Origin of the sequence: Pseudomonas inefficax (assembly GCF_900277125.1) — a bacterium.
GTDB lineage: Bacteria > Pseudomonadota > Gammaproteobacteria > Pseudomonadales > Pseudomonadaceae > Aquipseudomonas > Aquipseudomonas inefficax.
On record NZ_OPYN01000074.1, the window covers coordinates 1 to 55,533 of the forward strand.

General features: G+C 64.1%; 53 protein-coding genes (1 of these 53 only partly in view). 25 read left to right on the forward strand and 28 right to left on the reverse strand.

All coding sequences use genetic code 11. From position 1 onward, the window contains the following. The 5 genes from JV551A3_RS09235 to JV551A3_RS09255 all read left to right on the forward strand — a co-directional run. Positions 1–740: LysR substrate-binding domain-containing protein (locus JV551A3_RS09235; protein WP_133978591.1), on the forward strand; the 740-nt coding region annotated here is incomplete at its 5' end. A 348-nt stretch (positions 741–1,088) separates the two neighbouring features. After that, positions 1,089–1,853 (forward strand): FKBP-type peptidyl-prolyl cis-trans isomerase, encoded by a 765-nt coding sequence (locus tag JV551A3_RS09240; protein ID WP_003257347.1) that lies wholly within the window; start codon positions 1,089–1,091, stop codon positions 1,851–1,853. A gap of 293 nt (positions 1,854–2,146) precedes the next feature. Beyond that, complete coding sequence (locus tag JV551A3_RS09245; protein ID WP_133970624.1) at positions 2,147–2,587, forward strand: YkvA family protein; 441 nt, start codon at positions 2,147–2,149, stop codon at positions 2,585–2,587. Positions 2,588–2,699: 112 nt separating this feature from the next. Then, positions 2,700–3,038, forward strand: a complete 339-nt coding sequence (locus tag JV551A3_RS09250) for a helix-turn-helix domain-containing protein (RefSeq protein WP_112249351.1) — start codon at positions 2,700–2,702, stop codon at positions 3,036–3,038. Further along, the gene (locus JV551A3_RS09255; RefSeq protein ID WP_013971408.1) at positions 3,035–3,403 is read left to right on the forward strand and encodes a hypothetical protein; all 369 of its coding nucleotides are present in this window, start codon (positions 3,035–3,037) and stop codon (positions 3,401–3,403) included. The genes JV551A3_RS09250 and JV551A3_RS09255 overlap by 4 nt, the downstream gene beginning before the upstream one ends. Before the next feature lie 58 nt (positions 3,404–3,461). Here the strand turns inward: JV551A3_RS09255 and JV551A3_RS09260 are convergent, their stop codons facing one another. Together JV551A3_RS09260 and JV551A3_RS09265 are read right to left on the reverse strand one after the other, a co-directional pair. After that, positions 3,462–4,430 carry an EAL domain-containing protein gene (locus JV551A3_RS09260; protein WP_133970625.1) on the reverse strand — a complete coding sequence of 323 codons (969 nt, stop codon included), beginning with the start codon at positions 4,428–4,430 and terminating at the stop codon, positions 3,462–3,464. Positions 4,431–4,548: 118 nt separating this feature from the next. Next, positions 4,549–6,630, reverse strand: coding sequence for a carboxy terminal-processing peptidase (locus JV551A3_RS09265; protein ID WP_162276774.1), 2,082 nt, complete (start codon positions 6,628–6,630; stop codon positions 4,549–4,551). 144 nt (positions 6,631–6,774) lie between these two features. On the opposite strand from JV551A3_RS09265, the gene JV551A3_RS09270 reads away from it, so the two are divergent. After that, positions 6,775–7,737, forward strand: coding sequence for an NAD(P)H-quinone oxidoreductase (locus JV551A3_RS09270; protein ID WP_133970626.1), 963 nt, complete (start codon positions 6,775–6,777; stop codon positions 7,735–7,737). Between the two features lie 123 nt (positions 7,738–7,860). Here the strand turns inward: JV551A3_RS09270 and JV551A3_RS09280 are convergent, their stop codons facing one another. From JV551A3_RS09280 to JV551A3_RS09305, 6 genes are all read right to left on the reverse strand, one after another. Further along, positions 7,861–8,514: an HAD family hydrolase gene (locus JV551A3_RS09280; RefSeq protein WP_133970628.1), complete on the reverse strand. Its 654-nt coding sequence runs from the start codon at positions 8,512–8,514 to the stop codon at positions 7,861–7,863. Between the two features lie 14 nt (positions 8,515–8,528). Continuing rightward, positions 8,529–9,518, reverse strand: a complete 990-nt coding sequence (locus tag JV551A3_RS09285) for an ABC transporter ATP-binding protein (RefSeq protein ID WP_133970629.1) — start codon at positions 9,516–9,518, stop codon at positions 8,529–8,531. 1 nt (position 9,519) lies between these two features. Next, positions 9,520–10,314 (reverse strand): ABC transporter permease, encoded by a 795-nt coding sequence (locus tag JV551A3_RS09290; protein WP_013971414.1) that lies wholly within the window; start codon positions 10,312–10,314, stop codon positions 9,520–9,522. Further along, positions 10,304–11,155, reverse strand: coding sequence for an ABC transporter permease (locus JV551A3_RS09295; RefSeq protein ID WP_133970630.1), 852 nt, complete (start codon positions 11,153–11,155; stop codon positions 10,304–10,306). The genes JV551A3_RS09290 and JV551A3_RS09295 overlap by 11 nt, the downstream gene beginning before the upstream one ends. Continuing rightward, complete coding sequence (locus JV551A3_RS09300) at positions 11,152–11,958, reverse strand: alkaline phosphatase family protein (RefSeq protein ID WP_075044040.1); 807 nt, start codon at positions 11,956–11,958, stop codon at positions 11,152–11,154. The genes JV551A3_RS09295 and JV551A3_RS09300 overlap by 4 nt, the downstream gene beginning before the upstream one ends. A 157-nt stretch (positions 11,959–12,115) precedes the next feature. Beyond that, entirely contained in the window at positions 12,116–13,180 is a 1,065-nt protein-coding gene (locus tag JV551A3_RS09305) for an ABC transporter substrate-binding protein (protein ID WP_133970631.1), read from the reverse strand. A gap of 317 nt (positions 13,181–13,497) precedes the next feature. Between JV551A3_RS09305 and phnR the strand changes: the two genes are divergently transcribed. Next, the gene (phnR, locus tag JV551A3_RS09310; protein WP_133970632.1) at positions 13,498–14,211 is read left to right on the forward strand and encodes a phosphonate utilization transcriptional regulator PhnR; all 714 of its coding nucleotides are present in this window, start codon (positions 13,498–13,500) and stop codon (positions 14,209–14,211) included. A gap of 100 nt (positions 14,212–14,311) precedes the next feature. On the opposite strand, the gene JV551A3_RS09315 is transcribed toward phnR, so the two are convergent. From JV551A3_RS09315 to minC, 7 genes are all read right to left on the reverse strand, one after another. Then, on the reverse strand, positions 14,312–16,441 hold the full coding sequence (locus tag JV551A3_RS09315) for a mechanosensitive ion channel family protein (protein ID WP_133970633.1): 2,130 nt from the start codon (positions 16,439–16,441) through the stop codon (positions 14,312–14,314). Between the two features lie 44 nt (positions 16,442–16,485). Next, positions 16,486–16,653 carry a hypothetical protein gene (locus tag JV551A3_RS30645; RefSeq protein ID WP_166674223.1) on the reverse strand — a complete coding sequence of 56 codons (168 nt, stop codon included), beginning with the start codon at positions 16,651–16,653 and terminating at the stop codon, positions 16,486–16,488. Between the two features lie 194 nt (positions 16,654–16,847). Further along, positions 16,848–18,137 carry a M18 family aminopeptidase gene (locus tag JV551A3_RS09325; protein ID WP_133970634.1) on the reverse strand — a complete coding sequence of 430 codons (1,290 nt, stop codon included), beginning with the start codon at positions 18,135–18,137 and terminating at the stop codon, positions 16,848–16,850. Between the two features lie 169 nt (positions 18,138–18,306). Continuing rightward, entirely contained in the window at positions 18,307–18,942 is a 636-nt protein-coding gene (locus JV551A3_RS09330) for an RluA family pseudouridine synthase (protein ID WP_112249338.1), read from the reverse strand. 156 nt (positions 18,943–19,098) lie between these two features. After that, positions 19,099–19,353, reverse strand: coding sequence for a cell division topological specificity factor MinE (minE, locus tag JV551A3_RS09335; RefSeq protein WP_003252572.1), 255 nt, complete (start codon positions 19,351–19,353; stop codon positions 19,099–19,101). A 3-nt stretch (positions 19,354–19,356) separates the two neighbouring features. Further along, positions 19,357–20,169, reverse strand: a complete 813-nt coding sequence (gene minD / locus JV551A3_RS09340) for a septum site-determining protein MinD (RefSeq protein WP_133970635.1) — start codon at positions 20,167–20,169, stop codon at positions 19,357–19,359. A gap of 99 nt (positions 20,170–20,268) precedes the next feature. Continuing rightward, entirely contained in the window at positions 20,269–21,027 is a 759-nt protein-coding gene (minC, locus tag JV551A3_RS09345) for a septum site-determining protein MinC (RefSeq protein ID WP_112249336.1), read from the reverse strand. A gap of 111 nt (positions 21,028–21,138) precedes the next feature. On the opposite strand from minC, the gene JV551A3_RS09350 reads away from it, so the two are divergent. Next, positions 21,139–22,074, forward strand: coding sequence for a lipid A biosynthesis lauroyl acyltransferase (locus JV551A3_RS09350; RefSeq protein WP_133970636.1), 936 nt, complete (start codon positions 21,139–21,141; stop codon positions 22,072–22,074). Positions 22,075–22,223: 149 nt separating this feature from the next. Then, the gene (locus JV551A3_RS09355) at positions 22,224–23,372 is read left to right on the forward strand and encodes a patatin-like phospholipase family protein (RefSeq protein WP_133978593.1); all 1,149 of its coding nucleotides are present in this window, start codon (positions 22,224–22,226) and stop codon (positions 23,370–23,372) included. A 99-nt stretch (positions 23,373–23,471) separates the two neighbouring features. Here the strand turns inward: JV551A3_RS09355 and JV551A3_RS09360 are convergent, their stop codons facing one another. Both JV551A3_RS09360 and JV551A3_RS09365 read right to left on the reverse strand, forming a co-directional pair. Further along, positions 23,472–24,296 carry an MlaA family lipoprotein gene (locus JV551A3_RS09360; protein ID WP_133970639.1) on the reverse strand — a complete coding sequence of 275 codons (825 nt, stop codon included), beginning with the start codon at positions 24,294–24,296 and terminating at the stop codon, positions 23,472–23,474. Beyond that, entirely contained in the window at positions 24,289–25,587 is a 1,299-nt protein-coding gene (locus tag JV551A3_RS09365; protein ID WP_133970640.1) for a serine/threonine protein kinase, read from the reverse strand. Before JV551A3_RS09365 ends, JV551A3_RS09360 begins: the two co-directional genes overlap by 8 nt. Positions 25,588–25,777: 190 nt before the next feature. Here JV551A3_RS09365 and JV551A3_RS09370 point away from each other — a divergent pair, with 190 nt between their 5' ends. Further along, a complete protein-coding gene (locus JV551A3_RS09370) occupies positions 25,778–26,155 on the forward strand; it encodes a hypothetical protein (protein ID WP_133970641.1) in 378 nt (125 codons plus the stop codon). Between the two features lie 121 nt (positions 26,156–26,276). Here the strand turns inward: JV551A3_RS09370 and JV551A3_RS09375 are convergent, their stop codons facing one another. After that, positions 26,277–27,845 (reverse strand): glycoside hydrolase family 17 protein, encoded by a 1,569-nt coding sequence (locus JV551A3_RS09375; protein WP_133970642.1) that lies wholly within the window; start codon positions 27,843–27,845, stop codon positions 26,277–26,279. A 197-nt stretch (positions 27,846–28,042) separates the two neighbouring features. On the opposite strand from JV551A3_RS09375, the gene JV551A3_RS09380 reads away from it, so the two are divergent. The 3 genes from JV551A3_RS09380 (at position 28,043) to JV551A3_RS09390 (ending at position 31,120) form a co-directional block, all read left to right on the forward strand. After that, on the forward strand, positions 28,043–28,903 hold the full coding sequence (locus JV551A3_RS09380; RefSeq protein WP_133970643.1) for a glycine betaine ABC transporter substrate-binding protein: 861 nt from the start codon (positions 28,043–28,045) through the stop codon (positions 28,901–28,903). A 244-nt stretch (positions 28,904–29,147) separates the two neighbouring features. Continuing rightward, complete coding sequence (locus JV551A3_RS09385; protein ID WP_003260090.1) at positions 29,148–29,459, forward strand: DUF485 domain-containing protein; 312 nt, start codon at positions 29,148–29,150, stop codon at positions 29,457–29,459. Then, the gene (locus tag JV551A3_RS09390) at positions 29,456–31,120 is read left to right on the forward strand and encodes a cation acetate symporter (protein WP_112249328.1); all 1,665 of its coding nucleotides are present in this window, start codon (positions 29,456–29,458) and stop codon (positions 31,118–31,120) included. Before JV551A3_RS09385 ends, JV551A3_RS09390 begins: the two co-directional genes overlap by 4 nt. 55 nt (positions 31,121–31,175) lie before the next feature. Here the strand turns inward: JV551A3_RS09390 and JV551A3_RS09395 are convergent, their stop codons facing one another. After that, positions 31,176–31,328: a DUF3309 family protein gene (locus JV551A3_RS09395; protein WP_003252624.1), complete on the reverse strand. Its 153-nt coding sequence runs from the start codon at positions 31,326–31,328 to the stop codon at positions 31,176–31,178. Between the two features lie 316 nt (positions 31,329–31,644). Here JV551A3_RS09395 and JV551A3_RS09400 point away from each other — a divergent pair, with 316 nt between their 5' ends. Together JV551A3_RS09400 and csrA are read left to right on the forward strand one after the other, a co-directional pair. Continuing rightward, entirely contained in the window at positions 31,645–32,454 is an 810-nt protein-coding gene (locus JV551A3_RS09400; RefSeq protein WP_133970644.1) for an SDR family oxidoreductase, read from the forward strand. Positions 32,455–32,574: 120 nt separating this feature from the next. Further along, positions 32,575–32,754, forward strand: a complete 180-nt coding sequence (csrA, locus tag JV551A3_RS09405; RefSeq protein ID WP_133970645.1) for a carbon storage regulator CsrA — start codon at positions 32,575–32,577, stop codon at positions 32,752–32,754. A 118-nt stretch (positions 32,755–32,872) separates the two neighbouring features. Here csrA and JV551A3_RS09410 read toward each other — a convergent pair whose 3' ends face one another. From JV551A3_RS09410 to mnmC, 5 genes are all read right to left on the reverse strand, one after another. Then, positions 32,873–33,100: a YheU family protein gene (locus JV551A3_RS09410; RefSeq protein ID WP_004575803.1), complete on the reverse strand. Its 228-nt coding sequence runs from the start codon at positions 33,098–33,100 to the stop codon at positions 32,873–32,875. Positions 33,101–33,283: 183 nt separating this feature from the next. Then, positions 33,284–34,468 carry an osmoprotectant NAGGN system M42 family peptidase gene (locus JV551A3_RS09415; protein WP_025338084.1) on the reverse strand — a complete coding sequence of 395 codons (1,185 nt, stop codon included), beginning with the start codon at positions 34,466–34,468 and terminating at the stop codon, positions 33,284–33,286. Between the two features lie 129 nt (positions 34,469–34,597). Then, the gene (gene ngg / locus JV551A3_RS09420; protein WP_133970646.1) at positions 34,598–36,343 is read right to left on the reverse strand and encodes an N-acetylglutaminylglutamine synthetase; all 1,746 of its coding nucleotides are present in this window, start codon (positions 36,341–36,343) and stop codon (positions 34,598–34,600) included. A gap of 3 nt (positions 36,344–36,346) precedes the next feature. Next, positions 36,347–38,134 carry an N-acetylglutaminylglutamine amidotransferase gene (locus JV551A3_RS09425; protein WP_133970647.1) on the reverse strand — a complete coding sequence of 596 codons (1,788 nt, stop codon included), beginning with the start codon at positions 38,132–38,134 and terminating at the stop codon, positions 36,347–36,349. 226 nt (positions 38,135–38,360) lie between these two features. Beyond that, positions 38,361–40,325, reverse strand: a complete 1,965-nt coding sequence (mnmC, locus tag JV551A3_RS09430; RefSeq protein WP_133970648.1) for a bifunctional tRNA (5-methylaminomethyl-2-thiouridine)(34)-methyltransferase MnmC2/FAD-dependent 5-carboxymethylaminomethyl-2-thiouridine(34) oxidoreductase MnmC1 — start codon at positions 40,323–40,325, stop codon at positions 38,361–38,363. 153 nt (positions 40,326–40,478) lie between these two features. Here mnmC and pap point away from each other — a divergent pair, with 153 nt between their 5' ends. After that, complete coding sequence (gene pap / locus JV551A3_RS09435) at positions 40,479–41,972, forward strand: polyphosphate:AMP phosphotransferase (RefSeq protein ID WP_133970649.1); 1,494 nt, start codon at positions 40,479–40,481, stop codon at positions 41,970–41,972. 255 nt (positions 41,973–42,227) lie between these two features. Continuing rightward, positions 42,228–43,190, forward strand: a complete 963-nt coding sequence (locus JV551A3_RS09440; RefSeq protein WP_112249322.1) for a DMT family transporter — start codon at positions 42,228–42,230, stop codon at positions 43,188–43,190. A 123-nt stretch (positions 43,191–43,313) separates the two neighbouring features. Here the strand turns inward: JV551A3_RS09440 and JV551A3_RS09445 are convergent, their stop codons facing one another. Next, entirely contained in the window at positions 43,314–44,708 is a 1,395-nt protein-coding gene (locus JV551A3_RS09445; RefSeq protein WP_133970651.1) for a class II fumarate hydratase, read from the reverse strand. A gap of 155 nt (positions 44,709–44,863) precedes the next feature. Here JV551A3_RS09445 and JV551A3_RS09450 point away from each other — a divergent pair, with 155 nt between their 5' ends. The 7 genes from JV551A3_RS09450 (at position 44,864) to JV551A3_RS09480 (ending at position 52,865) form a co-directional block, all read left to right on the forward strand. Continuing rightward, a complete protein-coding gene (locus JV551A3_RS09450) occupies positions 44,864–45,388 on the forward strand; it encodes a DUF2059 domain-containing protein (RefSeq protein ID WP_087501528.1) in 525 nt (174 codons plus the stop codon). A gap of 10 nt (positions 45,389–45,398) precedes the next feature. Further along, positions 45,399–45,695 carry a BolA family protein gene (locus JV551A3_RS09455; RefSeq protein WP_133970652.1) on the forward strand — a complete coding sequence of 99 codons (297 nt, stop codon included), beginning with the start codon at positions 45,399–45,401 and terminating at the stop codon, positions 45,693–45,695. A 229-nt stretch (positions 45,696–45,924) separates the two neighbouring features. Next, positions 45,925–46,857, forward strand: a complete 933-nt coding sequence (gene trhO, locus JV551A3_RS09460; RefSeq protein ID WP_112249320.1) for an oxygen-dependent tRNA uridine(34) hydroxylase TrhO — start codon at positions 45,925–45,927, stop codon at positions 46,855–46,857. Positions 46,858–46,860: 3 nt separating this feature from the next. Then, positions 46,861–47,493: a DsbA family protein gene (locus tag JV551A3_RS09465; RefSeq protein WP_133970653.1), complete on the forward strand. Its 633-nt coding sequence runs from the start codon at positions 46,861–46,863 to the stop codon at positions 47,491–47,493. Then, positions 47,486–49,318: an ABC transporter ATP-binding protein gene (locus JV551A3_RS09470; protein ID WP_133970654.1), complete on the forward strand. Its 1,833-nt coding sequence runs from the start codon at positions 47,486–47,488 to the stop codon at positions 49,316–49,318. Before JV551A3_RS09465 ends, JV551A3_RS09470 begins: the two co-directional genes overlap by 8 nt. 274 nt (positions 49,319–49,592) lie before the next feature. After that, entirely contained in the window at positions 49,593–52,049 is a 2,457-nt protein-coding gene (locus JV551A3_RS09475; protein ID WP_133970655.1) for an EAL domain-containing protein, read from the forward strand. A gap of 30 nt (positions 52,050–52,079) precedes the next feature. Further along, positions 52,080–52,865, forward strand: coding sequence for a TenA family transcriptional regulator (locus JV551A3_RS09480; protein ID WP_112249316.1), 786 nt, complete (start codon positions 52,080–52,082; stop codon positions 52,863–52,865). A 125-nt stretch (positions 52,866–52,990) separates the two neighbouring features. Here the strand turns inward: JV551A3_RS09480 and JV551A3_RS09490 are convergent, their stop codons facing one another. The 3 genes from JV551A3_RS09490 to ubiG form a co-directional block, all read right to left on the reverse strand. After that, the gene (locus tag JV551A3_RS09490) at positions 52,991–53,731 is read right to left on the reverse strand and encodes a YciK family oxidoreductase (protein ID WP_112249315.1); all 741 of its coding nucleotides are present in this window, start codon (positions 53,729–53,731) and stop codon (positions 52,991–52,993) included. Positions 53,732–53,881: 150 nt separating this feature from the next. Then, complete coding sequence (mupP, locus tag JV551A3_RS09500; RefSeq protein WP_133970656.1) at positions 53,882–54,553, reverse strand: N-acetylmuramic acid 6-phosphate phosphatase MupP; 672 nt, start codon at positions 54,551–54,553, stop codon at positions 53,882–53,884. Between the two features lie 2 nt (positions 54,554–54,555). Then, the gene (gene ubiG / locus JV551A3_RS09505) at positions 54,556–55,254 is read right to left on the reverse strand and encodes a bifunctional 2-polyprenyl-6-hydroxyphenol methylase/3-demethylubiquinol 3-O-methyltransferase UbiG (RefSeq protein ID WP_112249313.1); all 699 of its coding nucleotides are present in this window, start codon (positions 55,252–55,254) and stop codon (positions 54,556–54,558) included. 111 nt (positions 55,255–55,365) lie between these two features. On the opposite strand from ubiG, the gene mtnA reads away from it, so the two are divergent. Beyond that, positions 55,366–55,533, forward strand: partial view of an S-methyl-5-thioribose-1-phosphate isomerase gene (gene mtnA, locus JV551A3_RS09510; protein ID WP_133970657.1) — the 5' end (the start) only. The gene runs 909 nt beyond the window's last position; 168 of the gene's 1,077 nt are visible here — the first part of the coding sequence; it begins with the start codon at positions 55,366–55,368; the stop codon falls past the right edge of the window.

Genomic DNA, 55,533 nt, shown 5'->3' on the forward strand with positions numbered 1-55,533 from the left:
CGGCCGGCACGCGGTTCATGCGGTACGCCGGGCCCAGCTTGCAGGCCCGGGGCGATGGTGTCAGCAGCCGGCGTGGCGAGGCGCGGGCGCCGTCGCAAGTGCGCATCGGCGTGTTGTCCACGGTCGAAGGCTTGCTCATGCCCGAAGTGCTGTGCCGCCTGCACCAGCGGCATGAGGCACTGGTAATCAGTGTGGTCACCGGGGTCAGCGCGCAGCTGCTGGGCCAGTTGCGCCTGGGTGAACTGGAGCTGGTGGTCGGGCGCATGACCGACAGCCCGCAGATCCAGGGCCTGTCGTTCGAGCACCTGTACAGCGAGTCGATGAGCCTGGTGGTGCGACCGCGGCACCCGCTGCTGGCAACCACGCCAGTAGAACGGGGGCAGGTGGAGCGTTACCCGCTGGTGCTGCCGCCAGCCGGCACCACGATCCGCCAGCATGCCGACAGCCTGTTCGTGCAATGTGGCATCCAGATGCCGGCACAGCGTCTGGAAACCCTGTCGCTGGCGTTGAGCCGGCGCTATCTGCTGGGCAGCGATGCCGTGTGGGTGGCGCCGCGCGATGCGGTGCTGCTCGACCTGCGTCGGGGCGAGTTGGTCGAGCTCGACCTGGGTGTGCGCGAGCCGGGCGGTTCGGTCGGCATCTGTCGCAATGCCGCCTTGCCGCAGAGCCTGCCGGGGCAGTGGGTGTGCGAGGTGTTGCGCGAGGTGGCAGGGCAGTATCGAGAGGGCAGCTATCCCTGAACGCAGGTGGTTTTTGTAGGAGCGGCCTTGTGTCGCGATGGGCCGCAAAGCGGCCCCGGCAATCTGTGCAGCGGTGCTGAAATCTGGGACCGCTTTGCGCTCCATCGCGACACAAGGCCGCTCCTACATCGACCGTGCAAGCCGTGATTCAGTGAAAGAAAACTGCGCAAAAGCGCCGCAACCGATCAATACTGGCCAGTGGCTGCACATCCTTTGATGAATAAGCGTTTAACTACTGAACTTCCTTACCAAAACCCGCTCCTATGCCGGTAGCCATTGGTCATGGCCGCCTGCTAAGCTCGCGGCTTTACCCTGATTGCCCTTATGGCGCATGAACAAGGAAATAGCATGAAACAGCATCGTTTGGCGGCTGCGGTTGCCCTGGTAGGCCTGGTACTGGCTGGCTGTGATCAACAGACCAGCAGCCCCGAGCTGAAGACTCCGGCACAGAAAGCCTCCTACGGTATCGGCCTGAACATGGGCAAGAGCCTGGCTCAGGAAGGCATGGAAGACCTTGATTCCAAAGCAGTCGCCCTCGGTATCGAAGACGCCGTTGGCAAGAAGGAACAGCGCATCAAGGACGAAGAGCTGGTAGAGGCCTTCACCGCGCTGCAGAAGCGTGCCGAAGAGCGCCTGGCCAAGGCCAGCGAAGAAGCCGCTTCCGCCGGCAAGAAATTCCTCGAGGAAAACGCCAAGAAACCAGGCGTGGTCACCACTGCCTCGGGCCTGCAGTACGAAGTGGTCAAGAAGGCCGACGGCCCGCAGCCCAAGGCGACCGACGTGGTCACCGTCCACTACGAAGGCAAGCTGATCGATGGCAAGGTGTTCGACAGCTCCGTCGAGCGTGGCAGCCCGATCGACCTGCCGGTCAGCGGCGTGATCCCGGGTTGGGTCGAAGGCCTGCAGCTGATGCACGTCGGCGAGAAGTACAAACTGTTCATCCCGGCTGAGCTGGCCTACGGCGCGCAGAGCCCAAGCCCGCTGATCCCGGCCAACTCGGTACTGGTATTCGACCTGGAACTGATCGCCATCAAGGATCCGGCCCAACTGCAAGGTGCCGAGCCGGAAGCGGAAGCTCCTGCTGAGGCCCCGGCCGAAGCGCCTGCCAAGTAACACTGGCTGGCCCACGCAAAACGCCCCGTCCTGACGGGGCGTTTTCGTTTGTGCCGGGTGGTTGGACGAACCTGCAACTGCTGATACTGTCCGAGGAAATGCAGTGTGAAGAAGCAGGAAGCTGTTGACGCAAACCGTTTGCGGCGTACGCCCCCACAGTGTGAAACGGCTGTGTAAAAAACGCCCGATCTGACCGGGGCCCTTGCCTGGCAGGCACCTGGGGTCGGAAACGTCGCCCTGTTCACAAGGTTATCCACAATAAATGTGGATAACCTTTTCCTCTTGGAGGCTCCATGAGCGCACCCTGGAATTTCGCCCGTTTCCTGCCCTTGGCCGAGCGCCTGCTCAGCCGTGGTCGGTTGCCGGCCTTGCTGTTTGCGGTAGCCCGCAAAGGCCCGCGCATCGGCCAGTTGCGTGAAGATGTGAAGCTGCTGCAGTCGTTGTGCCTGGCTTGGTGGCGCGGCGAGTACCGCGCCATCAGCCCCAAGGCGCTGGTCACCATCGTTGCCGGGCTGCTGTATTTCGTCAGCCCCATCGACGCCATCCCCGACTGGCTGCTGGGCGTGGGCTTCCTCGACGACATCGCGGTACTGGGTTGGGTGCTGAAGACCGTGGCCGACGAACTGGCGCGCTTCAAGGCCTGGCGCGACAGCCAGGCGCCCGAACGGCTGCGCGTGGTCGAGCGCCTGCCGGCCACCCCCGAAGCGCTGCGGTTGGAACGCAACAAGCAGTGAAAGCTGGCCACAACCGCAGCGCAACTGCACAGACCCCGGAGTTGGTAATATAATTGGCATAAGGGTTATGCCTACGGATTACATGCTGTAATCCTTTTTAAAGGGGTTTGTAATGGGTATTCAGGTAATCAGCCGGGACGGTCAACCCGAGTACGCCGTCGTTCCCTGGGAACAGTACCAGGCGCTGCTCAAGGCCGCAGGGCAGGCACCTGCCGAGGTGGTTGCCAGTGCAGCGCAGGGCGATGCAGCCAGTGCGCCCTTGCCAGCCTTCAGCGAAGTGGCGCAGATTCGCCAGGCCAAGGGCATTGCCCCTGAGCAACTGGCGCGCAATGTCGGAGTGAGCCCGGCTTACCTGGCCATGATCGAATCGGGCGAGCGCCAGCCGGATGCTGCCATCCGCCGAGCCCTGGCCTGGCATCTGGGGGTGGCTGGCTGGAGCGAGCCATCATGAGCCAGGTCAGGATCAGCCGTCAGCACTGGGATAACCTGCTGGGCGAGCTTGACCTGGCCCGTCGTCAACGTCACCTGCTGACGTATCGAGCGCTGATCGAGCGCTTGCAGTTGCCCAGCCCGGCCATGCAGACGCTGACCGCCGCGCTGGAGTACCTGGCGGTGCTGGATGCCCGCGCCGAGCAGCCATTGCGCAGCTCGCTGGTAATCAGCCAGGGTGCCAGCCGTTTGCCGCGTACCGGTTTTTTTGAATGCGTGGAGCGCCTGGGGCGTTTCTCCGGGCCGGTGGATGGCATGGAGGCGGCGTCGTGGCATGCTTCCGAGGTAGTGCGGGTGTTCGAGTACAGCTACCCCGAAACAGCCTGATTTTGCCTGTTCCGGCCTCTTCGCGGGTAAACCCGCTCCCACAGGTACAACGCAAGGCTCAAGCCCTGTGGTGAACCTGTGGGAGCGGGTTTACCCGCGAAGAGGCCGGCACAGGCAAAGCATCCCTGTGGATCAGCCCACAAGCCCTGCCATCGGCATCTACCACCTCCAATGCATCCAGGTGCGGGTGCCGGCCAAACAACTCCAGCAACTGCCCAGTCGTCGCATTGAGCCGCACTGTCGGCTGTTCTGCCTGCGGAGCATTCATCAGCGCCGGTAGCGGCCAGCTTGCGCGCGCCCCCAGCTCCTGCGGCCGTCCCAGCAGGTAGCCCTGCACCAGGTTCACGCCCATCTCCACCAGCACCGCCAGCTCTTCCGCCAGCTCGATGCCTTCGGCAATTACCTGAGCCTTCGACGCCCTGGCAATCTGCAAGATCGAACCGACGAACTCGCGCTTGAGCGGGTCGCGGTGGATGCCATCGATGAAGTGGCGGTCGATCTTCACGTATTCGGGGCGCAGCTCCGACCACAGGCGCAGGCTCGAATAACCCGCCCCCAGGTCGTCGATGGCAATCGAGAAGCCCATATCGCGGTAGTGGTGCAGGGCATTGGACAGCAGCTGAAAGTCGTCGGTCGGGGTGTGTTCGGTCAGCTCGATCACCACCCGGCTGGGCGGCAGCCCGACCTGTTCGAGCAGTTTCAGGGTCTGACCGGAGGGATAGTGCGGCTCTAGCAGCGACTCCGGCGAGACGTTGAGAAACAGCTTGCCCTGCAACTGCTGTTCGCTGAAACGCCGGCAGGCGCTTTCCCGGCAAGTTGCCTCCAGTTCGGTCAGGCGGCCGGCCTGGCGGGCGATGGTGAAGAGGTTAAGCGGTGCGTGCAGCGGGCTGTTGGACGGCCCGCGGCTCAACGCTTCGTGGCCGAAGACCCGCTGCTCGCTCAGGCACATGATCGGCTGGAACAGACTGTGAATGTTGCGTTGAGCCAGGATGGCACTCAAGGCACTGAGCTGTTCGGCGACGGTCATGACGTTTTCCTGAAAATGAAAGGGCCGGGCGTTTCCACGCCCGGCCCCTCTATTTCACGACAGCGCCATGACTGTTTGATGACAGGTGAAGCTAATTTGCCATCATTGCCGCAGTGCCTTACTTCTTGGCTACCTTGGTGCTCGCACTCAGGTAATCGATCAGAATGCGACCGGTTTCCGACAGGTAGGCATCGTCTTCGGGCTTGGTGTTTTCATCTTCGGTCGGCAGTGCGTCCTCGTCCTCTTTCTTCAGCTCCTTCAGCGGCTCTTCACCCTTGGCCTTGCGGCGGATGTTCTCCAGTGCCAGCTGCTTGGCCTCGATTTCGTCATGGCGTGCACGGCGGTCCTGCTCGTTGAGGCTGACGGTCTTCTCGTTCATCAGCTTCTGGGTCAGGGCCAGGCGATCGCGGATGTAGGTGAACTCCGCGTCCTTGTCGCTGCGCGCTTCATGCTGCGCCTTGAGCTGGGCCAGGAACGGCTTGAACGGGTCGGCCGCCGGCTTGACCACCGGGCGAATGGTGTCCCATGGCATTGCCTCGGGCAGGGCGCTCTCGCCGATTTCCTTGGTGTCGATGATCGACGGGTAGTCGATGTCCGGCAGCACGCCCTGATGCTGGGTGCTCTGCCCGGAAACCCGATAGAACTTGGCCAGGGTAAGCTTCAGCTCGCCATGGTTGAGTGGCTGGATGGTCTGCACGGTGCCCTTGCCGAAGGTCTGGCCACCGATGATCAGCGCACGGTGGTAGTCCTGCATGGCACCGGCGAAGATCTCCGACGCCGAGGCCGACAGGCGGTTGACCAGCAGCGCCAGCGGGCCCTTGTAGAAGGCGCCGGGGTTTTCGTCTTCCAGCACATCGACACGGCCGTCGCTGTTACGCACCAGCACGGTCGGGCCTTTCTCGATGAACAGGCTGGTCAGCTCGGTGGCTTCCTGCAGCGAGCCGCCGCCGTTGTTGCGCAGGTCGATGACCACGCCGTCGACTTTTTCTTTCTGCAACTCGGTGAGCAGCTTCTTCACGTCACGCGTGGTGCTCTTGTACTCCGGGTCACCGGCGCGGTAGGCCTTGAAATCGAGGTAGAAAGCCGGGATCTCGATGATGCCCAGCTTGTAGTCACGCCCGTCCTGCTTGAGCTTGAGCACCGACTTCTTCGCTGCCTGCTCTTCGAGCTTCACAGCCTCACGGGTGATCGACACGATCTTGCTGGTCTGGTCGCTGGGTGCGTTGCTGGCCGGGATGATCTCCAGGCGCACCACCGAGCCTTTCGGGCCGCGGATCAGCTTGACCACTTCGTCCAGGCGCCAGCCGACCACGTCGACCATTTCCTTGTTGCCCTGGGCCACACCGATGATCTTGTCGGCCGGTGCCACCTGCTTGGTCTTGGCCGCCGGGCCTGCCGGCACCAGGCGCACGATCTTGACCTGGTCGTTGTCGCTTTGCAGCACTGCGCCGATGCCTTCGAGCGACAGGCTCATGTTGATGTCGAAGTTTTCCGCGTTGTCTGGCGACAGGTAGTTGGTGTGCGGGTCGTAGGACTGGGCGAAGGTGTTGATGTAGGCCTGGAAGATGTCTTCGGCACGGGTCTGGTCCAGGCGCGACAGCTGGTTCTTGTAACGCTTGGTCAGGGTTTCCTGGATCTGCTTGGGTTCCTTGCCGGCGATCTTCTGGCGCAGCACTTCGTCCTTGACGCGTTTGCGCCACAGGTCGTCGAGCTCGGCCTGGTCCTTCATCCACGGGGCGTCCTTGCGGTCGATCAGCAAGGTTTCCTTGGCGTTGAAGTCGATCTTGTCCACGCCCTTGTTCAGCTCGGCCAGGGCGAAGTCCAGGCGTTGCTTGACGCGGTCCAGGTAGCGTTTGTAGATGGTGAAGCCCGGGTCCAGGTTACCGCTCTTGAGGAAATCGTCGAATTGCGTTTTCCATTTGTCGAATTCGGCGATGTCGGCGGCGGTGAAGTAGCTGCGTGCCGGGTCCAGCAGCTTGATGTAGCTGTCATAGATGATGACCGAGCGGGCGTCGTCCAGCGGCGGCTTGCTGTAGTGGTGGCGCTTGAGCAATTCCACTACGTTGAGGCTGGCGACGATCTCGTCGCGGTCCGGCTGCAGGCTGTCCCACTTGTTGGCGGCCGCCGCATTGCCGCCGAGCGTGAGGCTGCCCAGGCCGATCATCAGCGCCAGGGCGGTGCTTGGGAGGAAATGCTTCATGCTGATTCGACGTGGAGACAATTGATCACGCATAGTAGGCCGTCTTTTCTGTTCACCGGTTGCAAATAACCGGATGCATACTGCAAAAAGCCTGGGGACTTGGCGTTCCCAGGCTCGGTCATATGATTCAACTATGGAGGCACTGTGAAGGCATTGCAAGGCGTTGACGGACATGTGGCCTGGGTCGAGGCCGAACGCCCGACCTGCGACGCAGGCCAAGTGCGCATTCGAGTGGCCGCTGCGGGGCTGAACCGCGCCGATCTGCTGCAGATGAAAGGTTTGTACCCACCACCGCCAGGCGCCAGCCCATACATGGGCCTGGAGTGTTCCGGCGTGATCGAAGAAGTGGGCGCCGGTGCTGACTGGCGGGTAGGTGATCGGGTATGCGCGCTACTGGCCAGCGGCGCCATGGCCGAGGAAGTGGTGGTGGACGCCCGCCACGTGCTGCCGGTGCCCGAGGGCCTGAGCCTGCACGAGGCGGCGGCGTTGCCGGAAGTGTATGCGACTGCCTGGCTGAACATCTTCCAACTGGGTGGCGTGAAAGCTGGCGAGAAGGTGCTGGTGCACGCTGGCGCCAGCGGTGTTGGCTCGGCTGCCATCCAGCTGTGCAAGGCGTTCGGCAGCCCGGTGTGGGTCAGCGTCGGTTCGCAGGACCGCCTGGCCTACTGCGAGGCGCTGGGCGCCGCCGGTGGTGTTGTACGTAACGAGAACCTGGACGCGCTGGAAGGTTTCGGCCCGTTCGATGTGATTCTTGACCCGGTGGGCGCCAGCTACGGCGAGCTCAACCTCAAGTTGCTGGCGCGTGACGGGCGCTGGGTGATCATCGGCCTGATGGGCGGGCGCAAGTTCGAGCTGGACCTGGCGCAGGTACTGGGCAAGCGCCTGGAGATTACCGGTTCCACATTGCGCAACCGCGATGACGGCTTCAAGGCCGAGTTGTTGCGCGAATTGCAGCAGCAGGTGTGGCCGCTGTTTGCCGAAGGGCGCCTGTCGCCGCAGCTGGTGGATACCTACCCGGTGGAGTTTGCCCAGGCGGCGTATGCCGAGCTTGAAACCAACCAGGTGTCGGGCAAGCTGGTGATGGTGATCGACCCTAGCCTGGTGTAAGCAGGCCCGGCCTCTTCGCGGGTGAACCCGCTCCCACAGGGATTACCACAGGCTTGAAAACTGTGTGTTCCCTGTGGGAGCGGGTTTACCCGCGAAAGGGCCGGTGCAGGCAATGCGATTACCTCAGGCCCAGCTCAGGATCGGCCACTTGTTGATCTCGGCATGCTCGCGCAACACCGCATCCGGGTTCACCACATGCGGATGATCCACCTTCAGCAACAACGGCAAATCGTTGCGCGAGTCGGAATAGAAACTCGCCCCCTCCAGGTTCTCCTGCTCCTGGTCCAGCCACTCCAGCAACCGCGTGATCTTCCCTTCGCGATAGGTCAGTACCCCATGGGTCTTGCCGGTATAAACCCCATTCACCGCCTCCAGTTCGATCGCCAGGTACTCGTCCACGCCCAGCCGCGCCGCAATCGGCCCGACCAGGTGCGTACCCGACGCCGAAATGATCAGGATGCGATCCCCGCGCTTGCGGTGCTCGGCGATGCAGCGGCAGGCGTCGCCGTAGATGATCGGCTCGATCACCTCTTCGACCCACGGCTCCACAAGGTGCTCGACCTCTTCCAGGGTGCGCCCGGCGATCGGCTCCAGGCTGAAGGCCATGTAGTCCTCCATCTGCAAGTGGCCCTTGCCATAGGCCTCCATCAACTCATGGTCGCGGCGCACGAATTCCTTGCCGTCGACCCAGCCCAGCCGGGCCATCTGCTCGCTCCACAGCGACGCGCAGTCGCCGTGGATCAGGGTTTCGTCCAGATCGAAAATTGCCAATGCCATGGTGCTTATTCTCCTTAGGCCACTTCCCGTAGCGCCGTGGGGTCGATCGACAAGCTTACCCGTTGCCCGTCCGCATGCAGGTCGGACGGTGAGCGGTTGAGCACATCGACCACCAGTTCCACCTCGCGCACCCGCACCTTGTAGCGGATCACGTTGCCCAGCAGGCTGTGGCTGCGCACTTCGGCGTCCAGTTCGCCGTTGGCGCCCAGGGTGATCGACTCGGGGCGGATCGCCAGGCGGCTGGCCACCGGGCGCTGCAGCAGGCGGCTGGCGCTGTCGGCGTCGAGCAGGTTGTAGTTGCCGATGAAGCCGGCGGCAAACAGGTCCACCGGCGCGGTGTAGAGGGTTTCGGCATCGCCGCTCTGGACGATGCGCCCCTGGTTCATCAGGAAGATGCGGTCGGACATGGTCAGCGCCTCTTCCTGGTCGTGGGTGACGAAGATGGTGGTCAGCCCCAGTTCGCGCTGAATGGCGCGGATCTGCTCGCGCAGGTGCTTGCGGATGCGCGCATCCAGCGCCGACAGCGGCTCGTCGAGCAGCAGCAAACGCGGGCGGGTGACCAGCGAGCGGGCCAGGGCCACGCGCTGGCACTGGCCGCCGGACAACTGGTGTGGGTAGCGCCCGGCGAAGTTGCCCAGTTCCACCAGCTCCAGTGCCTCGCGCACCCGGGCCTGGCTCTCGTCGGCCTTGACCTTCTGCATGCGCAGGCCGAAGGCGACGTTCTGCTCCACGGTCATGTTGGGGAACAGCGCATAGCTCTGGAACACCATGCCGATACCGCGCTTTTGCGGGCTCAGCGGCACGATGTCTTGGCCGTCGAGCAGGATCTGCCCGCTGTCCACCGGGGTCAGCCCGGCGATGCAGCGCAGCAGCGTGGACTTGCCGCAACCGGAAGGGCCGAGCAGGGTAACGAACTCGCCGCGTTCGATACGGCAGTCGATGTTTTCGAACACCGGGCTGCCGGCGTAGCTTTTTTGCAGTTTCTGTACGCTGACGAAGCTCATGTCAGGTCTTGTCCTTGTTCAGGCGGTTGGCGACCCAGGTCAGTACCAGCACGAAGGCGAAGTAAGAGATCACCAGCGCGCTGTTGAAGTGGCCGCTGCTGTTGCGCATGTTGTTCAGGTACACCTGCAGGGTCTCGTAGCGGGTGCCGACCAGCAGGTTGGCGAACACGAACTCGCCGAACAGGAACGAGAACGACAACAGCAGCGCGACCATCAGGCCCTTGCGCAGGTTCGGCAGTACCACCAGCAGCGCCGCCTGCCAGGTGCTGGCGCCCAGCAGCTGGGCGGCATCCATCAAGTCGCGCAGGTTGATCGCCTGTAGGTTGTTGGTAATGGCCCGGTACATGAACGGCAGGGCGATGGTGAAGTAGCAGCCGATCAGGATCCACGGTGTACCGACCATGGCCATGGGCCCGCTGCCATACAGCTGCAGCAGCCCCACCGACGACACCACCGGCGGCACCGCGAACGGCAGCAGGATGAGGATGTTCATCAGCGCGTCGAGCCTCGGGAAGTGGTAGTGCACCACGAACAGCAGCGGCAGGATCAGCACCACCGACAGCAGCAGCGCGCCCACGCACACCAGTAGCGACTGGCCGAAGGCCGCCAGGAAGCGCGGCTCGCTCCACAGTGCGATGTACCATTTGAAGGTGAGGCCGCTGGGCAGCAGGCTGGCCGACCAGCTGGTGGCCAGCGAGTAGAGCAGGGTGCCGGCCAGCGGCAGCAGCAGGATGAGGAACAGCAGATAGACCACGGCGCGGTGGTACCAGCCGCCGGAACGGGCGTCAGCGCGCATGGTAGCTCCTTTTCAGCAGCCATTGATGCACCACCGTGACCAGCGTCATCAGCCCCACCAGGACCATCGCCAGGGCGCTGGCCAGGTTGGGATCGAGGCTGATGTCACCGGCCACCAGGCCGGCGATGCGGATCGGCAGTACGTTGAAGTTGCCGGTGGTCAGCGCGTACACGGTGGCATAGGCACCGAGGGCGTTGGCCAACAGGATGACGAAGGTGCCCAGCAGTGCCGGGGCCAGCACCGGCAAGCCGATGTGCCGCCAGAACTGCCAGTGGCTGGCGCCCAGCAGCGCGGCCGACTCGCGCCAGTCTTCGCGCAGGGCGTCGAAAGCGGGGTACAGCAGCAACACGCCAAGCGGGATCTGGAAGTAGGTGTACACCAGGATCAGCCCGCTCTTGGAATAGATGCTGAAGTCTTCCAGTAGGCCGACCTGCTTCAGCAGCAGGGTCAGCGCGCCGTTGAAGCCGAGCAGGATGATGAAGGCGAAGGCCAGCGGCACCCCGGCGAAGTTGCTGGTCATGTTGGCGAAGGCGCTGACGAAGTCGCGCAGCTTCGAGTCCACCTGGCGCAGCGAGTAGGCGCCGAGGGTGGCGATGACGATGCCGAACAGGCTCGACCAGAAGCTGATTTCCAGGCTGCGTTGCAGGGCCTGCAAATAGAACTTCGAGGCGAATACCTTGCTGAAGTTGTCCACGCCCCAGCCCGCTTCCGACTGCAGGCTGTTGATCGCCACCCAGGCCAGCGGGGCGATCTGGAAGATGACGAAGAACACGGCGAACGGTAGCAGGCACAGCAAGGCCAGGTAGCGGCCACGGGCGCTGCTGCGCTTGGGTGTGGTCACTTCAGCAGCTCCCGGCAGACGCTCTTGTCATGCGGCGCGCCAAGCAGCTCGCAGATCGTCCCGCACAGCTCGGTCTGCAGCGGTTTGGCCGCAGGGTCGAGGCTGAAGGCATCGCCGAAGACGAACAGTGGCACTTCGCGTTCCTCGGTCAGCAGGCCATTGTGCGAGCGGTCGTTGTTCATGCCGTGGTCGGCGGTAACCAGTACCTGGTAGCCCTCTTCGAGCCAGCCTGGCAGGTAGTCGGCCAGCAGGATATCGGCGCTGCGCGCGGCGTTGCGGTACTGGCTGCTGTCCAGGCCATGGTGGTGGCCGACATCGTCGATGCTCATCGGGTGCACCAGCAGGAAGTTGGGGGCGTGGCGGCGGCGCAGGTACTCGCCGTCGGCCAGCAGGTGCGAATCGGGGTAACGGTCGTCCCAGTAGAACAGCCCGTGCTGGATCGGCAGTTTCGGTGCGTGGGTATGGCGGTCGCGCTGCGGGTCGAAGGGCGAGCGGTTGTACAGCTCACTCATCCAGTGATAGGCCGCCGCCGCGGTGCCGAGGTTGGCCTCGCGGGCGTAGTGGAACACGCTGCGCTGGTTGGACAGGCGGTTGACGTTGTTGTGCACGATGCCGCTGTCGATAGGAGGTACGCCGGTGAGGATGCACTCGTACAGCGGCCGTGACAGCGACGGCAATTCGCATTCCACGCGGTACAGCGCGGCACGGTCGGCCTCGACGTAGGCGTGCAGGTGGCCCATGGCGTGGTGGGCGACCTGGTAGTTGAGGCCGTCGAGCAGGACGAGGATGACGTTGTGGCTCATTCAATACTCCGCAAAGGAACCGGGGAGGGCTTCGCCCTCCTTTCGCGACACAAGGCCGCTCCCACAGGGACAGCGAAAACCTCTGGGGCGACGCAGGCCCTGTGGGAGCGGCCTTGCGTCGCGATGGGCTGCGCAGCAGCCCCAGGATGGTCCTGCCTTACTCCATCTCGATGATCACCTGCTCCTGCCACATCTGCGGCAGCTTCTTCGAGGTCGCTTCCCAGGCTTCGGCATTCTTGATCGGCTGCGCTACCTGGTACTGTTCGTTGGGCAGCAGCTTGGCCTGCACGTCTTCCGGCAGCTTCAGGTGCTCGGCACGGATCGGTCGCGCATGCCCCTTGGCCAGGTTGATCTGCCCGGCGTCGCTGAAGATGTACTCACGCGTCAGCTTGGCCGCATTCGGGTGCTTGGCGTACTTGTTGATAACGGTGGTATAGCCGGAGATCACCGAGCCATCCGACGGGATCAGCACTTCGAAACGCTTGGGGTCGATCTGCTCGCGGTAGCTCAGGCCGTTGAAGTCCCACACCACGCCCACCTCCACCTCGCCCTTCTCCAGGGTCTGGATGGTCGGGTTGGCCAGCGACAGGCGCTTCTGCTGGGCCAGCTTGGTGAACAGCTGCAGGCCCGGTGCCAGGTTGGTCTCGTCACCCTTGTAGGCAATCGCCGCAGCCAGCACGCCGTTGGCGGCCTGGGCTGCGGTGCCGACGTCACCGATGGCGACCTTGTACTTGCCTTTTTCCAGGTCGTGCCAGGAGGTGGGCCGCTCGCCTTCCTTGACCAGGTCCTTGTTGATGATGAAGGCGATGGTGCCGGTATAGGCCAGTGCCCAGTGGCCGTCCTTGTCCTTGGCCCAGGTCGGCACCTGGTCCCAGGTGCTCGGCTTGTACGGTTGGCTCACGCCTTTGCTCACGGCGATCGGGCCGAAGGCAGCACCCACGTCGCCAATGTCGGCGCTGGCGTTGTCCTTCTCGGCTTCGAACTTGGCGATTTCCTGGGCCGAGCTCATGTCGGTGTCGCTGTGCTTGAGGCCGTACTTGCTGGCCAGGTCTTCCCAGGTGCCTTTCCAGTTGGCCCAGGCATCGGGCATGCCCACACTGTTGACGTTGCCTTCCTTGCGGGCGGCGTCTTCCAGGGCCTTGAGGTCGGTATCGGCGGCCATGGCCGTGGTACACAGGGCGATGGCCGAACCGAGTAGTGACGCCATGAACAACTTTTTCATCCGAAGCTCCTTGGGTGGGTGCCTTTAGCGATGGTTGTTATGAGTGAAGCCGTTGTCTGGTGACCGTTGGTCTAGGTCAGCAAACCTTGAGCCAAGGTAGGCTGCTTGCGTGACAGTTTGATGTAGGGGAGGGCCGAGGAAGGCCCTGAAGCTACAGCGTAGACCACGCAGCCGCCCCGGTTCTGCTGGCTTGGCGCGTTTCTGGCAGTGTCTGGCCAAAGCCTTTGTCACGGGATGTTCATCAGCCCTGCCTAGGCTTGCACTATTCTCCAAGTGCCCTGTTCTGGGGCTGGACTAGTCCAGATAGGTAACCTTTGATGCAGTCGATGCCACCGCGTGCGGTAACAGCCATCTGCCACGCCCTGCAGGAACAGATCGAGCACGGCCTGCTGGCGCCGGGCGGCAAGCTGCCGGCCGAGCGCAAGCTCAGCGAGGTTTTCGACACCACGCGCATTACCCTGCGTGAGGCGCTGGTACAGCTGGAAGCCCAAGGGTTGATCTACCGCGAAGAGCGTCGCGGCTGGTTCGTCGCGCCCGAACGGCTGACCTACGACCTGATCGAGCGCAGCCACTTCCATGCCATGGTCCGCGACCAGGGGCGCGAGCCCAGTACCGAGCTGCTGTCGGCGCGGCTGCAGCCGGCTTCGGCGGCTATCTGTGCGCGCTTGCAGCTGCCGGCGTTGTCCAGCGTGGTGCGTATCTGCCGGTTGCGGCGGATCGATGGGCGAGCGGTGCTGTATGCCGAGCACTACCTCAACCCCCGGTACTTCCCGGAGATTCTCGAGCAGGACCTGGCGCAGTCGCTGACCGAGATTTATGGGCGGGTGTATGGCATCCAGTATGGGCAGGTGTGCTTCGAGATCTTGCCGACGGCATTGCCGGTGGAGGCGGCCAGCGCCTTGAAGGTGTCGGCGGGAAGCCCCGGGTTGCATATCACCCGGGTCAACAGTGACCAGCATGGGCACCTGATCGATTGTGACCTGGAGTATTGGCGGCATGATGCCATCCGCATCCGCGCCCAGGCTGGATGAAATGTTGGCTTCTTCGCGGGTAAACCCGCTCCCACAGGGACCGCACAGGTTTCAGCCTTTGCACAGTACTTGTGGGAGCGGGTTCACCCGCGAAGAGGCCCTAACTGGAGGAACCGGTAGTCACTACCTGCACTGACAACCGCGGCGTCGCCAGGTCCAGCCCCGCCTCATCCAGCTGCCGCTTCAACGCCAGGTTGAACGCCCGCGAAACCTCCCACTGCTTGATCGGCGCGGTCTTGAACCGCGCCCGCAGGATCGCCGACCCCGACTCGAAACTCTCCACCCCCTGCAGCTCCAGCGGCGACCAGATGTTGCGGCGCATCAGCGGGTCGTTGCGCAGCTTCTGCCCCACTTCGCGAATCAGCGTGATCGCCTGGTCGATGTTCATGCTGTGCGGGATCGCCACGCGGAAGATCGCGTAGCCGAACTCGCGCGAGTAGTTCTTGATGCTCTTGATCTCGCTGAACGGGATGGTATGCACGATGCCGTCGATATCGCGCAGGCGCACGGTACGGATGGTCAGCCCCTCCACCGTGCCCAGGTGCCCGCCCACATCCACGTAGTCGTCTATCGCCAGCGAGTCCTCGATGATGATGAACAACCCGGTGATCAGGTCGGCCACCAGCGACTGCGCACCAAAGCCGATGGCCAGGCCGATCACACCGGCACCGGCCAGCAGCGGGGTGACGTTCATGCCCATATTGGCCAGGGCGACGATCACAGCAATGATGAAGATGACTACGAACATCACGTTGCGGATCAACGGCATCATGGTTTGCGCGCGGGCGTTGGCCATGCCCCGGCGCGAACGCACCAGGGCATGGTGCACGGCGGTGTCGGCAAGGATCCACACCAGCCAGGCGACGATCAGCGTGCCGGCCAGGCCCAGCAGGCGCACGCTTATGTCGTGGCCGTCGCCTTCGGCGAAGCTGATCATCGACAGGCCCCACACGCGCAGCCCCAGCTCGATGAACACCAGCCAGATGAACAGGTGCACCAACAGGTAGCCGAAGTTGCGCAGGCGCTCGGCGTACACCGCCTGGCGCTTGTTGGCGCGTTTGGGGTTGGCAGCGTGGCGGCGTACCAGGCCGTTGAGCACCATGCACACCACCACCAGCACCGTGCACATCAGTGACTGGCGCAGGGCAGTGCTGGTGTCACCGGCCGAGATGAACGTAGCGAACAGCGAAATTGCCACCAGGATCAGTGCCGGCACGAACCAGAAGCTGCCGAGGATTTCGATGGTGTCGCTGAGCGTGCGCCGGGTCAGGCGCCGTGACAGTGGCTGGTTACGGATCAGGTGGGCGATCGGGCGGCGGAAGCGCAGGATGAACAGCCCCGTGCACAGCGCCGCAAACACGTTGGCCAAGGTGGCCAGCGCGTGGGCCAGGTGGGTGCCGAGGGCGACCGTCAGGCGCGGGTCGCTCATCGCTTCGCCAAACGCGGCGAAGCTGCCGATCAGCCACAACGGGCGAAACGCCTGGTGGCGCAGGATGTGCAGGGCGCGGTGGCGGTGGGGGCCGTCGAGCAGCGAGAAGGCGATCACGCAGATGGCCGAGAAGCAGGTGCCGACCACCAGTGCGTAGGCCAGCACCATGGCCAGCGACTTGCCCAGCGACGGCGGCAGCACGAAGCTCAGGTACACGGTGAACACCAGCGCAACCAGCCATGGGCCCAGCTTGCGCAGGGCAAAGCGCACCAGGTCCCAGGTGCGCGGGTGCTGCGGCAGTTCCTCGCTCAGGCCAAAACGCAGGCGTACCCGGTGCCCGACCCAGTTGAAGGCATAGGCCAGCACGCTCCACACGGCGATGACGGCGGCAAAGCCGAACAGGATGGCCGGCCACTGGTGCACCGGCACCACCAGCTCGGTCAGCTCGACCTGGGCCTGCTCGATTTCCGCGGCCCAGCGACGGAACGGGCTGGCATCGCCGCTGAACTGCTTTTCGAAGTCATGCAGGGCGCCGCCGATCAGGCCGAGCACGCCCTGTTCGACGGTGGGCTGCGATTGCCTGGTGGCGTCGCGCAGCTTTTTCAGGTCGGCCAGCAGCTTGGCCCGCTGCTGGTCGTTTTCCAGGTTCTTGATCACCTCGTCCAGCGACTTGCCTAGCGGTTCGCTGGCCTCTGGCTGCGCGGGCGTGCTGCCACCAAGCAGGCCTGGCAGGCCCGCAGCCTGTAGCGGGGTCACAAAAAGGAACAGCAGCAGGAACAGGCAACGCAGAAGGGCAGGCACTGGCAAAACTACCTCAGGTCAAACGATTGGCCGAGTGTAGAGGTTCACGACGGCAGTTGCTCCAGGATTTTCCAGCAGGTGAGGCCGAAGATACCCAGGGTGCCGACCCACATCATCAGCACACCGATGTTGCGCTCGCGCAGGCTGAAGCCGATGGTCAGCAGCATGAGGAACAGGAACACCGGCACGAACAGGGAAAGGAACGGGGACATGGACAGCAATCCTTTTGCAGTGGGGCCATGTAACAAGCATAGCGGGTAGCAGGCGAAGCGGGATTGACCTTGGGCAGGTCTGGCCTCTTCGCGGGTAAACCCGCTCCCACAGGCATGGCACAACTGTTGAAGGTTGTGCGGTCCCTGTGGGAGCGGGTTTACCCGCGAAGAGGCCGAGCCTGCCTACATCAACATCAAGGCAACTCGCGGCAACGGTAGAAGGCGCTCAGCACTTTCACCAGGTGCGCCAGGTCATGGCTGCCGCACAGTTCGCGAATCGAATGCATGGCAAAGGTCGGCAAGCCGATATCCACCGTACGCACGCCAAGGTGGCTGGCAGCAATCGGCCCGATGGTCGAGCCACAGCCCATGTCGCTGCGTACCACGAAGCTCTGCACCGGCACTTCCTCGGCCATGCACAGGTGGCGGAAGAACCCGGCGGTTTCGCTGTTGGTAGCGTAGCGCTGGTTGTTGTTCACCTTGATGACCGGCCCGGCGTTGAGCTTGGGCCCGTGGTTGCCGTCGTGCTTGTCGGCGTAGTTGGGGTGCACGCCGTGGGCGTTGTCGGCCGACACCATCAGCGAGCGCTGGATGGTACGCACGTAGGCGTCGCCATCCGGCAGCAGGCGCTGCAGGGTCTGCTCCAGCATCGGGCCGTCGGCGCCGCAGGCCGAGCAGCTGCCCACTTCTTCGTGGTCGTTGCACACCAACACACAGGTTTCATCGCTGTCGGCGGCCAGCAGGGCCTGCAGGCCGGCATAGCACGACAACAGGTTGTCCAGGCGCGCACCGGCGATGAAGTCGCCGTTCAGGCCAACCAGCGCAGCGTCCTGGGTGTCGTAGAAGCTCAGCTCGTAATCCAGCACCACATCGGCGATCAGCTCGTGCTCGCGGGCCAGTTGCTCGGTGAGCAGGGCGCGGAAGTCGATGCGCTCGTCACCCGCCACCTGGGCCAGGATTGGCGGCAGCTCGTTCTGCGGGTTGATCGCCCAGCCTTCGTTGGCGGTACGGTTGAGATGGATTGCCAGGTTGGGGATGACTGCGATTGGCAGCTTGAAGTCGATCAGCTGGCTCTCGACCTTGCCGTCACGGCGGTAGGTGACCCGGCCGGCCAGCGACAGGTCGCGGTCGAACCATGGCGCCAGCAGGGCGCCGCCATACACTTCGACGCCCAGTTGCAGAAAGCCCTGGCGCTGCAGCTCGGGCTGCGGCTTGACCCGCAGGCACGGGCTGTCGGTGTGGGCGCCGACCATGCGGATGCCGTTCAGCAACGGTGCCTGCTTGCCCAGCTTGATGGCGATGATCGACGAGTCGTTACGGGTGACGTAGTAGCGGCCGCCAGGCACTGTGGCCCAGCTGTCGCGCTCGTCCAGGCGTTGGTAGCCGGCAGCTTCCAGGCGCTGGGCCAGGCTGGCGGTGGCGTGGAAGGGCGTGGGGGAGGCCTTGAGGAAATCGACAAGGCCAGAATTCAGTGCGTCGCGCATGGCTCACTCCAGACAGCAGTGGCGCGAGTTTAGCGTATTGGGTCAGTAAATTGTGTCTGCCTCTTCGCGGGCTCGCCCGCTCCCACAGGTACTGCAAAGATTTCGAATGCAGTGTTATCCCTGTGGGAGCGGGCAAGCCCGCGAAGAGGCCAGTACAGGCAATACAAATTCAGAAAGGCGCAGGGCACTCGAACTTCAACCGCTCCCCGGTCACCGGGTGGGTAAAGCTCAGCATCGAGGCATGCAGGCACAGCCGCTCATGGGCCGCCAGCGCCTCGGGGTTGGCATACAACCGGTCGCCCAGCAGCGGGTGCCCGATCGACAGCATGTGCACGCGCAACTGGTGTGAACGCCCGGTAATCGGTGTCAGCTCTACCCGGCAGTAATCACCGCAGCGCTCGACGATGCGCCAGAAGGTCAGCGCATGCTTGCCCTGCTCGTGGTCCACCACATGCCGTGGCTTGGTCGGCGGGTCGTAGCGCAGCGGCAGGTCGATGCTGCCGCTGTCCAGCGCCGGCTGGCCCCAGCACAGCGCGGTGTAGGCCTTTTCGGTTTCGCGGTCGTGGAACTGGCGCGACAGCTCACGGTGGCTGTCGGCATCCCGGGCCAGCAGGATGATGCCGGAAGTTTCCCAGTCCAGGCGGTGCACGATCAACGCGTCGGGGTAGCCGTTTTCCTGCAGGCGGGTGATCAGGCAGTCCTTGTTGTCCTCGGCTCGGCCGGGTACCGACAGCAGCAGGGTCGGTTTGTTGATCACCAGGATGGCGGCGTCTTCGTGCAGGATCTGGATGTTGGACAGCGGCATTGCTTGGTCTCGGTTATATCGGGGAAAACACTGGGGCCGCTTTGCGGCCCATCGCCGGCAAGCCAGCTCCCACAGGTGCAGCGCGGACCCTGTGGGAGCTGGCTTGCCGGCGATGGGCTGCAAAGCAGCCCCAATGATCCAGGCCTGGTCGCGAAATCAGCGATCCGGCAAGGTGATGTTCAGCTCCAGAATCGAGCAGCTACCCTGGTTTTCCAGCTCGATATGCACGTCATCGTTGCCGATGTTCACATACTTGCGGATCACTTCCAGCAGTTCTTTCTGCAGCGCTGGCAGGTAGTCCGGCTCGCTGCGTTGGCCGCGCTCGTGCGCCACGATGATCTGTAGACGCTCTTTCGCTACCGACGCGCTGGTCTGTTTCTGTCTGCCACGAAAGAAGTCAAAAAGGTTCATGGTTTACTTGCCTCCAAACAGGCGCGCGAAGAATCCTTGCTTCGGCACTTCGATGAACCGCAGGGGCTTTTCTTTGCCCAGCAGACGGTCGACGGTATCGCTATAGGCCTGGCCGGCATCGCTCTGGTCGTCGAGGATGACCGGGATACCCTGGTTGGAAGCCTTGAGCACTGCCTGGCTCTCGGGGATCACACCCTTGAGCTTGATCGCCAGGATCTCTTCGACGTCGGCGATGCTCAGCATTTCGCCCTTTTCCACGCGCTCCGGGTGGTAGCGGGTGATCAGCAGGTGTTCCTTGATCGGCTCTTCGCCGTTCTCGGAGCGGCGCGACTTGCTCGACAGGATGCCCAGCATGCGGTCGGAGTCACGTACCGAGGAAACCTCGGGGTTGGTCACCACGACGGCTTCGTCGGCGAAGTACATCGCCAGGTGCGCGCCTTTTTCGATACCGGCCGGCGAGTCGCAGATGACGTAGTCGAAGGTTTCCTTCAACTCCATCAGCACCTTTTCCACGCCTTCCTGGGTCAGCGCGTCCTTGTCACGGGTCTGGCTGGCGGCCAGCACGAACAGGTTCTCGAGGCGCTTGTCCTTGATCAGGGCCTGTTGCAGGTTGGCCTCGCCGTTGACCACGTTGACGAAGTCGTACACCACGCGGCGTTCGCAGCCCATGATCAGGTCGAGGTTACGCAGGCCCACGTCGAAGTCGACGATGACGGTCTTGTGGCCGCGCAGTGCGAGGCCGGTACCAATGGCGGCGCTGGTGGTGGTCTTGCCCACACCCCCCTTGCCGGAAGTAACCACGATAATCTTGGCCAAGGTGTTTCACCCCTAAAATAATCGGGACACAAGTCCCTGCAAAAATACAAATAAATGGCAACGATAAAAAGTTGCACTAAAAATGCTGGCAAGTATCCGTTAAAGACGGGTGATGTTCAACACGTCGCCAGACAGGCTGATTTGCACGCCGGTGCCCCACAACGGGTCGCGGCGCAAGTCTTCGCAGACCTTGTACTGGCCGGCGATGGAGACCATTTCGGCGGTCATCTGCTGGCAGAAGATACGCGCCTTGGTATTGCCTTTGATGCCGGCCAGGGCACGGCCGCGCATGGCGCCGTACACATGGATGTTGCCATCGGCCAGAAGTTCCGCCCCCGGGCTGACCGAACTGGTCACCACCAGGTCGCCACCCTGGGCGTAGATCTGCTGGCCGCCCCGTACTGGCGCGGTGATGATGCGGGTCGGGCGCACCTCGGGCTCGAGGATTGGCGGCGGGACAGGGGCCGGCTCGGGCTTCTTCACCTCGGGTTCGGGCTCCAGCGGACGTTCGCGGGCTCCTGATGGCGGCAGCACCGGCAGGTCGATGGCGATGGCGGCGGCGATGTCCTCGATGCGGTTGGCACGGATGGCCAGGGTACGCAGGCCGTGGTGGCGGCAGATGCGCATCAAGCCGGGCAGGTCGATTGCCCCCTCGTCGGCCGGCAGCTTGTCCAGCGCCAGCACCAGCGGCGTGTTGCTGAAGAAGTTCGGTGCCTGGGCGACTTTGGCCGCCAGTTGGCGGTCGAGGGCTTCAAGGTCATTGCGCGCCAGTTCCAGCACTGTAATGGCGAGCATGCTGCCCTTGAGCTGGAACACGGAGGCGGTGTCGGGTGTGTGGTTTGGGCTCATGGTCTGCATAGACGGCTTGTTGCGAAAAAAGTGCCCTGACTTATAACGATAAGACCGGTTGCCCGCAACATGCGCTGATCCGTTGTAGAATGCGCGGCCTTTGTCTTTCCGGAAGCTTCAATGGAACGCCCGCGTTTTCGTCCCTATTTCCTTCACCCACGTTTCTGGGGCCTGTGGCTGGGCCTGGGCCTGCTGTGGCTGGTGGTCCAGTTGCCGTACCGGGTCCTGTTGAAAGTCGGTGCCGCGCTGGGAGCGGTGATGTACCGCTTTGCCGGTGAGCGGCGGCGCATTGCCGCGCGCAACCTGGAGCTGTGTTTCCCGGAGCTGTCCGTCGACGAACGGCAGCGTCTGCTCAAGGCCAACTTCGCCTCTACCGGTATCGCCTTCTTCGAAATGGCCATGAGCTGGTGGTGGCCCAAGGCCCGGCTGGCGCGCCTGGCCCATGTCGAGGGGCTGGAGCACCTGCAGGCCGCTCAGCAGGCGGGGCAGGGGGCTATCCTGATGGCCGTGCATTTCACCACCCTGGAAATCGGCGCCGCATTGCTGGGCCAGCAACACACCATCGACGGCATGTACCGCGAACACGGCAACCCGCTGTTCGACTTCATCCAGCGCAGCGGCCGCGAGCGGCATAACCTCGACTCGCTGGCGGTGGAGCGCGAGGACGTGCGCGGCATGCTCAAGCTGCTGCGTTCGGGCCGGGCGATCTGGTACGCACCCGACCAGGACTATGGCGCCAAGCAGAGCCTGTTCGTGCCGCTGTTCGGCATCCCGGCGGCGACGGTGACTGCCACCACCAAGTTTGCCCGGTTGGGCAAGGCACAGGTGATCCCTTTCACCCAGAAGCGCCTGGAGGATGGCAGCGGCTACCGGCTGGTGATCCACCCGCCGCTGGCGGACTTCCCCGGGGAAAGCGAAGAGGCTGACTGCCTGCGCATCAACCAGTGGGTGGAAAGCGTGTTGCGCGAATGCCCCGAGCAGTACCTGTGGGCGCATCGCCGGTTCAAGTCGCGGCCCGAAGGGGCGCCGCGGCTGTATGAGAAGAAAAAGCGCTGAGCCTTGCTTTGCCTGTGCCGGCCTATTCGCGGGTGAACCCGCTCCCACAAGTTCTCCACAGGCCTTGAAGGCTGTGCAATACCTGTGGGAGCGGGTTCACCCGCGAATAGGCCAGGCCTGAAAGCACATCAACCCCAGGAAGGACTCCTATGGCCCCACCCCCGGTAACCGGTCTTATCCTTTCTGGCGGCGGCGCCCGTGCTGCCTACCAGGTCGGCGTGCTGGCCGGCATTGCCGAGCTGCTGCCCGCTGGCGCGCACAACCCGTTCCCGGTCATCGTCGGCACCTCCGCCGGCGCCATCAACGCCGTCACCCTGGCCAGCGGCGCCACCCATTTCAGCGACGCCGTACAGCGGCTCACCGCCTTCTGGCAGAACTTCCGCAGCCATCTGGTGATCCGCAGCGACTGGCCCGGGGTGGTCCGCCAGGCCAGCCGCTTCGTCGCCCACAACCTGCTGGGCGTGGGCGGCCCGGCGCCAGTGGCGCTGCTGGACAGCAGCCCATTGCGCGGCTTGCTGCAGGCGCACTTGAACCTGGACGGTATCGCCCACTCCCTGGCCGCCGAACAACTGCGTGCCGTCGCGGTAACCGCCTTTGGCTACGAGTCCGGCCAGGCGGTGACCTTCTACCAGGGCCGCGACACCATCGAAGCCTGGTTGCGCCACCGCCGCATTGGCATGCCCACGCCGTTGACCATCGACCACCTGCTGGCCAGCGCGGCCATCCCGTTGCTGTTCGCCCCGGTGCGGCTGGGCGACGAATATTTCGGTGATGGCGCGGTACGCCAATCGGCGCCGATCAGCCCGGCCCTGCACCTGGGTGCCAGCCGAGTACTGGTAGTCGGGGTCAGCGGCAACCCGCAGCGGCCGGCGCCACCATTGCCGACCCAGCGGGTGTTCAGCGGGCAGCAGCCGAGCCTGGCGCAGATCGGCGGGCACATGCTCAACAGTACGTTCATTGACAGCCTGGAAGACGACATCGAGCTGCTTCAGCGCCTCAACCACTTGAGCCACCTGTTGCCGGCGCACCTGGACGCCCGGCGCCTGGGCCTGGCGCCAATCGACGTGCTGGTGGTAGCGCCCAGCCAGCCGCTGGACGAGATTGCCGCGCGGCACCGGCGCGAGTTGCCGGCGGCGTTGCGCATGTTCCTGCGCGGGCCAGGTGCGACGCGTACCAGCGGGGCGGGGGTGTTGAGCTATTTGCTGTTCGAGGCCAGTTATTGCAGCGAGCTGATCGAACTGGGGCGAAAGGATGCCTTGGCCAAGAAGCGCGAGCTTTGCCAGTTCCTGGGGATTTGATGTTGCCTGTGCTGGCCTCTTCGCAGCACAAGGCTGCTCCTACAGGGGAGCGCGTCGCCTTGTAGGAGCAGCCTTGTGCTGCGAAGAGGCCTGGCCTGCTTACTCGGCTATCTGCAACTTGCGCGCCTGGGTATACACATACCGCACCTTCTCGTACTCGAACGGCGAGTTGAGCTGGCCATAGCGGAATTTGGTGCTGTAGCGCTTGTCCACCACGCGCAGCACGGAAATTTCCGGGTGGTCGCTGCTGGCTTCAGCCACGTTCAGGTAGTTGATCGCCTGTTCGCCCGCATAGTCCACCACCAGCCCGGTGGCATCGCGCAGGTTCGACGGCCCCAGTACCGGCAACATCAGGTACGGCCCGTCCGGTACGCCGTAGAAGCCCAAGGTCTGGCCAAAGTCTTCGCTTTGCCGCGGCAGGCCCATCTTGGTCGCCGGGTCCCACAGCCCACCCACGCCGATGATGGTGTTGAACATCAGCCGTGCGGTGATCTCCGCCGAGCGCTTGGCCTTCAACTGCAACACGCTGTTGAACAGGTTCGGCACGTCGCCCAGGTTGTTGAAGAAGTTGGTCACCCCGGTGCGCACGAAGCGCGGGGTGACGTACTGGTAGCCGCTTACCATCGGCAGCAGCACCCATTGGTCCAGGCGGTAGTTGAAGTGGTAGACGCGCCGGTTGAGCGATTCCAGCGGGTCGTACACGTTCAGCGCTTGCAGGGTCGAGCGCTCGAACTCGCGCTGGTCCAGCCCCGGGTTGAATTTCAGCTCGCGCAGCGGGTCGACGAAACCATCGGCCTCGGGCGTCAGCGGTGCTTCTGTGACTTGCGGGTCGGCCTCGACCACGCTGGCCCGAGGGGCGGTTTCGGCGGCCAGGGCCTGGCCGGCGGCGAACAGGGCAGTGGCAAAGAGGAGTTTGTTAACCACGGAAGAACTCCAGCATGGCGTCACTGTTGACGCGGTAATTGAGGTTGCCGCAATGGCCGCCATGGGGGTAAAGGGTCAGGCGGTCCCCGAACACCTTGCGCAGGAAGCCGATGTCACCAGGGCCGAGGATGACGTCGTCGGCGTTGTGCATCACGGCGATCTTGTCGCTGCTGCTCAGGTAGTCTTCCAGCGCATACAGGCTTACCTGGTTGACCAGTTGCAGGATGCTGTTGCCGTCGGTGCGGGCGCGCCACATGGGGATGACCTGCTCGGTCATGTAGCAGTCGAAGTCGCACTGCAGGGCGCGCTTGAAGAACGGCGTGAGGCTGCTGCCCTCGGTGATCGGGAACTTCGGCGGAATGATCAGGCCGCGGCGGTTGATCAGGTCGGAGGTGAAGGCAATGTCGGCCGCCGAAAAGCGGAACGAGGTGCCGATCAGCATGGCCATCTGCTCGTTGGAGAGGTGCTGGCGCGACTGCTGGAAGTCGTACAGCAGGGCTTCATTGAGGTCGATGTAGCCTTTTTCCTGGAAGTAGCGGGTCAGCTTGGTCAGCATCAGCTCGTAGAAGGTGGTGCTGCGGTCGATGCCCTTGACCTGGGTTTGCACCAGCTTGTCCAGGTTGTTGATCGAGGTGTACAGGTTGACCGGCGGGTTCAGCAGCAGCACGCGCTTGAAATTGAAGCTGCGGCGGGTTTCGTCCAGGTGGCTGACGAAGGCAGCGTCGAGTGCGCCCAGGCTGTAGCCGGTGAGGTAGAACTCGCTGATCGGCAGGCGTGGGTGCTGGGCGCGCACGGCCTGCATCACCCGGTACATGTCTTCGGCATCCTCCTGGCTGACGCCTGGGGTGGCGAAGCGCGAGGCGGCGCTCATGAAGTCATAGCTGGTGGGCGAGGACAGTTGCACCACGTGGAAGCCGGCCTGGTAGAACAGCTTTTTCAGGTATTCGTTGATGCTGCTGGTGTAGGGCGCACCGGTGCCAGCGATGATGAAAATCAGCGGTGCCTCGTGGTCCTGGCGGGCCAGGCGGTACTTGAGCTTCTTCACTGCCCAGAAATTGTCGGGCAGGGTGAACTCACGGTCCGGGCGCAGGTTGAGGCTGTAGTCGGACTGGCTGATTTCGTCGTCGCCGGGCAGGGTGGGGCGTTGCTCCGGCGGCGTGGTGGCGATGGTTGCCTCGAACGGGTTGGTCAAAGGGTAGCCATAGCTCGCGGCGTCGATATCCCGCGCCGAAGCGGCCACAGCCATGAGCAGGCCGCCGAGCAAGGCAGCGAGGCGCAAAGATCGAAGCATGTAATCCCCCAAAAGAACGCAAGGTCGAGCAGTGTGCAGGCTAGGACCACAACGGGCCGGGCAAAGTTGCCAGCTGCGGTGGTCTTTGGTGTGCTTGTTATCTGCAACATAGCTGCAGGAATGTGATTTTGCCTTACAACTGGGCATCGGCGATCATGGATGCTTTCGATTACCGCTATTGGAGAACTGGATGTCTCGTTCGCTGCCGGCTGCGCTGCTTGTGCTGTTTCTGGGGCTTTGGCTTGCTGCCAGTTACGGCGTGCGCTACGGGCTGATGGAGGACGGGCAGTGGGTGGGGCTGTGCACGGCCCCGGCGGCGTACTGGCAATGCGAGGTGCGGTCGTTGCTGGGGTTGGGCATTCATCACCAGGTGATGGCCTGGGGCGGGCTGGGGCTGGCGCTGCTGGCGCAGGTGGTTGCCGGCCGCAGCGGCTGGTGGCTGGCGGTTGTGGCATTGGTGTTCGCAGTGCCGGCGCTGGTGCTGTATACCGCCAGCATTGCCGTGTTCGCGCTGGTGCTGGCGGGGTTGCGGTTGGTGCGGGACGTTGGTGCTACGCGGTCTTTGTAGGAGCGGCCTTGTGTCGCGATGGGCCGCAGAGCGGCCCCGGCAATNTATGNCATGGCGCTAATCCTGGGGCCGCTTTGCGGCCCATCGCGACACAAGGCCGCTCCTACAGGGATGTGTATTTTCAGGCCCTGTGAGCAAGGCGCAAGCTCCGCCACAATGCAGCAGTCATCAGCACACTCACTACCGCCCACCCCCAGGCCTGTTGGTTCTCCAACCCCTCCACAAACAATTGCGGCGCCACCCCGGCCCCAACGATAAACGCCAGCAACGCCACCTCCGCCCGTCGCGCCCGCACCGGCCACAGTGCAAACACCAGCGCCGGCAACGCCAACGCCGCGCTCGGGAAGCTGCGATAGCGCGGGTCGAACACCATCGCCAGCATGCTCACCGCTGCGGCAAAACCCGCCGCCAGCAACAGCCAGCCGGCCCTCGCCCGCAGCCAGGGGTACAGGCGCTCGCGCCAGCCCGTGCGCCGCGCCAGGGCCAGCACGGCATGGGCCAGCACCAGCAGGTTCAGCCCTGCCAGCAACACCGCCCACAGCCACTCCCCGGCAAAGCGCGCATGGGTACGCATCAGCTCGCCCCAAAGCCCCAGGCAGCCTGCCCCGAACGCCGCCAGCAACGGCAGCAGCATGGCAGCCGTCGGGGTGGCGGGGCGCCCGGCAAGCATCAGCATCAATACCATCAGCACGGCGCTGGCCAGCAACCACCGAGGCCAGTAGGGCAGGTTGCTCACCGGCCCTTCGAGTACGCCCTTGTCTTGCCGGTCGGCATCATAAAGCCCCCAGTAACCGCCGACCGCCCCCTCATTGGCGCGTTTCCATGGCTGGTCGAAGGCCTCGATCAGGTTGTAGTGCCAGCCGTTGCTTTCGGCCATGGCCACGAACCCGCGAATGAAGCGCGCCTCGTTGACCCGGCTGGGCTGCGCGGTCTCGCGCTGGCGGCCTTCGCTGGGCCAGCCGGTTTCGCCGATCAGGATGTCCTTGGGCGCGAAGCGCGTGCCAAACACCCGGCGCACATCGGCGACGTGGGCCAGGGCTTCGTCGATGCCACGCGGGTCGTCTTCCCAGTAGGGCAGCAGGTGGATAGTCAGGAAGTCCACCGCCGGCGCCACCTGCGGGTGTTGCAACCAGAATTCCCACACATCGGCGTAGGTCACCGGCACCTTGACCTGGCTTTTCACCCGGGCAATCAGCGTGGCCAGGTACGCGCCTGTCACCTCCTTGCGCAGCAGCGTCTCGTTGCCGACGATCACCGCGCTGACCACGTCGGGGTTGGCATTGGCGGCGGCGATCAGCAGCTCGATTTCTTTCTCTGTGTCGGCCGGGTGGGCGTTGACCCAGGCGCCCAGCATCACCTTCAGGCCATGCTTGCGGGCCAGTGCCGGGATTGCCTCAAGACCGGTCTGGGAATAGGTACGGATGCACTGGAAACGCTCAGCCAGCAACGCCAGGTCGGCATCCATGCGGGCCGGGCGCAGGCGGAACGGCTGGTCATAGGGCGACTGGTCCTTGTCGAACGGGGTGTACGAAGCGCATTGCAGCTTGTGCGTCGGGCTGGCCGCGTCCGGTAGTTGCACCGGCTTGCCAAGCCCGTACCAGAGCCCTCCGAGCCCGAGCAGGGCGAGCAGGCAGGCAAGCAGATACAACGGCAGCAGCAGGCGGGTAGAACTGGGCATCGGGCGGTCCATCGTCAGGCGCAAAAGGGTAGATAGTAGCCCGGCGCCAAACCTTTGGCATGCAAGGATCGCGCAGGTCGCCGCAGGCCGATGGCGCTAATGGCATAGTGCTGTCGCATATGGCGCGCATACAGGTCGCAGCTGGAGCAGGTCGACTATTGTTGCAGGACGATGATGCAAATTCCGAGACCTGACGAGGGGATGCTTTGATGGCTGCTATTACAAAAATGCGACGTTTCCTGGGTGTGGGCACTGCCATGGTACTGGCCATGGGGGCGGCACAGGCGATGGCCAAAGAAGTAAGCATTGGTTACGTGGATGGTTGGGCTGACAGCGTGGCGACCACCAACGTGGCCGCCGAAGTGATCAAGCAGAAGCTCGGCTACGACGTGAAGTTGCAGGCCGTGGCCACCGGGATCATGTGGCAGGGCGTGGCAACCGGCAAGCTGGATGCCATGTTGTCGGCCTGGTTGCCGGTGACCCATGGCGAGTACTGGGCCAAGAACAAGGACAACGTGGTCGACTATGGCCCGAACTTCAAGGACGCCAAGATTGGCCTGATCGTCCCCGAGTACGTCAAGGCGGTGAGCATCGCCGACCTCAAGACCGACGACACCTTCAAGCAGAAGATTGTCGGCATCGATGCCGGCTCCGGTGTGATGTTGAAAACCGAGCAGGCCATCAAGGACTACGACCTGACCGGTTACAAGCTGCAGGCCAGTTCCGGTGCGGCGATGACCGCGGAACTGGGCCGAGCCTATAACAAGCAGCAGTCGATTGCGGTGACCGGCTGGGTACCGCACTGGATGTTCGCCAAGTGGAAACTGAAGTTCCTCGAAGACCCGAAAGGCGTATATGGCGCCGCGGAAACCGTGAACAGCATCGGCAGCAAGGAACTGGCGACCAAGGCCCCGGAAGTAGCGGAGTTCCTGAAGAAGTTCAACTGGCAGTCGAAGGACGAGATTGGCGAAGTGATGCTGGCTATCCAGGAAGGCGCCAAGCCTGAAGCGGCGGCCAAGGACTGGGTGGCCAAGCACCCTGATCGCGTGAAGGAGTGGACCGGCAAGTAACAACCCGTTACGGCCAGTTTTGCTGCTTCGCGGGTGAACCCGCTCCCACAGGGATTTGCGCAGTCTTCGGGCTTGCGCAAATCCCCTGTGGGAGCGGGTTCACCCGCGAAAGGGCCATAACTTTGTTACGCAACCGGTAAAACACCGTTGCATCTAAGACTAAGGTCGTCTGGTTGGCGTTCCATAGCCGCATAAAGTAAGGGTCGTGGGTTCCACCCCTATCTGTGCTGCTAGGACAAAAACAATGAACGACAGCATTTACCTCTCGATACAAAACAGCCCCCGCTTCAAGGAGCTGGTCACCAAACGCGAACGGTTCGCCTGGATTCTCTCGGCGATCATGCTCGGCCTGTATTGCGCCTTCATCCTCCTGATCGCCTACGGTCCTCAGATACTGGGCACCAAGCTCAGCCCTGAGTCATCGATTACCTGGGGCATTCCCCTGGGCGTCGGCCTGATCGTCTCGGCATTCGTCCTGACCGCCATCTACGTACGCCGCGCCAACGGCGAATTCGATGAGCTGAACAAGGCCATCCTGAAGGAGGCGCAACAATGATTCGCCACGCCAAAACCTTGGCCGTACTGGCCTGCGGAGCCTTCGCACCCGCCGTGTGGGCCGCCGATGCCCTGACCGGCGAGGTGCAGAAGCAACCGCTGAACGTCTCTGCGATCGCCATGTTCGTGGCCTTCGTCGCCTTCACCCTCGGCATCACCTACTGGGCCTCCAAGCGCAACAAGTCGGCGTCGGACTACTACGCCGCCGGTGGCAAGATCACCGGCTTCCAGAACGGCCTGGCGATTGCCGGCGACTACATGTCGGCTGCCTCGTTCCTGGGTATTTCCGCACTGGTGTTCACCTCCGGCTACGACGGCCTGATCTACTCGATCGGCTTCCTGGTCGGCTGGCCGATCATCCTCTTCCTGATCGCCGAACGCCTGCGCAACCTGGGCAAGTACACCTTCGCCGACGTGGCCTCGTACCGCCTCGGGCAGAAGGAGATCCGCACCCTGTCGGCCTCCGGTTCGCTGGTGGTCGTGGCCTTCTACCTGATCGCGCAGATGGTCGGTGCCGGCAAGCTGATCGAGCTGCTGTTCGGCCTGGACTACCACGTGGCGGTGATCCTGGTGGGTATCCTGATGTGCCTGTACGTACTGTTCGGCGGCATGCTGGCCACTACCTGGGTACAAATCATCAAGGCCGTGCTGCTGCTGTCCGGTGCCAGCTTCATGGCGCTGATGGTGATGAAGCACGTGGGCTTCGACTTCAACACCCTGTTCTCCGAAGCGATCAAGGTGCACGCCAAGGGCGAGGCGATCATGAGCCCGGGTGGCCTGGTCAAGGACCCGATCTCCGCGTTCTCGCTGGGCCTGGCGCTGATGTTTGGTACCGCCGGCCTGCCGCACATCCTGATGCGCTTCTTCACCGTCAGTGACGCCAAGGAAGCGCGCAAGAGCGTGCTGTACGCCACCGGCTTCATCGGCTACTTCTACATCCTCACCTTCATCATCGGCTTTGGCGCCATTCTGCTGGTCAGCACCAACCCGGACTTCAAGGACGCCGCTGGTGCCCTGCTGGGTGGTAACAACATGGCAGCGGTGCACTTGGCCAACGCCGTGGGTGGCAGCGTGTTCCTCGGCTTCATCTCGGCTGTTGCCTTCGCCACCATCCTGGCAGTGGTCGCCGGCCTGACCCTGGCTGGTGCCTCGGCAGTGTCCCACGACCTGTATGCCAGCGTATGGCGCAAGGGCAAGGCCAACGACAAGGACGAGATCCGCGTATCGAAGATCACCACCGTCGCCCTGGGCGTACTGGCGATCGGCCTGGGCATCCTGTTCGAGAAGCAGAACATCGCCTTCATGGTCGGCCTGGCGTTCTCCATTGCGGCCAGCTGCAACTTCCCGGTACTGCTGCTCTCGATGTACTGGAAGAAGCTGACCACCCGCGGCGCCATGATCGGCGGCTGGTTGGGCCTGGTGAGCGCGGTAACACTGATGGTCCTCGGCCCTACCATCTGGGTACAGATCCTCGGCCACGAGAAGCCGATCTACCCGTACGAGTACCCGGCACTGTTCTCCATGGCCATTGCCTTCGTCAGCATCTGGTTCTTCTCGGTCACCGACAAGTCCAAGGCTGCCGAAGACGAACGTGCGCTGTTCTTCCCGCAGTTCGTGCGTTCGCAGACTGGCCTGGGTGCTTCGGGTGCTGTTTCGCACTGATCCTTCAGGCAATAAAAAAACCGCGCTTCGGCGCGGTTTTTTTGTGTTTTCGCCGCTAGATCATGCCTAGTAGCAACAACACCAGCAGAATTACCAGCACCACGCCGATGATGCCGGACGGGCCATAGCCCCAGCTGCGCGAGTGCGGGAAGACCGGTAAGCCACCAATCAGCAGAAGGATCAGGATGATGATGAGAATCGTGGTCATGACGGAGTCCTTGCGTGGTTGAGGGTCAAGGGCCTCGGACTGCTGGCCTCTTGTAAATAAGGACTGCCGGAGTTTGTGAAAGATTCCATTTGTGTGGTTGCCTGTGCGGGCCCTATCGCCGGCAAGCCAGCTCCCACAGGGTCATCACAGGCCTGAGGGCAGCGCCGTACCTGTGGGAGCGGGCAAGCCCGCGAAGAGGCCAGTGCAGGCTACCCACACAGTCATGCCCCTCCATTCACTACCCTGATAAACCCTGCTGCTACCCGGCCCCTTGTTTAGACTCCTTTCACCAGTCAGCAGAGCAAGGCCTGCCACCATGCAAAACCGCATCATGATCACCGGCGCCGGGTCCGGCCTCGGTCGCGAGATCGCCCTGCGCTGGGCACGTGAGGGCTGGCGCCTGGCGCTGGCCGATGTCAACGAAGCCGGCCTGCGCGAAACCCTGGAGCTGGCCCGCGCAGCCGGCGGCGAGGGCTTTGTCCAGCGTTGCGACGTGCGCGACTATAGCCAGCTCACCGCTCTGGCGCAGGCCTGCACCGAGCAGTTCGGTGGCATCGACGTGATCGTCAACAATGCCGGCGTCGCCTCGGGCGGCTTCTTTGCCGAACTCTCGCTGGAGGACTGGGACTGGCAGATCGCGGTCAACCTGATGGGCGTGGTCAAGGGCTGCAAGGCCTTCCTGCCGCTGCTGGAGCGCAGCAAGGGGCGAATCATCAACATCGCCTCGATGGCCGCGCTGATGCAGGGCCCGGGCATGAGCAACTACAACGTGGCCAAGGCCGGCGTGCTGGCCCTGTCGGAAAGCCTGCTGGTCGAGCTACGCCAACTGGAGGTGGCGGTGCACGTGGTGTGCCCGTCGTTCTTCCAGACCAACCTGCTGGACTCGTTCCGTGGGCCGAACCCGGCGATGAAAGCCCAGGTTGGCAAGCTGCTTGAGGGCTCGCCGATCAATGCGGCGGACATCGCCGAGTACATCCACCACCAGGTCGCCGCTGGCGAGTTCCTGATCCTGCCCCATGAGGCTGGGCGCCAGGCCTGGCAACTGAAGCGCCAAGCCCCTGAGCGCCTGTATGACGAAATGGCCGAAATGGCGGTAAAAATGCGGGCCAAGGCCCAGTCGCGATGATTCGTCTGTAAGTAAAGTTACCTGGAAATGTAGGGTCCTTCTGAATCGCGGCAGAACTATTGAGTAGCCGTATGCCATCAGGGCAGGCTCCGGTTTTCCCTCACGCTGGAGGATTGGAGCATGCTGGTAATAGGGCGCGAAGTAGGAGAGATCATCGTGATTGGCGATGACATTCGGATCATGGTCGTGGAGACGCGGGACGGGGTGGTGCGCTTTGGCGTGGATGCACCACGGCAGGTGCCGGTGCATCGGGCCGAGGTGTACAAGCGCATCAAGGATGCCAAGCAAAGTAAAGCCTGATGTTGCCTGTGCTGGCCTCTTCGCGGGCTTGCCCGCTCCCACAGGGGCCGCGCAAGGTTCAGGCCTGTGGTACCACCCCCTGTGGGAGCCTGGCTTGCCGGCGATGAGGCCAGACCTGCTATTCGAGCAACTCCCGGGGCACGTCATGCTTGGCCAGCAACTGGCACTGCTGGCTTTCCAGGTCGAACAGGATGAACGCCTGGCCCTTGGCCAGCGCCTGGCGCACGCGCAGCACACGGGTTTCCAGCGGGGTGTCGTCGCCGTTGTCGGTACCGTCGCGGGTGACGAAGTCCTCGATCAGGCGGGTCAGGGTTTCGGCTTGCAGTTGGTCGTAGGGGATCAGCATGGTGGGCGTTGCCTAGGTGTCGGTGGGGGCATGCTACGCGAAACATTCGGGATTTTGGGGCCGCTTTGCGGCCCATCGCGACACAAGGCCGCTCCCACAACGATCGCGTCGATCTGGCGTCATGCGCTGTACCTGTGGGAGCGGCCTTGTGTCGCGATGGGCTGCAGAGCAGCCCCAGGGCCCTCAGCCCTTGTTGCCAACCAGGCTATCCACCGCCGGCACCCGGGTATCGCTCTCCATCTGCGCATCATGCTCCAGCTGGTGGCTGAAGCGCTCCAGCGACGCATTGGCCGGCTGTGAATCACTGGCAAACACCGGCGGGCTCAGCAGGTATGCCGATAACAACCGGCTCAACGCCGCCAGGCTGTCGATGTGTGTTCGCTCGTACCCATGGGTGGCATCGCAACCAAAGGCCACCAGCGCGGTACGAATATCGTGGCCCGCGGTCACTGCCGAATGGGCATCGCTGAAGTAATAGCGGAACAGATCGCGCCGCACCGGCAGGTCGTGGTCGCCGGCCAGTTTCAGCAGGTGCCGGGACAGGTGGTAGTCGTAAGGCCCCGACGAGTCCTGCATGGCCACGCTCACAGCATGCTCGCTGGAAGCCTGCCCGGGCGCCACCGGGGCAATGTCGATGCCGACGAACTCGCTGACATCCCAGGGCAGGGCACCAGCCGCCCCCGAGCCGGTCTCTTCGGTGATGGTGAACAGTGGGTGGCAGTCGATCAACGGTTGGCGGCCGCTTTCCACCACGGCTTTCAGCGCCGCCAGCAGCGCTGCCACACCTGCCTTGTCATCCAGGTGGCGGGCGCTGATGTGGCCGCTTTCGGTGAATTCGGGCAACGGGTCGAAGGCAACGAAATCACCAATGCTCACACCCAGCGCCTCGCAGTCGGCGCGGGTGGCGCAGTAAGCGTCCAGGCGTACCTCGACGTGTTCCCAGCTGATCGGCATCTGGTCGATGGCGGTGTTGAAGGCATGCCCGCTGGCCATCAGCGGCAGCACGCTACCCCGGTATACGCCAGTGTCGGTGAACACGCTTACCCGGCTGCCTTCGGCGAAGCGGCTGGACCAGCAACCGACCGGCGCCAGGGCCAGGCGGCCATTGTCCTGTAACTGGCGCACGCTGGCGCCAATGGTGTCCAGGTGGGCGGACACGGCGCGGTCGGGTGAGGTCTGCCGGCCCTTGAGGGTGGCGCGGATGGTGCCACGGCGGGTCAACTCGAAGGGGATGCCCAGTTCGTCCAGGCGTTCGGCCACGTAGCGCACGATGGTGTCGGTGAAACCGGTGGGGCTGGGGATGGCGAGCATTTCCAGCAGCACGCGCTTGAGGTAGTCGAGATCGGGTTCGGGATGTCGGTCGGACATGGTTGGGGACTCCTTGCTTCTGTCCGGGCCTCTTCGCGGGTAAACCCGCTCCCACAGGCACAGCGCTACCCTCAGGACCAGTGGAGCACCTGTGGGAGCGGGTTTACCCGCGAAGAGGCCGGTACTGGTTCACGCCAAAGGCCGGCTATGCGGAAACAGCAGGTCGATAAAACGCTCGGCGGTCGGCTGCGGTTCATGGTTGGCCAACCCGGCACGCTCGTTGGCCTCGATGATCACGTACTCCGGTTGCCCGGCATCACGCACCATGAAGTCCAGCCCCACCACTGGGATCTCCAGCGCCCGTGCAGCGCGCACGGCGGCGTCGGCCAGTACCGGGTGCAGGCGCTCGGTCACATCCTCCAGAGTGCCTCCGGTATGCAGGTTGGCGGTGCGCCGCACGGCCAGGCGCTGGCCGGCGGGCAACACATCGTCATAACCAAAGCCCGCCGCGCGCAGGGTGCGCTCGGTTTCGTCGTCCAGCGGAATGCGGCTTTCGCCACCGGTTGCCGCCTGGCGCCGTCGGCTTTGGGCATCGATCAGCTGGCGGATACTGTGCTTGCCATCGCCCAGCACCTGCGCCGGGTGACGAATGGCTGCCGCGACCACCTCGTAGCCGATCACCACGATGCGCAGGTCATGCCCGGCATGGAAGCTTTCCAGCAACACGCGGCTGTCGAACTGACGGGCATGCGCTACGGCGCGGGTAATGTCGTCGATGCAGGTGAGGTTCACCGCCACTCCCTGGCCTTGCTCGCCATCGACCGGCTTGACTACCACCGCGCCGTGCTCGTCGAGAAACGCCAGGTTGTCGTCGGCATTGCCGGCCACCTGCTGCGCCGGCACCAGCAGCCCGGCGTTGTGCAGGGCATGCTGGGTCAGGCGCTTGTCCTGGCACAGGGTCATGGTCACGGCGCTGGTCAGGTCGCTGAGCGACTCACGGCAGCGAATGCGGCGCCCGCCCAGGCTCAGGGTGAAAAGGCCGCCGGCGGCATCGTCCACCTGTACCTCGATGCCTCGACGCAGCGCTTCGTCGACGATGATGCGTGCATACGGGTTGAGGTCGGCTTGAGGGCCAGGCCCCAGGAACAGTTGTTCGTTGATGCCGTTCTTGCGCTTGACCGCGAAGGTCGGCAGGTTGCGAAAACCCAGCTTCTGGTACAGGCGCTTGGCCTGGCGGTTGTCGTGCAGCACCGACAGGTCCAGGTAGGCCAGGCCGCGGCTCATGAAGTGTTCGATCAGGTGGCGCACCAGCACTTCACCCACGCCGGGGCGGGTGCAATGCGGGTCTACCGCCAGGCACCACAGGCTGCTGCCGTGCTCGGGGTCGTCGAACGCCTTGGCGTGGTTCAGGCCCATGACGCTGCCGATCACCGCGCCAGTGTCTTCGTCCTCGGCCAGCCAGTACGCCGGGCCGCCCAAGTGCAGAGGGGTGAGCAGCTCGGCGTCGACCGGCAGCATGCCGCGCGCCTGGTACAGGGTGTTGATCGCCTGCCAGTCGCCCGGGTTCTGCGCCCGGCGCACGCGGAAGCCGCGGAACACCCGCTGCGCCGGGCGGTAGTCGGTGAACCACAGGCGCAGGGTGTCGGAGGGGTCGAGGAAGAGTTGCTGCGGGGCCTGGGCCAGCAGCTGCTGCGGCGCGGCCACGTACAGGGCGATATCGCGCTCGCCGGGGCGTTCTTCCAGCAGGTCGGCGGCCAGGTCGGCCGGGTTGGGGTAGGTGTGGCCGATCAGCAACCGGCCCCAGCCGCAATGCACGGCGCGTGGCTGGTCGTGGGGCTGGCTGCCATCGCCGGCCAGGCGCGCCTGTAGGCGCTCATAGGACGGCGCCTGGCCGCGCAGCAGGCGCTGACCGTAAGCGATTTCATGGGCTTTCATCGGTCAGATTCCTTGTTCGCTCAGCCACAGGTTCAGTGCCGCCAGCTGCCACAGCTTGGAACCACGTAGCGGCGTCAGCTGGCCGTGCGGGTTGCTCAGCAGGCGGTCGAGCATGGCCGGGTTGAACAGCCCGCGGTCCTGGCTGGGGTCGGTTAGCAGCTCACGTACCCAGCCGAGGGTGGCGCCTTCCAGGTGCTTCAGGCCCGGCACCGGGAAGTAGCCCTTCTTGCGGTCGATCACCTCGTGCGGGATCACCCGCCGCGCCGCCTGCTTGAGCACCTGCTTGCCGCCGTCGGGCAGCTTGAAGCGTGCCGGAATGCGCGCCGACAGTTCCACCAGGCGGTAGTCGAGGAACGGCGTGCGCGCCTCCAGGCCCCAGGCCATGGTCATGTTGTCGACCCGTTTGACCGGGTCGTCGACCAGCATCACCGTGCTGTCCAGGCGCAGCGCCTTGTCTACCGCATCGGGGGCACCGGGACGGGCGAAATGTTCACGGACGAAGTCGCCGGCCGCGTCGGTATCCAGCAGCCAGGGTGCCTGCACGGTGTCGCGGTACTCGGCGTGGCTGCGATCGAAGAAGGCATCGCGGTAGGCGGCAAAGGCATCCTCGGCACCGTCCACCTGCGGGTACCAGTGGTAGCCGGCGAACAGCTCGTCGGCGCCCTGGCCGCTTTGCACGCCCTTGCAGTGCTTGGCCACTTCCCGCGACAGCAGGTAGAAGGCGATGCAGTCGTGGCTGACCATCGGCTCGCTCATGGCGCGGAAAGCCGCTGGCAACTGCTCGATGATCTCGTGCTCGGCGATGCGCAGCTGGTGGTGACGGGTGCCGTAGTGCCTGGCGATCAGGTCGGAGTACTGGAACTCGTCGCCGCGTTCGCCGCCGGCATCCTCGAAGCCGATGGAGAAGGTCGACAGGTCGTCCACGCCCACTTCGCGCAGCAGGCCGACCAGCAGGCTGGAATCGACCCCGCCAGACAGCAGCACACCCACGTCCACCGCTGCCCGTTGGCGAATGGCCACGGCGTCGCGGGTGGCGTCGAGCACGCGGGTGGTCCAGCCTTCCAGGTCCAGTTCACGTTCGTCGGGGTTGGCGCCGTAGTGCAGCTGCCACCAGGTCTGGCGTTCCACTTCGCCATGGCGGTCGATGCGCATCCAGGTACCGGGTTCCAGCTTTTGCACGTTGGCCAGCAGGGTGCGTGGCGCCGGCACCACGGCGTGGAAATTCAGGTAGTGGTTGAGTGCCACCGGGTCGAGCATCGGGTCGATGTCACCACCCTTGAGCAGCGCCGGCAGGGTCGAGGCGAAGCGCAGGCGCTCGCCGTTGCGCGACAGGTACAAGGGTTTGACGCCCAGGCGGTCGCGGGCGAGGAACAGGCGCTGGTTGTCGCGCTCCCAGATGGCCAGGGCGAACATGCCATTGAGCTTGGGCAGCAGGGCCGCGCCCCAGGCGTGGTAGCCCTTGAGCAGCACCTCGGTGTCGCCGTCGGACCAGAAGTTGTAGCCCAGGGCCTGCAGCTCCTGGCGCAACTCGGGGAAGTTGTAGATGGCGCCGTTGAAGGCCAGCGACAGGCCCAAGGTGTTGTCGACCATTGGCTGGGCCGAGCCGTCGGACAGGTCCATGATTTTCAGGCGCCGGTGGCCGAGGGCGATCGGGCCTTGGCTATGAAAGCCCCAGGCATCCGGGCCGCGGGGCGCCAGGTGGTGGGTTATGCGCTCTACCGCAGCCAGGTCGGCTGGGCGAGGGGCTTGGTCGATGGGGGTGAAACGCAACTCTCCTGCTAATCCGCACATAGGTCCTTACCGGTTTTTCCGTTGGGGAGGGGGTGCCCCGGATTAGGGCACCTTAAGGAACTGACCCATGTGCTTTGCGAGAGTTTTAGATCGATCTGTTATATGAGGCAAAGGCCTGGGGGCGCTATGCGCCCCTTTCGCGACACAAGGCCGCTCCTACAAGGGAACGCGATCTCCTGTAGGAGCGGCCTTGTGTCGCGATGGGCTGCACAGCAGCCCCAATACCCTATTTCCCTCGAATCAACCTGCGCAACCCAAACCGGTTCGGATGACAGGCCTCCGCCACCGCCCGTGGCACCGGCAGCGGCTCCCTGCACACCCACGCCGCCACCAACTCGCCACTCAACGGCGCCGTGATCAACCCGCGCGAGCCATGCCCGCTGTTCACATACAACCCATCCAGCCAGGGGCAGGCCACATCCGGCACCTGCCGCGCATCCCGGCCCAGCACTGCATAGGCCTGGGCGAACGCCTGCGCATCCGCCATCGGCCCGACGATCGGCAGGTAATCCGGGCTGGTGCAACGGAACGCCGCACGCCCCTGCAAGTGCCCAGGGTCCAGTTCGGCGGTGCCCAGGCGCCGGGCCAGGTCGACCGAAATCTCGTCCAGCAATGCCAGGTTGCCCTGGTGATCGGCCACCGTCGGCGCAAGGTCTGTGGCGTGGAAGTCGAAGCTTGCCCCCAAGGTATGTTCATCCCCGCGCGGCGGCGCCACATAGCCTTCCGCACACACCACGGTGCGCAGCGCGCGGCTGCTGGCGGTGGCCGGCAGGCGGGTGATCTGCCCGCGGATGCGCTTGAGCGGCAGCTGCGCGCATGGCTCGAAGCGCAGTACGTCGGCGGCACCGGCCAGCACCACCACCGGCGCGCTGGCCAGCAGCTGTTCGCCAGCCCAGGCTTGCCACTGCCCGTCTACCTTGCGCAGCTCGAGCACTTCCTGGTGCGTCAGCAGGCGAATACCCGGGTGCTGCAACTGCTGCTGGCACAGCGCCGGTGGGTGCACCCAGCCACCTTCGGGATAGAACAGCCCACCAGCCGGCAAGGCCACCCCGGCGATGGCTTCGGCCTCAGCACGTTCCAGCGAGTGCAGAAGACCGGGTTCGAAGGCACCAGCCAGTTTGCCCTGGCGCTCGGCTTCCTTGCTGTCGAAGGCCAGTTGCAGCACGCCGCAGGCATCCCAGTCGCGGCCACGTTGCAGGCGCTGCAGCTGGCGCCGGGTGTAGCCGAAACCGGCCAGGATCATCTGCGACAGCGCTGTGCCGTGGGCAGACAGCTTCAGGTACAGCACCCCTTGCGGGTTACCCGAAGCTTCCTGAGCCGGGGTGTGGTGACGCTCCAGCACGGTAACCTGCCAGCCACGCCGGGCCAGGCTGGCGGCGGTTGTGCTGCCGGCGAGCCCGGCGCCAATCACCAGTGCTTCACGCGGCCCCGCTGCGGCAGCGGGGCGCGCGTACCATGGCGCGCCGGGGCTGGGCGCGGGGCCGACGTAGGCGCCGCTCATCACTTCCCATTTCTTGCCAATGCCCGGCACCTTCTTCATGGCGAAGCCGGCGTCGACCAGGCTGCGGCGTACCCAGCCGGTGGTGGTGAAGGTGCCTAGCACCGTGCCCGGGTGTGACAGCCGTGCAAGCTGCGCGAACAGCTGCGGGGTCCACATGTCGGGGTTCTTGGCCGGGGCGAAGCCGTCGAGGAACCACACATCGATCTGCGCATCGAGTTGCGGCAACTGTTCCAGTGCGTCGCCTATCAGCAGGGTGAGGGTGACCCTGCCGTTGTCGAAGGTGAACTGCTGGAAGCCCGGGTGCACTGCCACGTACTGTTCCAGCAGGGGCTGGCTGTAGGCCGTCAGTTCCGGCCACAGGTGCATGGCGCGGGCCATATCGTCGCGACCGAGGGGGTACTTTTCGACGCTGACGAAGTGCAGGCGGGCCTTGGCGTGGGCGTGTTGCTCGAACAGTTGCCAGGCGCAGTAGAAGTTCATGCCGGTGCCGAAACCGGTTTCGCCGATCACCAGGCAGGAATGCGGGGCGAGGTCGGCAAAGCGCTCGGCCAGGCGGGTTTGCCCAAGAAACACGTGCTTGGTTTCTTCGATGCCTTCGTTGACCGCGAAATAGACGTCGTCGTATTGCCGCGAATGGGGGCGGCCCTGGTCGTCCCAGTCGATCTGGGCGTGCTGGAGGAGGGTGGACATGGTTGGCTCGGTTGCAGCGGATGGGCAGATTTTATGCCATCCGGGAGGTTTGCGCAGGCTGTGCCGGCCTCTTCGCGGGCGCGCCCGCTCCCACAGGTACTGCACAAGCCTTCAAATCCGCTAGTCTTGCTTATCCATTGAAGGAGCCAGTGCATGTTCGAATCCGCAGAAATCGGCCACAGCATCGACAAGGAGGCTTACGACGCCGAGGTACCCGCTTTGCGCGAGGCCCTGCTCGAAGCCCAGTACGAACTCAAGCAGCAGGCGCGTTTCCCGGTAATCGTGCTGATCAACGGTATCGAAGGCGCCGGCAAGGGCGAGACGGTCAAACTGCTGAACGAGTGGATGGACCCGCGCATGATCGATGTGCTCACCTTCGACCAGCAGACCGACGAAGAGCTGGCCCGCCCGCCGGCCTGGCGCTACTGGCGGGCCCTGCCTCCGAAGGGGCGGATGGGGGTGTTCTTCGGCAACTGGTACAGCCAGATGCTGCAGGGGCGGGTGCACGGGGTGTTCAAGGATGCCGTGCTCGACCAGGCCATCACCGGTGCCGAACGGCTGGAGGAGATGCTGTGCGATGAAGGTGCGCTGATCATCAAGTTCTGGTTCCACCTGTCCAAGAAGCAGATGAAGGCGCGGCTGAAGTCGCTCAAGGACGACCCGCTGCACAGCTGGAAGATCAGCCCGCTGGACTGGCAGCAGTCGGAAACCTACGACCGTTTCGTGCGCTTTGGTGAGCGAGTGTTGCGCCGCACCAGCCGCGACTACGCGCCGTGGCATGTCATCGAGGGCGTCGACCCGAACTACCGCAGCCTGGCGGTAGGGCGCATCCTGCTGGAAAGCCTGCAGGCAGCACTGGATAACAGCCCCAAGGGCAAACACCGGGGCAACGTCGCCCCGCTGGGCCGCAGCATCGACCAGCGCAGCCTGCTCGGCGCGCTGGACATGACCTTGCGCCTGGACAAGTCCGACTACCAAGAGCAACTGGTCACCGAGCAAGCCCGCCTGGCCGGCCTGCTGCGCGACAAGCGCATGCGTCGGCATGCCCTGGTGGCGGTGTTCGAAGGCAATGACGCTGCCGGCAAGGGCGGAGCCATCCGTCGCGTGGCCGCCGCGCTGGACCCCCGCCAGTACCGTATCGTGCCGATTGCCGCGCCCACTGAAGAAGAACGCGCGCAGCCATACCTGTGGCGGTTCTGGCGGCACATTCCGGCGCGTGGCAAGTTCACCATCTTCGACCGTTCCTGGTATGGACGGGTGCTGGTGGAGCGGGTGGAAGGTTTCTGCAGCCCGGCCGACTGGATGCGCGCCTACAGCGAGATCAACGATTTCGAGGAACAGCTGGCGAACGCCGGCACGGTGGTGGTCAAGTTCTGGCTGGCGATCGACCAGCAGACCCAGCTGGAGCGTTTCGAAGAGCGCGAGCAGATCCCGTTCAAGCGCTACAAGATCACCGAGGATGACTGGCGCAACCGCGACAAGTGGGACGACTATGTCCAGGCGGTGGGTGACATGGTCGACCGCACCAGCACCGAGATTGCGCCGTGGACGCTGGTGGAGGCCAACGACAAGCGCTGGGCGCGGGTGAAGGTGTTGCGCACCATCAACCAGGCGCTTGAGGCGGCGTTTGCCAAGGACAAGAAATAATCGAAGTTCCTGGTTGGCTGTTCTGGCCTCTTCGCGGGTAAACCCGCTCCCACAGGATTCACACACCCTGTGAATCTTGTGGGGTCCCTGTGGGAGCGGGTTTACCCGCGAAGAGGCCAGAACAGCCAACCCACCCACCAAGCCATGCCACAGAAGAATGACCTGATGAATTCTTTTCTCGGCACTCTCCACCGTCCCCGCCCTCCAAGCCCGTAGAATTCAACCACCCCCACCACGGGCTTGATCGAGGATTTTATGCACACCATTACCGGCCGCTGGGGCTATGGCCTGTTCCTGGCACTTCTGACTGCGCTGCTCTGGGGCATCCTGCCGATCAAGCTCAAGCAGGTGCTGCAAGTGGTCGACCCGGTCACCGTCACCTGGTACCGCCTGCTGGTCTCCGGCGGCCTGCTGTTTGCCTGGCTGGCCGCCAAGCGCAGGTTGCCTTCCTTCGGCAAACTGGCGCCCAGGGGCAAAGGCCTGGTGGCAGTGGCCGTGCTCGGCCTGATGGGCAACTACGTGCTGTATCTGATCGGCCTGAACCTGCTTAGCCCGGGCACCGCGCAGCTGGTCGTGCAGATCGGCCCGGTGCTGTTGCTGGTGGCCAGCGTGTTCGTGTTCCGCGAACGTTTCAGCCTGGGGCAGGGCGTGGGCCTGCTGATCCTGCTGGCGGGGTTCGGGCTGTTTTTCAACCAGCGTCTGGAGGAGCTGCTGACCTCGCTCGGCACCTATACCACCGGCGTGCTGACCATCCTGCTGGCCACCAGCATCTGGGTGTTTTATGCGCTCAGCCAGAAGCAGCTGCTGACCGTGTGGAATTCGCAGCAGGTAATGATGGTGATCTACCTCAGCTGCGCCGCACTGCTGACGCCTTGGGTACACCCGTTGGAGGCGTTGCAGCTGAGTCCGGTGCAAGGCTGGCTGTTGCTGGCCTGTTGCCTGAATACCCTGGTGGCCTACGGCGCGTTCGCCGAGGCGCTGGCGCACTGGGAAGCATCGCGGGTGAGTGCCACGCTGGCGCTGACCCCGCTGGTGACCTTTGTCGCGGTGGCGCTGGCGGCATTGGTGTGGCCTGAGTATGTGCAGGCCGAGGACATCAATGCCTTGGGCTATGTGGGGGCGGTGACCGTGGTGCTGGGCTCGGCGGTGGTGGCGCTTGGGCCTTCGCTGGTGGCCGGGTGGCGGGCGCGCAGGGCGCGGCTGGCCCAGGTTCATTGATCGCCTGTACCGGCCTCTTCGCGGGTGAACCCGCTCCCACAGGGATCCCACAATATTCAGCCTGGTGGTAATCCTGTGGGAGCGGGTTCACCCGCGAAAGGGCCGGTAAAGGCAGTGCACGACTCAGCCCTTGCCACCCGGCGCCAGCATGTTCTCCGGCCTCACCCACTGGTCGAACTGCTCATTGGTCAGGTACTTCAACTCCAGTGCCGCCTCGCGCAAGGTCTTGCCTTCGCCATAGGCCTTCTTGGCAATTTCCGCCGCCTTGTCATAGCCAATATGCGGGTTCAGCGCCGTTACCAGCATCAGCCCCCGCTCCAGATGCGCCGCCATCTGCTCGGCATCCGGCTCGATGCCCGCCACGCAGTGCTGCTGGAAGTTGCGGCAGCCGTCAGCCAGCAATTCGATCGACTGCAGCAGGTTGTGGATGATCACTGGCTTGAACACGTTCAGCTGCAAATGCCCCTGGCTGGCGGCAAAGCCGATTGCCGCGTCGTTGCCCAGCACCTGGCAGGCCAGCATCGACAGCGCTTCGCACTGGGTCGGGTTGACCTTGCCTGGCATGATCGAGCTACCCGGCTCGTTGGCCGGCAGGCGTACCTCGGCCAGCCCGGCGCGCGGGCCGGAACCCAGCAGGCGCAGGTCGTTGGCGATTTTCATCAGGGCCACGGCCAGGGTCTTCAGGGCGCCGGCGAGGCTGGTCAGGGGCTCGTGGCCGGCAAGGGCAGCGAACTTGTTCGGCGCAGTGACGAACGGCAGGCCGGACAGCGCCGCCAGTTCGGCGGCGATGGCTTCGGCAAAACCATGCGGGGCGTTGAGCCCGGTACCCACGGCAGTGCCGCCCTGGGCCAGTTCGCATACCGCCGGCAGGGTGGCGCGGATGGCGCGCTGGGCGTAGTCGAGCTGGGCGACGAAGGCCGACACTTCCTGGCCGAAGGTAATCGGCGTGGCGTCCATCATGTGTGTGCGGCCGGTCTTCACCAGCGTGTGGTGGCGTGCCGACAGTTCGGCCAGCCCCGAGGACAGTTCTGCGATGGCCGGCAGCAACTTGTCGTGAACCGCATGCGCCGCAGCGATGTGCATGGCGGTAGGGAAGCAGTCGTTGGAACTCTGCGAGCGGTTGACGTGGTCGTTGGGGTGCACTGGCGCCTTGCCGCCACGGCCCTTGCCGGCCAGTTCGTTTGCCCGGCCGGCGATCACTTCGTTGACGTTCATGTTGCTCTGGGTGCCGCTGCCGGTCTGCCAGACCACCAGCGGGAACTGGTCGTCATGCTGGCCACCCAGCACTTCGTCGGCGGCCTGTTCGATCAGCCGGGCGATGTCGGCTGGCAAGTCGCCGTTACGGTCGTTGACGCGTGCCGCGGCCTTCTTGATCAGCGCCAGGGCGTGCAGCACCGCGATGGGCATGCGTTCCTTGCCAATGGCGAAGTTGATCAGCGAACGCTGGGTCTGCGCACCCCAGTAGGCGTCCTCAGGAACTTCGACCGGGCCCAGGCTGTCTGTCTCGATACGGCTCATTCTGTACTCACTCCTGTGTAGTTCGAAATCGCAGTTTAGGCCCTGATTCGACCGAGCGGTTCCGTCGCTCGTCGTGCCACTTGAGCACATCGCCACCACGGCGCAGAATGCTCTACTCTGAGGTACCCGCCTCCCTCTCTTCCGAAGGAAATGCAATGACCCGTCTCCGTGTCCTTTGTGCCGCCGTTGCCCTGGCTTGCGCCAGCGGCCAGGTACTCGCTGCCACCGCCAGCCACAACGCTGCTGCCGAGAAATTCCTGACCCTGGCCAACGCCGACAAGCTGGGCACCCCGGTGTACATGCAGGTCCAGCAGATGTTCGCCCAGCGTTTCGCCCAGACCAAGGCCCCGGCCGCCAAGCAGCCGGTGCTGGAAAGCTACCAGGCCAAGGCCAACGCCGCGCTGGACAACGCCATCGGCTGGAACAAGCTGAAGCCGAAGATGGTCGACCTGTACACCCAGACCTTCACCGAGCAAGAGCTCAAGGACCTGGTCAAGTTCTACGAATCGCCGCTGGGCAAGAAAGTGCTGCGCGAAATGCCCAAGGTCACCCAGCAGTCGGCCCAGCTGACCCAGCAGAGCCTGGAGCCAGCGGTACCGGTGGTGAACAAGCTGCTGGACGACATGACCAAGGAACTGGACCCGAACGCTGGCAAGGCCGCTGCCCCGGCGAAGAAGTGAGTACGCCGCAATGACCATGCAACAGCGTATCGAACAGCAGTTGGCTGCCCTGGCGCCGCAATACCTGCAAGTGCTCAACGAAAGCCACATGCACAGTCGTGGTCAGGAGACCCACTACAAGGCAGTGATCGTCAGCGAGCAGTTTGCCGGGCTGAACAGCGTCAAGCGCCACCAGAAGGTGTACGCCACCATGGGTGAGCTGATGGGCGAGATCCATGCCCTGGCCATCCACACCTACACCGCCGAAGAATGGGCCAAGGTCGGCGTTGCACCGGCCTCGCCTGTGTGCGCGGGCGGCGGGCACTGAAACCTTGCTGTTGTTCTGGTAGAATCCTGCAAAATCCGGGGGCCGCTTTGCGGCCCTTTCGCGACACAAGGCCGCTCCTACAGGGGATCGCAACAGCCATCGGGTTGTGCATTCCCTTGTAGGAGCGGCCTTGTGTCGCGAAAGGGGCGCTAAGCGCCCCCAAGCTTTTTCTACACCTGTCAAACCCGGTCCGCCCCTTACGAGGGCGACCACCTGGAGAACCTGCTTCATGTCCCAACCCATCGTCGTCGCGGCGCTGTACAAGTTCGTCACCCTGGAAGACTACGTCGAGCTGCGCGAGCCGCTGCTCAAGGCCATGCTCGACAACAACGTCAAGGGCACCCTGCTGCTGGCCCACGAGGGCATCAACGGCACTGTCTCGGCCACCCGCGAAGGCATCGACGGCCTGCTGGCCTGGCTGCGCAACGACCCGCGCCTGGCCGATGTCGACCACAAGGAATCGTACTGCGACGAACAACCGTTCTACCGCACCAAGGTCAAGCTCAAGAAAGAGATCGTCACCCTCGGCGTGCCGGGCGTGGACCCGAACCAGGCGGTCGGTACCTACGTCGAGCCCAAGGACTGGAACGCGCTGATCAGCGACCCGGAAGTGCTGCTGATCGACACCCGCAACGACTACGAAGTGGCCATCGGCACCTTCAAGGGCGCCATCGACCCGAAGACCGAAACCTTCCGCGAGTTCCCCGACTACATCAAGGCCAACTTCGACCCCAGCAAGCACAAGAAGGTTGCCATGTTCTGCACCGGCGGCATTCGTTGCGAAAAAGCCTCCAGCTACATGCTCGGTGAAGGCTTCGAGGCGGTCTATCATCTTAAGGGCGGCATCCTGAAGTACTTCGAGGAAGTGCCTCAGGAAGAAAGCCTGTGGGACGGCGACTGCTTCGTCTTCGACAACCGCGTCACGGTGCGCCATGACCTGAGCGAAGGCGAGTACGACCAGTGCCACGCCTGCCGCCACCCGATCAATGCAGAGGAGCGCGCGTCAGAGCACTATTCGCCAGGAGTCAGCTGCCCGCATTGCTGGGACAGCCTGAGCGAGAAGACCCGGCGCAGCGCCATCGACCGGCAGAAGCAGATCGAGCTGGCCAAGGCCCGCAACCTGCCGCACCCGATCGGTTACAACTACAAAGCCGAGGCTTGATGCATGTCTGCACGCCTGATCTATGTGATGGACCCGATGTGCTCCTGGTGCTGGGGTTTTGCACCCGTGGCTGCGGCCCTGATCGCCCAGGCGCGTGACGCAGGCGTGCCTACCCACCTGGTGCCGGGCGGGCTGCGTACCGGCGGCAGTGCCCTGGACAGCTCTACCCGCAAGTACATCCTCGAACACTGGCAGGCAGTGGCCGATGCCACCGGCCAGCCGTTCCGCTTCGAGGGGGCCATGCCCGACGGCTTCGTCTACGACACCGAACCGGCCTGCCGTGCCCTGGTCACTGCCCGCGAACTGGACACCGAGCGCGTCTGGCCGCTGCTGGCGCTGATCCAGCGTTCGTTCTACGAGCAGGGCGTGGACGTGACCGTTGCGCCGCATCTGGTCGATCTGGCCGAACAGGCAGGCTTCGATCGTGCCGTGTTCGCCGAGGCCTTCGCCCGTGCCGACACCCGCGCCGCCACTGCAGCCGATTTCAGCTGGGCCCAGGACCTGGGCATCGTCGGTTTCCCGACCCTGCTGGCCGAACGCAATGGCCAACTGGCCCTGCTGACCAACGGCTACCAGCCGCTGGAGCGCCTGCAACCCTTGCTCGGCCGCTGGCTGCAGCAGGCCGCCTGTGCTTGATGTGCCTGGGTCACCCGACCCGGTGCCGGGCAAGCCTCACACTGCGGCCGATCGACTGAGCTGGGCGGAAATCCGCCGCCTGGCCCTGCATCACAAGAAAAACCTCTGGTCCGCCAACCTGATCGCCGTATTGGCGGCCTGCTGCAGCGTGCCCATCCCGCTGCTGCTGCCGCTGCTGGTGGACGAAGTACTGCTGGGCCATGGCGATGCCGCGCTGAAGTGGATGAACCACCTGCTGCCGTCCAGCTGGCAGGTGGCGGCGGGCTACATCGGCCTGATGTTGCTGCTGACCCTGTGCCTGCGCCTGGCCGCGCTGGCGTTCAACGTGATCCAGGCCAAGCTGTTCGCCGGCCTGGCCAAGGACATCGTCTATCGCCTGCGCATTCGCCTGATCGAGCGGCTCAAGCGCATTTCGCTGAAGGAATACGAAAGCCTGGGCAGCGGCACGGTAACCACTCACCTGGTCACCGACCTGGACACCCTCGACAAGTTCGTCGGCGAAACCCTGAGCCGCTTCCTGGTGGCCATGCTGACCTTGACCGGCACGGCGGCCATCCTGGTCTGGATGCACTGGCAGCTGGCCTTGCTGATATTGCTGTTCAACCCGCTGGTGATCTATTTCACCGTGCAGTTGGGCAAGCGCGTCAAGCACCTGAAAAAGCTCGAGAACGACAGCACCGCGCGGTTTACCCAGGCGCTGGCGGAAACCCTCGATGCCATTCAGGAGATCCGCGCCAGCAACCGCCAGGGCTACTTCCTCGGCCGCCTTGGCCTGCGCGCCCGCGAAGTGCGCGACTACGCCGTGGACTCGCAGTGGAAAAGCGATGCCAGCGGCCGCGCCAGTGGCCTGCTGTTCCAGTTCGGCATCGATATCTTCCGCGCCGCAGCCATGCTCACCGTGCTGTTCTCCGACCTGTCGATCGGGCAGATGCTGGCGGTGTTCAGCTACCTGTGGTTCATGATCGGCCCGGTGGAGCAACTGCTCAACCTGCAATATGCCTACTACGCCGCCGGTGGTGCGCTGAGCCGCCTGAACGAGCTGCTGGCACGCGCCGACGAGCCGCAGTACCCGGCTGCCAGCGACCCGTTCGCCGGCCGCGATACGGTGGGCATCGAAGTGCGCGACCTGCGCTTTGCCTATGCCGACGAGCCGGTGCTCGAGCACCTCGACCTGTCCATCGCCCCGGGCGAGAAAGTGGCGATCGTCGGCGCCAGCGGTGGTGGCAAGAGCACGCTGGTGCAACTGTTGCTGGGCCTCTATAGCGCCCAGGCCGGCACCATTCGCTTTGGCGGTGCCAGCCTGCAGGAAATCGGCCTGGAGACCCTGCGCGAAAACGTTGCGGTTGTGTTGCAGCACCCATCGTTGTTCAACGACACCGTGCGCGCCAACCTGACCATGGGCCGTGACTGCAGCGACGAGGCCTGCTGGCAGGCGCTGCGTATCGCCCAGCTGGATGCCACCATCGCCGCCTTGCCGCAGGGCCTGGATAGTGTGGTGGGGCGCTCCGGCGTGCGCTTGTCCGGTGGCCAGCGCCAGCGCCTGGCCATTGCCCGCATGGTGCTGGCCGAACCCAAGGTGGTGATCCTCGACGAAGCCACCTCGGCGCTGGATGCCGCCACCGAATACAACCTGCACCAGGCCCTGGCGCGCTTCCTCAGTGGCCGCACCACACTGATCATCGCCCACCGCCTGTCGGCGGTGAAGCAGGCCGACCGGGTGCTGGTATTCGATGGCGGGCACGTGGCCGAGGATGGCGACCATCAGCAGCTGATTGCCGAGGGTGGGTTGTATGCCAAGTTATATGGGCACCTGCAGCAGAGCTGAATTTTTGGCAGCCTGTGCTGGCCTCCGTGGGAGCGGCCTTGCGTCGCGAAAGGGCCGCAAAGCGGCCCCAGACAATAAAGGCAGATGCAGAAATCGCCGGGGCTGCTTTGCAGCCCTTTCGCGACGCAAGGCCGCTCCCACAGTGCCAGTACAAGCCATATGCAAATCACTCCCTTTCCTGCCATAAAAAACCCAACCACCGGGATGGCAAATGGCCTACGCTGTGCTTTGTCTGGGTTGATTTGCGCCTTATCTGCTCTGTGACAGGGACTCCATGAAGGGACATCGCACTCTAGAAGCGCCAAAGTTGCTCGGCATCACCTGGCCCTTCATCGCCGTTGTGGTCTTCCAGGTAGCCTTGGGCAGCCTCAGCCTTTATACGCTCTCGGCCGTGCGTGCCTATGTGGCGGGCGAGAGCCTTTGGTCCAAGGCGCAGAAAGACGCCATCTACTACCTCAACCTGTACGCCGAAACCCGCGACGACAGCACCTACCATCGCTATCGCCAGGCCATCACCGTGCCCCAGGGCGACCACCAGCTGCGCGAAGTGCTCGACCAGCCCCGTCCCGACCTGGACGCCGCGCGCCAGGCCGTGCTGCAAGGCGGCAACCACCCCGACGATGTCGAGCGGATCATCTGGTTCTACCGCAACTTTCGCAACGTCAGCTACATGCAGACAGCCATCGACTACTGGGACATCGGCGACGACTACCTGGGCAAGCTGGATATGCTGGCCATGGAAATGCGCAGCAGCTTCGCCGCTGGCCCGGTCGACGCCCGCACCGTCAGCGACTGGAAGGCGCGCATCGTCACCATCAACGAAGGGGTAACCCCGGCCGCCAAGGCGTTCAGCGATGCCCTGGGCGAAGGCTCGCGCATGCTGCTGCGGGTGCTGCTGATCACCAACCTGCTGACCGCGATGTTCCTGATTGCCATTGCCTGGCGCCGCTCCAGCAAGCTGCTGGCCCAGCGCCAGGCCTTTGCCAGCGCCCTGCAGGAAGAAAAGGAGCGGGCGCAGATTACCCTGCAGGCCATTGGCGATGCGGTGATTACCACCGATGTGGAGGGCAGTATCGGCTACCTGAACCCGGCCGCCGAGCATCTGACCCACTGGCAGGCCGGCCAAGCCCAGGGCCTGCCACTGTCGGCGCTGTTCAGCCTGGTGGACGAGCAGGCCGAGGAGGACGGCCGCAGCCTGGTCGAGCAGGTACTCAGCGGCAGCCTCAAGGGTGGCGCCGAACATGCCAGGCTGATCCAGCGCCTGGACGGTAGCACCGTGTCGGTCAACCTGGTCGGCTCGCCGATCGTCAATGACGGCCAGGTCAGCGGCATCGTGCTGGTGCTGCACGACATGACCCAGGAGCGCCAGTACATCGCCAACCTGTCCTGGCAGGCGACCCACGACGCCCTGACCGGCCTGGCCAACCGCCGCGAGTTCGAATACCGCCTGGAGCAGGCGTTGAACGACCTGGCGCGCCAGGCCGGGCGGCATTCGCTGATGTTCCTCGACCTCGACCAGTTCAAGCTGGTCAACGATACCTGCGGGCATGCCGCCGGCGACGAGCTGCTGCGGCACATCTGCGCCGTGCTGCAGTCCGGCCTGCGTGAAGGCGACACCCTGGCCCGGCTGGGTGGGGACGAATTCGGCGTGCTGCTGGAAAACTGCCCGCCCGACCAGGCCGAGCGTATCGCCGAGCAGCTGCGCCAGCTGGTGCAGAGCCTGCATTTCGTGTGGAAGGGGCGCCCGTTCGTCACCACCGTCAGCGTCGGCCTGGTGCACATGGCGCAGGCCCCAGGCACCCTCGAAACCTCGCTGCGCGCCGCCGACATGGCCTGCTACATGGCCAAGGAAAAGGGCCGCAACCGCGTGCAGGTGTACCATGCCGACGACAGCGAGCTGTCCATGCGTTTTGGCGAAATGGCCTGGATCCAGCGCTTGCACGTGGCCCTGGAAGAAAACCGCTTCTGCCTGTACGCCCAGGAAATCGCCCCGCTGAAAACCTTCGAAGGCCCAGGCCATATCGAGATCCTGCTGCGCCTGCACGACGAAAGCGGGCGGACCATCCTGCCCAGCAGCTTCATCCCGGCGGCCGAGCGCTACGGCCTGATGACCGCGCTGGACCGCTGGGTGGTGCGCAATGTGTTTTTGGTCATCCGCCAGTGCCTGGACGAAGGGCGCGAGGGGCCGCTGTCGATCTGTGCGATCAACCTTTCGGGGTCGAGTATTGGCGACGACAAGTTCCTCGAATACCTGCAACGCCTGTTCGTCGAATACGCCATCCCGCCGCGGATGATCTGTTTCGAAATCACCGAAACCAGCGCCATAGCCAACCTTGGCAGCGCCATTCGTTTCATCAATGAGTTGAAGGGGCTGGGTTGTCGATTCTCGCTCGATGATTTCTGCGCCGGCATGTCGTCGTTCGCCTATCTCAAGCATTTGCCCGTGGATTACCTGAAGATCGACGGGAGTTTCGTCAAGGACATGCTCGACGACCCGGTCAACCGGGCCATGGTCGAGGTCATCAACCACATCGGTCACGTAATGGGCAAGCGCACCATTGCCGAATTCGTCGAAACACCCTTGATCGAGCAGGCCTTGCAGGAAATTGGCGTGGATTACGCCCAGGGCTACCTCATCGAACGCCCTCAGGTGTTCACCTGTGACAGTCTGCAGCGCCAACGGATCGCCGCCCGGCCTCTGTTGCAGCGGGCGCCTGGCACGTTTCGCTAGCTAGAAATCACAAGGATCAAGGAGCTGAAAGTGATTGACGCATTCGTTCGTATCGGGCCGTTGATGGATCCCGCCAGCTACCCCCAATGGGCCCAGCAACTGATTGAAGACTGCCGCGAGAGCAAGCGCCGGGTAGTCGAGCACGAGTTCTACGCGCGCCTGCGCGATGGCCAGCTGAAGCAATCGACCATTCGCCAGTACCTGATCGGTGGCTGGCCGGTGGTGGAGCAGTTCTCGCTGTACATGGCCCACAACCTGACCAAAACCCGCTATGGCCGACACCAGGGCGAAGACATGGCGCGGCGCTGGCTGATGCGCAACATCCGTGTCGAGCTCAACCATGCCGACTACTGGGTGAACTGGTGCCAGGCCCATGGCGTGCACCTGCACGAGCTGCAGGCCCAGGATGTGCCGCCAGAGCTGAACGGGTTGAATGACTGGTGCTGGCGCGTTTGCGCCACCGAGAACCTGGCCATTTCCATGGCAGCGACCAACTACGCCATCGAAGGTGCGACCGGTGAATGGTCGGCGGTGGTGTGTTCCACCGACACCTATGCGCTGGGTTTCCCGGAGGACCAGCGCAAGCGGGCGATGAAGTGGCTTAAGATGCATGCCCAGTATGACGACGCGCACCCGTGGGAGGCGCTGGAGATCATTTGCACCCTGGCTGGCGAGAACCCGACCCTGGGGCTGCGCAATGAACTGCGCAAGGCGATTTGCAAGAGCTATGACTGCATGTACCTGTTCCTGGAGCGGTGCATGCAGCTGGAAGGGCGCCAGCAGGGGCGCATGCGACCGACGTTGGCCGCCGGCTGATCGTTCACCTGTTCCGGCCTCTTCGCGGGTGAACCCGCTCCCACAGGATAATCACCGCCCATGAGGGCAGTGCAGTACCTGTGGGAGCGGGTTCACCCGCGAAAGGGCCGGTACAGGCAAAGGCCTTACTGGGCGTTGAACGCCTGCCCATTCACCCCTTTGCTGTCCGGCCCCATCAGGTACAGGTACACCGGCATGATCTCTTCCGGCAGCGGGTTGTTCTGCGGGTTTTCGCTGGGGTAGGCCTGTGCCCGCATCGCCGTGCGCGTGGCGCCTGGGTTGATGCTGTTGGAGCGCACCGGTGCCACGTCTTCCAGCTCATCGGCCAGGGTTTGCATCAGGCCCTCGGTGGCGAACTTGGACACGCCATAGGCGCCCCAGTAGGCCCGGCCCTTGCGCCCGACGCTGCTGCTGGTGAACACCACCGAAGCGTCTTCCGACAGCTTCAGCAGCGGCAGCAATGTGCTGGTGAGCATGAAGGTGGCATCGACGTTGATGTGCATCACGCGCATGAAGTTGTCACCCGACAGCTGCTCCAACGGTGTGCGCGGGCCGATGATCGAAGCGTTGTTCAGCAGGCCGTCGAGGCGACCGAACTGGTCCTCGATCATCACTGCCAGTTCGTCGTACTGGTGGGGCAGGGCGGTTTCCAGGTTGAACGGGATCACCACCGGTTGCGGATGCCCGGCGGCTTCGATCTGGTCGTAGACCTCGTTGAGGTTGGCCTCGGTCTTGCCCAGCAGCAGCACGGTGGCGCCCAGCGCAGCGTAGGCCTTGGCGGCAGCGGCGCCGATGCCGCGGCCGGCACCGGTAACCAGGATGACCCGGCCTTGCAGCAGGTCGGGGCGGGCGGTGTAGTCGAACATGGTAGGTCCTTCGAGTTCGTTGGCGCGGCACCGTCCCCTGTGGGAGCGGGTTCACCCGCGAATGTACGTTCAGGTGCCGATGTTGTCCGGGCTGACGCATTCGCGGGTGAACCCGCTCCCACAGGGGCTGTGCTGCGGTCTAGGCGGGGTTCAGCAGCCGCACAGCGCGCTGTCGATAACCTTGCGCAGTTCCAGTGGGTGGTCCACCACCACGTCGGCACCCCAGTTGTTGGGGTTGTCCTCTGGATGAATATAGCCGTAGCGCACCGCCGCCGTGCGGGTGCCGGCGTCGCGGCCAGACTCGATGTCGCGCAGGTCGTCGCCGACGAACAGTACGCTGGCCGGGTCCAGGTTCAGCGTTTTGCAGGCGAGGATCAGCGGCTCGGGGTCCGGCTTGCTGTTTTTCACGTGGTCCGGGCAGATCAGCAGCGCCGAACGCTCGGCCAGGCCCAGTTGCTGCATGATCGGCTCGGCGAAGCGCACCGGCTTGTTGGTGACCACGCCCCACAGCAGGTTGCCTTTCTCGATGTCGGCCAACAGCTCGGCCATGCCGTCGAACAGCTTGCTGTGCACTGCACAGTCGCGCTGGTAGCGCTCGAGGAACTCCAGGCGCAGGGCCTCGAAGCCTTCGGCCTCCGGGCTCATGGCGAAGGTCGCGGCGACCATCGCCCGGGCACCGCCAGAGATCACATCACGGATCAGCTTGTCATCCACGGCCGGCAGGCCGCGCTCGGCAAGCATGGCCTGGCAGATGGCGATGAAGTCCGGCGCCGTGTCGAGCAAGGTGCCGTCCATGTCGAAGAGTACTGCTCGCAAACGCATGCTTATTCCTCGCGCAGGGTCTGGACCATGTAATTGACGTCGACGTCGCTGCTGAGCTTGTAGTGCTTGGTCAACGGATTGTAGGTCAGGCCGATGATGTCCTTTACCTGCAGGCCGGCAACGCGGCTCCAGGCGCCCAGCTCGGACGGGCGGATGAACTTCTTGAAGTCGTGGGTACCGCGCGGCAGCATCTTCAGGATGTACTCGGCGCCGACGATGGCCAGCAGGTAGGCCTTGGGGTTGCGGTTGATGGTGGAGAAGAACACCTGGCCGCCAGGCTTGACCATGCGGTAGCAGGCGCGAATGACCGAAGACGGGTCGGGCACGTGCTCGAGCATTTCCAGGCAGGTGACCACGTCGAACTGTTCAGGCATTTCTTCGGCCAGGGCTTCGGCGGTGATCTGCCGGTATTCCACCTGCACGCCCGACTCCAGCTGGTGCAGCTGGGCCACGGCCAGTGGCGCCTCGCCCATGTCGATGCCGGTGACCGTGGCGCCGCGCAGGGCCATTGCTTCGCTGAGGATGCCGCCACCGCAACCCACATCCAGCACTTTCTTGCCGGCGAGGCTGGCGCGTTCGTCGATCCAGTTGACGCGCAGCGGGTTGATTTCGTGCAGCGGCTTGAACTCGCTTTCGCGGTCCCACCAGCGGTGGGCCAGCGCTTCGAACTTGGCGATTTCGGCGCGGTCGACGTTGCTCATTAGAACAGTCCTCTGAAACTTCGCAAAATTGCGCCGGAGTATACCCGAGCGCTCGGCCCCGAGGGTCGCTATAATCGCCGGCTTTTGATATCCGAACGACGGGGAGAGGCGATGCGCGAGCGACTTTTGGCGGCGGAGAAGGTGACCGGGATCCGCTGGCAGGGCGGCGTCCTGCACCTGCTCGACCAGCGCCTGCTGCCGTCGCAAGAGCGCTGGCTGGCCTGCGACAATGTCGCGCAGGTGGCGGCGGCGATTCGCGACATGGCCGTGCGCGGCGCG

Excerpts from the sequence above, each read along its gene's own strand:
- JV551A3_RS09240 (WP_003257347.1), top strand. The coding sequence starts at position 1,089 with ATGAAACAGCATCGTTTGGCGGCTGCGGTTGCCCTGGTAGGCCTGGTA.
- JV551A3_RS09245 (WP_133970624.1), top strand. The coding sequence starts at position 2,147 with ATGAGCGCACCCTGGAATTTCGCCCGTTTCCTGCCCTTGGCCGAGCGC.
- JV551A3_RS09250 (WP_112249351.1), top strand. The coding sequence starts at position 2,700 with ATGGGTATTCAGGTAATCAGCCGGGACGGTCAACCCGAGTACGCCGTC.
- JV551A3_RS09255 (WP_013971408.1), top strand. The coding sequence starts at position 3,035 with ATGAGCCAGGTCAGGATCAGCCGTCAGCACTGGGATAACCTGCTGGGC.
- JV551A3_RS09260 (WP_133970625.1), bottom strand. The coding sequence starts at position 4,430 with ATGACCGTCGCCGAACAGCTCAGTGCCTTGAGTGCCATCCTGGCTCAA.
- JV551A3_RS09265 (WP_162276774.1), bottom strand. The coding sequence starts at position 6,630 with ATGAAGCATTTCCTCCCAAGCACCGCCCTGGCGCTGATGATCGGCCTG.
- JV551A3_RS09280 (WP_133970628.1), bottom strand. The coding sequence starts at position 8,514 with ATGGCATTGGCAATTTTCGATCTGGACGAAACCCTGATCCACGGCGAC.
- JV551A3_RS09285 (WP_133970629.1), bottom strand. The coding sequence starts at position 9,518 with ATGAGCTTCGTCAGCGTACAGAAACTGCAAAAAAGCTACGCCGGCAGC.
- JV551A3_RS09290 (WP_013971414.1), bottom strand. The coding sequence starts at position 10,314 with ATGCGCGCTGACGCCCGTTCCGGCGGCTGGTACCACCGCGCCGTGGTC.
- JV551A3_RS09300 (WP_075044040.1), bottom strand. The coding sequence starts at position 11,958 with ATGAGCCACAACGTCATCCTCGTCCTGCTCGACGGCCTCAACTACCAG.
- JV551A3_RS09305 (WP_133970631.1), bottom strand. The coding sequence starts at position 13,180 with ATGAAAAAGTTGTTCATGGCGTCACTACTCGGTTCGGCCATCGCCCTG.
- phnR (WP_133970632.1), top strand. The coding sequence starts at position 13,498 with ATGCAGTCGATGCCACCGCGTGCGGTAACAGCCATCTGCCACGCCCTG.
- JV551A3_RS30645 (WP_166674223.1), bottom strand. The coding sequence starts at position 16,653 with ATGTCCCCGTTCCTTTCCCTGTTCGTGCCGGTGTTCCTGTTCCTCATG.
- JV551A3_RS09325 (WP_133970634.1), bottom strand. The coding sequence starts at position 18,137 with ATGCGCGACGCACTGAATTCTGGCCTTGTCGATTTCCTCAAGGCCTCC.
- JV551A3_RS09330 (WP_112249338.1), bottom strand. The coding sequence starts at position 18,942 with ATGCCGCTGTCCAACATCCAGATCCTGCACGAAGACGCCGCCATCCTG.
- minE (WP_003252572.1), bottom strand. The coding sequence starts at position 19,353 with ATGAACCTTTTTGACTTCTTTCGTGGCAGACAGAAACAGACCAGCGCG.
- minC (WP_112249336.1), bottom strand. The coding sequence starts at position 21,027 with ATGCAGACCATGAGCCCAAACCACACACCCGACACCGCCTCCGTGTTC.
- JV551A3_RS09350 (WP_133970636.1), top strand. The coding sequence starts at position 21,139 with ATGGAACGCCCGCGTTTTCGTCCCTATTTCCTTCACCCACGTTTCTGG.
- JV551A3_RS09355 (WP_133978593.1), top strand. The coding sequence starts at position 22,224 with ATGGCCCCACCCCCGGTAACCGGTCTTATCCTTTCTGGCGGCGGCGCC.
- JV551A3_RS09365 (WP_133970640.1), bottom strand. The coding sequence starts at position 25,587 with ATGCTTCGATCTTTGCGCCTCGCTGCCTTGCTCGGCGGCCTGCTCATG.
- JV551A3_RS09370 (WP_133970641.1), top strand. The coding sequence starts at position 25,778 with ATGTCTCGTTCGCTGCCGGCTGCGCTGCTTGTGCTGTTTCTGGGGCTT.
- JV551A3_RS09375 (WP_133970642.1), bottom strand. The coding sequence starts at position 27,845 with ATGGACCGCCCGATGCCCAGTTCTACCCGCCTGCTGCTGCCGTTGTAT.
- JV551A3_RS09380 (WP_133970643.1), top strand. The coding sequence starts at position 28,043 with ATGGCTGCTATTACAAAAATGCGACGTTTCCTGGGTGTGGGCACTGCC.
- JV551A3_RS09385 (WP_003260090.1), top strand. The coding sequence starts at position 29,148 with ATGAACGACAGCATTTACCTCTCGATACAAAACAGCCCCCGCTTCAAG.
- JV551A3_RS09390 (WP_112249328.1), top strand. The coding sequence starts at position 29,456 with ATGATTCGCCACGCCAAAACCTTGGCCGTACTGGCCTGCGGAGCCTTC.
- JV551A3_RS09395 (WP_003252624.1), bottom strand. The coding sequence starts at position 31,328 with ATGACCACGATTCTCATCATCATCCTGATCCTTCTGCTGATTGGTGGC.
- JV551A3_RS09400 (WP_133970644.1), top strand. The coding sequence starts at position 31,645 with ATGCAAAACCGCATCATGATCACCGGCGCCGGGTCCGGCCTCGGTCGC.
- csrA (WP_133970645.1), top strand. The coding sequence starts at position 32,575 with ATGCTGGTAATAGGGCGCGAAGTAGGAGAGATCATCGTGATTGGCGAT.
- JV551A3_RS09410 (WP_004575803.1), bottom strand. The coding sequence starts at position 33,100 with ATGCTGATCCCCTACGACCAACTGCAAGCCGAAACCCTGACCCGCCTG.
- JV551A3_RS09415 (WP_025338084.1), bottom strand. The coding sequence starts at position 34,468 with ATGTCCGACCGACATCCCGAACCCGATCTCGACTACCTCAAGCGCGTG.
- ngg (WP_133970646.1), bottom strand. The coding sequence starts at position 36,343 with ATGAAAGCCCATGAAATCGCTTACGGTCAGCGCCTGCTGCGCGGCCAG.
- JV551A3_RS09425 (WP_133970647.1), bottom strand. The coding sequence starts at position 38,134 with ATGTGCGGATTAGCAGGAGAGTTGCGTTTCACCCCCATCGACCAAGCC.
- mnmC (WP_133970648.1), bottom strand. The coding sequence starts at position 40,325 with ATGTCCACCCTCCTCCAGCACGCCCAGATCGACTGGGACGACCAGGGC.
- pap (WP_133970649.1), top strand. The coding sequence starts at position 40,479 with ATGTTCGAATCCGCAGAAATCGGCCACAGCATCGACAAGGAGGCTTAC.
- JV551A3_RS09440 (WP_112249322.1), top strand. The coding sequence starts at position 42,228 with ATGCACACCATTACCGGCCGCTGGGGCTATGGCCTGTTCCTGGCACTT.
- JV551A3_RS09445 (WP_133970651.1), bottom strand. The coding sequence starts at position 44,708 with ATGAGCCGTATCGAGACAGACAGCCTGGGCCCGGTCGAAGTTCCTGAG.
- JV551A3_RS09450 (WP_087501528.1), top strand. The coding sequence starts at position 44,864 with ATGACCCGTCTCCGTGTCCTTTGTGCCGCCGTTGCCCTGGCTTGCGCC.
- JV551A3_RS09455 (WP_133970652.1), top strand. The coding sequence starts at position 45,399 with ATGACCATGCAACAGCGTATCGAACAGCAGTTGGCTGCCCTGGCGCCG.
- trhO (WP_112249320.1), top strand. The coding sequence starts at position 45,925 with ATGTCCCAACCCATCGTCGTCGCGGCGCTGTACAAGTTCGTCACCCTG.
- JV551A3_RS09465 (WP_133970653.1), top strand. The coding sequence starts at position 46,861 with ATGTCTGCACGCCTGATCTATGTGATGGACCCGATGTGCTCCTGGTGC.
- JV551A3_RS09475 (WP_133970655.1), top strand. The coding sequence starts at position 49,593 with ATGAAGGGACATCGCACTCTAGAAGCGCCAAAGTTGCTCGGCATCACC.
- JV551A3_RS09490 (WP_112249315.1), bottom strand. The coding sequence starts at position 53,731 with ATGTTCGACTACACCGCCCGCCCCGACCTGCTGCAAGGCCGGGTCATC.
- mupP (WP_133970656.1), bottom strand. The coding sequence starts at position 54,553 with ATGCGTTTGCGAGCAGTACTCTTCGACATGGACGGCACCTTGCTCGAC.
- ubiG (WP_112249313.1), bottom strand. The coding sequence starts at position 55,254 with ATGAGCAACGTCGACCGCGCCGAAATCGCCAAGTTCGAAGCGCTGGCC.